The sequence below is a fragment of the Pseudofulvibacter geojedonensis genome (assembly GCF_042675745.1).
Taxonomy (GTDB): Bacteria; Bacteroidota; Bacteroidia; order Flavobacteriales; family Flavobacteriaceae; genus Pseudofulvibacter; species Pseudofulvibacter geojedonensis.
Genome location: NZ_JBHTJM010000011.1, coordinates 115343 through 173013, shown reverse-complemented (window position 1 = coordinate 173013; position 57671 = coordinate 115343). Strand labels below are relative to the sequence as shown.

The 57671-nt window shown below is 31.8% G+C and carries 54 protein-coding genes and 1 tRNA gene (2 of these 55 running past the window's edge); 33 read left to right on the top strand and 22 right to left on the bottom strand.

Going from position 1 to position 57671, the window contains the following annotated elements; genetic code table 11:
• Positions 1-1901 carry the 5' portion of a glycosyltransferase family 117 protein gene (locus ACFQ1O_RS14510; RefSeq protein WP_377717366.1) on the bottom strand. It extends 1600 nt beyond the left edge of the window, so 1901 of the gene's 3501 nt are visible here — the first part of the coding sequence; its start codon is at positions 1899-1901; its stop codon lies off the left edge, out of view.
• 214 nt (positions 1902-2115) lie between these two features.
• Between ACFQ1O_RS14510 and ACFQ1O_RS14505 the strand changes: the two genes are divergently transcribed.
• Positions 2116-2186: transfer RNA gene (locus ACFQ1O_RS14505), tRNA-Gln, on the top strand.
• A gap of 654 nt (positions 2187-2840) precedes the next feature.
• On the opposite strand, the gene ACFQ1O_RS14500 is transcribed toward ACFQ1O_RS14505, so the two are convergent.
• Positions 2841-3116: a hypothetical protein gene (locus ACFQ1O_RS14500; RefSeq protein ID WP_377717363.1), complete on the bottom strand. Its 276-nt coding sequence runs from the start codon at positions 3114-3116 to the stop codon at positions 2841-2843.
• A 237-nt stretch (positions 3117-3353) separates the two neighbouring features.
• A complete protein-coding gene (mfd, locus tag ACFQ1O_RS14495; protein WP_377717362.1) occupies positions 3354-6674 on the bottom strand; it encodes a transcription-repair coupling factor in 3321 nt (1106 codons plus the stop codon).
• Positions 6675-6802: 128 nt separating this feature from the next.
• On the opposite strand from mfd, the gene ACFQ1O_RS14490 reads away from it, so the two are divergent.
• The 3 genes from ACFQ1O_RS14490 to ACFQ1O_RS14480 all read left to right on the top strand — a co-directional run bounded on the left by ACFQ1O_RS14490 (position 6803) and on the right by ACFQ1O_RS14480 (position 8491).
• Entirely contained in the window at positions 6803-7237 is a 435-nt protein-coding gene (locus ACFQ1O_RS14490; protein WP_377717358.1) for a tellurite resistance TerB family protein, read from the top strand.
• 74 nt (positions 7238-7311) lie between these two features.
• On the top strand, positions 7312-8106 hold the full coding sequence (gene ttcA, locus ACFQ1O_RS14485; protein ID WP_377717354.1) for a tRNA 2-thiocytidine(32) synthetase TtcA: 795 nt from the start codon (positions 7312-7314) through the stop codon (positions 8104-8106).
• A 49-nt stretch (positions 8107-8155) separates the two neighbouring features.
• The gene (locus tag ACFQ1O_RS14480; protein ID WP_377717349.1) at positions 8156-8491 is read left to right on the top strand and encodes a hypothetical protein; all 336 of its coding nucleotides are present in this window, start codon (positions 8156-8158) and stop codon (positions 8489-8491) included.
• Here the strand turns inward: ACFQ1O_RS14480 and ACFQ1O_RS14475 are convergent.
• Complete coding sequence (locus ACFQ1O_RS14475; protein ID WP_377717347.1) at positions 8488-9159, bottom strand: hypothetical protein; 672 nt, start codon at positions 9157-9159, stop codon at positions 8488-8490. The two genes, ACFQ1O_RS14480 and ACFQ1O_RS14475, sit on opposite strands and share 4 nt — an antisense overlap.
• A 679-nt stretch (positions 9160-9838) precedes the next feature.
• On the opposite strand from ACFQ1O_RS14475, the gene ACFQ1O_RS14470 reads away from it, so the two are divergent.
• The 6 genes from ACFQ1O_RS14470 to ACFQ1O_RS14445 all read left to right on the top strand — a co-directional run bounded on the left by ACFQ1O_RS14470 (position 9839) and on the right by ACFQ1O_RS14445 (position 14760).
• Positions 9839-10546 (top strand): hypothetical protein, encoded by a 708-nt coding sequence (locus ACFQ1O_RS14470; protein ID WP_377717343.1) that lies wholly within the window; start codon positions 9839-9841, stop codon positions 10544-10546.
• A gap of 166 nt (positions 10547-10712) precedes the next feature.
• Positions 10713-11702 carry a hypothetical protein gene (locus ACFQ1O_RS14465; protein ID WP_377717341.1) on the top strand — a complete coding sequence of 330 codons (990 nt, stop codon included), beginning with the start codon at positions 10713-10715 and terminating at the stop codon, positions 11700-11702.
• Positions 11703-11864: 162 nt separating this feature from the next.
• The gene (locus ACFQ1O_RS14460; protein WP_377717338.1) at positions 11865-12956 is read left to right on the top strand and encodes a hypothetical protein; all 1092 of its coding nucleotides are present in this window, start codon (positions 11865-11867) and stop codon (positions 12954-12956) included.
• A gap of 162 nt (positions 12957-13118) precedes the next feature.
• Positions 13119-13910 carry an HNH endonuclease gene (locus ACFQ1O_RS14455; protein WP_377717334.1) on the top strand — a complete coding sequence of 264 codons (792 nt, stop codon included), beginning with the start codon at positions 13119-13121 and terminating at the stop codon, positions 13908-13910.
• Between the two features lie 67 nt (positions 13911-13977).
• On the top strand, positions 13978-14166 hold the full coding sequence (locus ACFQ1O_RS14450; protein ID WP_377717329.1) for a hypothetical protein: 189 nt from the start codon (positions 13978-13980) through the stop codon (positions 14164-14166).
• Between the two features lie 153 nt (positions 14167-14319).
• A complete protein-coding gene (locus tag ACFQ1O_RS14445) occupies positions 14320-14760 on the top strand; it encodes a hypothetical protein (RefSeq protein ID WP_377717325.1) in 441 nt (146 codons plus the stop codon).
• 208 nt (positions 14761-14968) lie between these two features.
• Here the strand turns inward: ACFQ1O_RS14445 and ACFQ1O_RS14440 are convergent, their stop codons facing one another.
• Complete coding sequence (locus ACFQ1O_RS14440; RefSeq protein ID WP_377717322.1) at positions 14969-15643, bottom strand: hypothetical protein; 675 nt, start codon at positions 15641-15643, stop codon at positions 14969-14971.
• 502 nt (positions 15644-16145) lie between these two features.
• Positions 16146-17165, bottom strand: coding sequence for a class 1 fructose-bisphosphatase (gene fbp / locus ACFQ1O_RS14435; protein WP_377717319.1), 1020 nt, complete (start codon positions 17163-17165; stop codon positions 16146-16148).
• Between the two features lie 199 nt (positions 17166-17364).
• On the opposite strand from fbp, the gene ACFQ1O_RS14430 reads away from it, so the two are divergent.
• The 4 genes from ACFQ1O_RS14430 (at position 17365) to ACFQ1O_RS14415 (ending at position 21522) form a co-directional block, all read left to right on the top strand.
• Positions 17365-17826, top strand: coding sequence for a GNAT family N-acetyltransferase (locus ACFQ1O_RS14430; protein ID WP_377717315.1), 462 nt, complete (start codon positions 17365-17367; stop codon positions 17824-17826).
• A 2-nt stretch (positions 17827-17828) separates the two neighbouring features.
• A complete protein-coding gene (locus tag ACFQ1O_RS14425) occupies positions 17829-19082 on the top strand; it encodes an aspartate kinase (RefSeq protein ID WP_377717309.1) in 1254 nt (417 codons plus the stop codon).
• A gap of 43 nt (positions 19083-19125) precedes the next feature.
• On the top strand, positions 19126-20937 hold the full coding sequence (locus tag ACFQ1O_RS14420; RefSeq protein WP_377717305.1) for a GNAT family N-acyltransferase: 1812 nt from the start codon (positions 19126-19128) through the stop codon (positions 20935-20937).
• A gap of 114 nt (positions 20938-21051) precedes the next feature.
• Positions 21052-21522: a hypothetical protein gene (locus ACFQ1O_RS14415; RefSeq protein WP_377717302.1), complete on the top strand. Its 471-nt coding sequence runs from the start codon at positions 21052-21054 to the stop codon at positions 21520-21522.
• A gap of 17 nt (positions 21523-21539) precedes the next feature.
• On the opposite strand, the gene ACFQ1O_RS14410 is transcribed toward ACFQ1O_RS14415, so the two are convergent.
• The gene (locus tag ACFQ1O_RS14410; RefSeq protein WP_377717298.1) at positions 21540-23171 is read right to left on the bottom strand and encodes an ABC-F family ATP-binding cassette domain-containing protein; all 1632 of its coding nucleotides are present in this window, start codon (positions 23169-23171) and stop codon (positions 21540-21542) included.
• 91 nt (positions 23172-23262) lie between these two features.
• Here ACFQ1O_RS14410 and ACFQ1O_RS14405 point away from each other — a divergent pair, with 91 nt between their 5' ends.
• Positions 23263-23871 carry a PhnA domain-containing protein gene (locus ACFQ1O_RS14405; RefSeq protein ID WP_377717295.1) on the top strand — a complete coding sequence of 203 codons (609 nt, stop codon included), beginning with the start codon at positions 23263-23265 and terminating at the stop codon, positions 23869-23871.
• Between the two features lie 8 nt (positions 23872-23879).
• Positions 23880-25313 (top strand): SLC13 family permease, encoded by a 1434-nt coding sequence (locus ACFQ1O_RS14400; RefSeq protein ID WP_377717497.1) that lies wholly within the window; start codon positions 23880-23882, stop codon positions 25311-25313.
• Positions 25314-25372: 59 nt separating this feature from the next.
• Here ACFQ1O_RS14400 and ACFQ1O_RS14395 read toward each other — a convergent pair whose 3' ends face one another.
• The 4 genes from ACFQ1O_RS14395 to ACFQ1O_RS14380 all read right to left on the bottom strand — a co-directional run bounded on the left by ACFQ1O_RS14395 (position 25373) and on the right by ACFQ1O_RS14380 (position 27711).
• Positions 25373-25741 carry a cupredoxin domain-containing protein gene (locus tag ACFQ1O_RS14395; RefSeq protein WP_377717291.1) on the bottom strand — a complete coding sequence of 123 codons (369 nt, stop codon included), beginning with the start codon at positions 25739-25741 and terminating at the stop codon, positions 25373-25375.
• A gap of 33 nt (positions 25742-25774) precedes the next feature.
• A complete protein-coding gene (locus tag ACFQ1O_RS14390; RefSeq protein WP_377717286.1) occupies positions 25775-26332 on the bottom strand; it encodes a carboxymuconolactone decarboxylase family protein in 558 nt (185 codons plus the stop codon).
• Between the two features lie 127 nt (positions 26333-26459).
• A complete protein-coding gene (gene trxA / locus ACFQ1O_RS14385; RefSeq protein WP_377717281.1) occupies positions 26460-26780 on the bottom strand; it encodes a thioredoxin in 321 nt (106 codons plus the stop codon).
• A 91-nt stretch (positions 26781-26871) separates the two neighbouring features.
• A complete protein-coding gene (locus tag ACFQ1O_RS14380; RefSeq protein WP_377717275.1) occupies positions 26872-27711 on the bottom strand; it encodes an AraC family transcriptional regulator in 840 nt (279 codons plus the stop codon).
• Between the two features lie 123 nt (positions 27712-27834).
• Here ACFQ1O_RS14380 and ACFQ1O_RS14375 point away from each other — a divergent pair, with 123 nt between their 5' ends.
• Entirely contained in the window at positions 27835-28452 is a 618-nt protein-coding gene (locus ACFQ1O_RS14375) for an N-acyl amino acid synthase FeeM domain-containing protein (RefSeq protein WP_377717273.1), read from the top strand.
• A 93-nt stretch (positions 28453-28545) separates the two neighbouring features.
• Here the strand turns inward: ACFQ1O_RS14375 and ACFQ1O_RS14370 are convergent, their stop codons facing one another.
• Both ACFQ1O_RS14370 and amaB read right to left on the bottom strand, forming a co-directional pair.
• Positions 28546-28956 carry a lipocalin family protein gene (locus tag ACFQ1O_RS14370; protein WP_377717270.1) on the bottom strand — a complete coding sequence of 137 codons (411 nt, stop codon included), beginning with the start codon at positions 28954-28956 and terminating at the stop codon, positions 28546-28548.
• Positions 28957-29048: 92 nt separating this feature from the next.
• On the bottom strand, positions 29049-30602 hold the full coding sequence (amaB, locus tag ACFQ1O_RS14365) for an L-piperidine-6-carboxylate dehydrogenase (protein WP_377717266.1): 1554 nt from the start codon (positions 30600-30602) through the stop codon (positions 29049-29051).
• Between the two features lie 190 nt (positions 30603-30792).
• On the opposite strand from amaB, the gene ACFQ1O_RS14360 reads away from it, so the two are divergent.
• The 10 genes from ACFQ1O_RS14360 (at position 30793) to ACFQ1O_RS14315 (ending at position 44537) form a co-directional block, all read left to right on the top strand.
• Positions 30793-31839: an isoaspartyl peptidase/L-asparaginase family protein gene (locus ACFQ1O_RS14360; protein WP_377717263.1), complete on the top strand. Its 1047-nt coding sequence runs from the start codon at positions 30793-30795 to the stop codon at positions 31837-31839.
• Positions 31832-32044: a hypothetical protein gene (locus ACFQ1O_RS14355; RefSeq protein ID WP_377717261.1), complete on the top strand. Its 213-nt coding sequence runs from the start codon at positions 31832-31834 to the stop codon at positions 32042-32044. Before ACFQ1O_RS14360 ends, ACFQ1O_RS14355 begins: the two co-directional genes overlap by 8 nt.
• Before the next feature lie 286 nt (positions 32045-32330).
• Positions 32331-37862: an MG2 domain-containing protein gene (locus ACFQ1O_RS14350; RefSeq protein WP_377717255.1), complete on the top strand. Its 5532-nt coding sequence runs from the start codon at positions 32331-32333 to the stop codon at positions 37860-37862.
• Positions 37863-37931: 69 nt separating this feature from the next.
• Positions 37932-38249 (top strand): antibiotic biosynthesis monooxygenase family protein, encoded by a 318-nt coding sequence (locus ACFQ1O_RS14345; RefSeq protein ID WP_377717249.1) that lies wholly within the window; start codon positions 37932-37934, stop codon positions 38247-38249.
• A gap of 172 nt (positions 38250-38421) precedes the next feature.
• Positions 38422-38787 (top strand): endonuclease domain-containing protein, encoded by a 366-nt coding sequence (locus tag ACFQ1O_RS14340; protein WP_377717245.1) that lies wholly within the window; start codon positions 38422-38424, stop codon positions 38785-38787.
• Positions 38788-38911: 124 nt separating this feature from the next.
• Complete coding sequence (pbpC, locus tag ACFQ1O_RS14335; RefSeq protein WP_377717242.1) at positions 38912-41260, top strand: penicillin-binding protein 1C; 2349 nt, start codon at positions 38912-38914, stop codon at positions 41258-41260.
• A gap of 9 nt (positions 41261-41269) precedes the next feature.
• Positions 41270-42526, top strand: a complete 1257-nt coding sequence (locus ACFQ1O_RS14330; protein WP_377717233.1) for a Y-family DNA polymerase — start codon at positions 41270-41272, stop codon at positions 42524-42526.
• 41 nt (positions 42527-42567) lie between these two features.
• Complete coding sequence (locus ACFQ1O_RS14325) at positions 42568-42948, top strand: hypothetical protein (RefSeq protein ID WP_377717230.1); 381 nt, start codon at positions 42568-42570, stop codon at positions 42946-42948.
• A 39-nt stretch (positions 42949-42987) separates the two neighbouring features.
• Entirely contained in the window at positions 42988-43419 is a 432-nt protein-coding gene (locus tag ACFQ1O_RS14320) for a LexA family protein (protein ID WP_377717227.1), read from the top strand.
• Positions 43420-43520: 101 nt separating this feature from the next.
• Complete coding sequence (locus tag ACFQ1O_RS14315; protein ID WP_377717223.1) at positions 43521-44537, top strand: T9SS type A sorting domain-containing protein; 1017 nt, start codon at positions 43521-43523, stop codon at positions 44535-44537.
• 43 nt (positions 44538-44580) lie between these two features.
• Here ACFQ1O_RS14315 and ACFQ1O_RS14310 read toward each other — a convergent pair whose 3' ends face one another.
• The 3 genes from ACFQ1O_RS14310 to ACFQ1O_RS14300 all read right to left on the bottom strand — a co-directional run bounded on the left by ACFQ1O_RS14310 (position 44581) and on the right by ACFQ1O_RS14300 (position 46607).
• Complete coding sequence (locus tag ACFQ1O_RS14310) at positions 44581-45474, bottom strand: endonuclease/exonuclease/phosphatase family protein (RefSeq protein ID WP_377717217.1); 894 nt, start codon at positions 45472-45474, stop codon at positions 44581-44583.
• Between the two features lie 144 nt (positions 45475-45618).
• Positions 45619-46128 (bottom strand): YciI family protein, encoded by a 510-nt coding sequence (locus ACFQ1O_RS14305; RefSeq protein WP_377717211.1) that lies wholly within the window; start codon positions 46126-46128, stop codon positions 45619-45621.
• 11 nt (positions 46129-46139) lie between these two features.
• Entirely contained in the window at positions 46140-46607 is a 468-nt protein-coding gene (locus ACFQ1O_RS14300; protein WP_377717206.1) for a CYTH domain-containing protein, read from the bottom strand.
• A gap of 49 nt (positions 46608-46656) precedes the next feature.
• Here ACFQ1O_RS14300 and dinB point away from each other — a divergent pair, with 49 nt between their 5' ends.
• Positions 46657-47760 (top strand): DNA polymerase IV, encoded by a 1104-nt coding sequence (gene dinB, locus ACFQ1O_RS14295; protein WP_377717195.1) that lies wholly within the window; start codon positions 46657-46659, stop codon positions 47758-47760.
• 28 nt (positions 47761-47788) lie between these two features.
• On the opposite strand, the gene pyk is transcribed toward dinB, so the two are convergent.
• From pyk to ACFQ1O_RS14270, 5 genes are all read right to left on the bottom strand, one after another.
• A complete protein-coding gene (gene pyk / locus ACFQ1O_RS14290; protein WP_377717187.1) occupies positions 47789-49219 on the bottom strand; it encodes a pyruvate kinase in 1431 nt (476 codons plus the stop codon).
• Positions 49219-49671, bottom strand: coding sequence for an IPExxxVDY family protein (locus ACFQ1O_RS14285; protein ID WP_377717182.1), 453 nt, complete (start codon positions 49669-49671; stop codon positions 49219-49221). Before ACFQ1O_RS14285 ends, pyk begins: the two co-directional genes overlap by 1 nt.
• A 126-nt stretch (positions 49672-49797) precedes the next feature.
• Positions 49798-50544 (bottom strand): ribonuclease III, encoded by a 747-nt coding sequence (gene rnc, locus ACFQ1O_RS14280; protein WP_377717179.1) that lies wholly within the window; start codon positions 50542-50544, stop codon positions 49798-49800.
• Positions 50545-50553: 9 nt separating this feature from the next.
• Entirely contained in the window at positions 50554-51804 is a 1251-nt protein-coding gene (fabF, locus tag ACFQ1O_RS14275; RefSeq protein ID WP_377717172.1) for a beta-ketoacyl-ACP synthase II, read from the bottom strand.
• Between the two features lie 19 nt (positions 51805-51823).
• On the bottom strand, positions 51824-52057 hold the full coding sequence (locus ACFQ1O_RS14270; RefSeq protein WP_377717168.1) for an acyl carrier protein: 234 nt from the start codon (positions 52055-52057) through the stop codon (positions 51824-51826).
• Between the two features lie 333 nt (positions 52058-52390).
• Here ACFQ1O_RS14270 and purN point away from each other — a divergent pair, with 333 nt between their 5' ends.
• From purN to ACFQ1O_RS14245, 5 genes are all read left to right on the top strand, one after another.
• Entirely contained in the window at positions 52391-52960 is a 570-nt protein-coding gene (gene purN, locus ACFQ1O_RS14265; protein ID WP_377717164.1) for a phosphoribosylglycinamide formyltransferase, read from the top strand.
• Positions 52953-53441: a ribonuclease HI gene (gene rnhA / locus ACFQ1O_RS14260; RefSeq protein ID WP_377717157.1), complete on the top strand. Its 489-nt coding sequence runs from the start codon at positions 52953-52955 to the stop codon at positions 53439-53441. The genes purN and rnhA overlap by 8 nt, the downstream gene beginning before the upstream one ends.
• A 49-nt stretch (positions 53442-53490) precedes the next feature.
• A complete protein-coding gene (locus tag ACFQ1O_RS14255) occupies positions 53491-54099 on the top strand; it encodes an START domain-containing protein (RefSeq protein ID WP_377717151.1) in 609 nt (202 codons plus the stop codon).
• 70 nt (positions 54100-54169) lie between these two features.
• Positions 54170-55102, top strand: coding sequence for a PfkB family carbohydrate kinase (locus ACFQ1O_RS14250; RefSeq protein WP_377717146.1), 933 nt, complete (start codon positions 54170-54172; stop codon positions 55100-55102).
• An 88-nt stretch (positions 55103-55190) separates the two neighbouring features.
• Positions 55191-57086, top strand: a complete 1896-nt coding sequence (locus tag ACFQ1O_RS14245) for an amidophosphoribosyltransferase (protein WP_377717142.1) — start codon at positions 55191-55193, stop codon at positions 57084-57086.
• 255 nt (positions 57087-57341) lie between these two features.
• On the opposite strand, the gene ACFQ1O_RS14240 is transcribed toward ACFQ1O_RS14245, so the two are convergent.
• Positions 57342-57671, bottom strand: partial view of a PD-(D/E)XK nuclease family protein gene (locus ACFQ1O_RS14240; protein WP_377717138.1) — the final stretch only. The gene runs 2379 nt beyond the window's last position; only the last 330 of its 2709 coding nucleotides appear in the window; its start codon lies beyond the right edge, outside the window; its stop codon occupies positions 57342-57344.

Here is a 57671-nt window from a genome sequence, read left to right as displayed (position 1 = left end):
GCTAGTTTTTTAGTTTTGAATCTGTTTTTAAAGCCTTGGTATATACTTATAAAACTAAACCCAATCCAGATAGCAAATACATAAAAAGAACCAACAACTACATAATCTCTTTCTCTGGGTTCAAAGGGTTTTATGTTGGTGTATATTTGAATAGCTAAACCTGTAAATACAAAAAAGACAAGTAGTGTCCAAAATAATTTTTTATCTCTTTTCACTAAAAAAATAAAGCCTATAATTCCTAAAATAAACGGAACAAAGTAATAAGTATTTCTGGCTTTATTATTGAGTTGGTCTTGAGGCAAGTTTTCTTGCGAAACCCCTAAAAGAAAAGAATCTATAAAGTTAAAACCGCTAATCCACTCCCCATTATGGTTGTATTCTCCTTGAATGTCATTTTGTCTACCCGTAAAATTCCACATTAAATAACGAAGGTACATGTAGCCTAGCTGATAGTTAAACATAAAACTTAAGTTTTCCTTGGTAGTTGGTTTATTAACGGTAATGTATTTATTGAATTTAGTAATAAACTTTTCTTGGGATTCGGTATCTACATTTCCCTGAGCTACATCTTGATTGAATTGAGCTGCTAGTTGTCTGATTTCTTTTTTGTTTTTATAAGTGTCTTTAACAGTTACTTTTAAGTTCATAAAATTTAAGTACTGTCGCGTATTTCTGTCACTCCACATTCTAGGTAGAAAACTATTATGATCCTGATGAGTATTGTAATTAGCATTTTTGTAGTTGTTAACTATAACATACTTACCGAGTTTATAATCTTTTTCATATTTAGGTAATTCATCTTTATAAGGATTGTCAGGATTTAAACCGGCAAAGCTATTAGTGAATTGAGGACCGTAAAATAATGGTCTTTCACCATATTGTTCTAAGTTGTAATAGCTTAATAAATCTCTAGCATTAGCTGGGTTATTGGTGTTAAGAGTGGTATGAGAATGCGCTCTAATGGGAATTAATATCCATGAAGAAAACCCTATAAAAATAAATAATGTACATAACGTAAGGGTGTTTGCCCAAACAAAGCCTTTTTTGCGGGTATAAGTTAATGTAAAATAAAAACTACTAATGATGAGTAAACTACTGATTATAGTTCCTGAATTAAAAGGGAGGTTAAAGGTGTTTACGGCAGTTAATTCAATCCAGCTAAATAATGATAGTGTTTTGGGTAATAATAACTTAAATATTATCAATAAGGTTGCTATTGCTATTCCGTTAAAAAAGATAAAATTCTTTAGAGTTATTTTCTGATGTTTTTTAAAGAAATATAATAGTACAATTGCCGGTATGGTTAATAAGCCCATAAAGTGAATACCAAATGACAAACCGACAACAAATGCAATTAAAAGCAGCCATTTGTTGCCTCTTTTAGTATCCATGTTAGCTTCCCATTTTAATGCTAACCAGAATAATAGAGCCATTACTAAAGTAGCCATGGCGTAAACTTCTGTTTCTACAGCATTGAACCAAAACGTATCAGAAAAGGTAAAAGTAAGCGCGCCTAAAAAAGCACTTCCTAAAATGATTAAAGTATCGTTTTTAGTTAGTTTTTTGCTGTTTTTGGAGAGTAGTTTTTGTGCAAGCCTACTAATGGTCCAAAAAAGAAATAAAATGGTAAACGAACTAGCAATAACTGAAGAGTAGTTGGTTATTAAAGCAATAGATTCTTTATTGCCAAAAGAGAATATAGAAAGAAAAGCCCCAAACATCTGAAATAGAGGTGCGCCAGGTGGATGGGCAATTCCTAAGTTAGAAGAGGCTGCAATGTATTCGCCACAATCCCAAAAGCTTACAGTTGGAGCAACGGTTAGGCTATAAGTTATTAAAGCAATTAAAAAGCTAAGCCATCCAGAACGGTTGTTCCATTTGTTAAATGTTTTGCTAGTCATATTCTTGTGAGTTAGTTAAGCGATGAAGATAACCTGAAATGCTCTTAATTAAATCTTAACGTATGCTAAAGGAATCTTAAAATTCGGATAATTAGGTCATTATGGTTAAATTTGTATTAACGGTTGTAGTGTAATTTATTTTTTAGTGATTTTTTTCTTTAAAAAGTTTGTGTGAAATCTAAATTCTTGTAAATTTGCACCCGCAATCACGCATTGTCCCATGGTGTAATGGTAGCACATCGGTTTTTGGTACCGCTAGTCAAGGTTCGAGTCCTTGTGGGATAACAAAAAAATCCTCTTCAAATTTTGAAGAGGATTTTTTGTTTTTATTGAATATGAATTGAATTAGATCAATCTAACTTTTAGAGTTAACCAAAGCAAAACTTTAATTTAACCCATAAGCCACAAAGGGAAAATATATTTGCATTAGTTAAGTAATGCGTTCTTTTCTTTATAATTATTTGGGTTAATGTTAAAATTATATTTTTAGTTACTTAACAGTAAATTATTTTAGTTATAAGCAAGAGTAGTTGTGTGCTCTTGCTTTTGTTTTTTATAAAAGAAGGTGTTTTTTTGATACATTTAGTATTCTGACTTATTTAGGAGTAAGGAAATTGAAACCCTTAATATTTGCATTTTTTTAAAAAGGGTAGATTCTAAAATTTATTGTTACCAATTAGATCGTGAAGTACAAGAATGTATTTTAGGTATGGACAAGTATAAAACCTAAAAAACGAGTGTTTATAAGAAGTTTTAAATTTTGAGTTGTATGTTAACTTCCAGCAATAGGACTGCCAAATATGCCAACTGCCATTTCAACCCATAATATTAAAAGAATAAGTACAATAATAGCTGTAATAAGTTTGTATTTTGTTTTTTTCATAAATTTAAGATACAAATTATTGATATGAAAAGGAAAAGAAGAAGAGATTAATGCTATTAAGCCGCCTTTTCGTCATGCAATAACTGACTAATAAAACTATAGCTCTCTTTTAAAGCATCTCTAGTGATAGAGTTGTCATGTGTAATAAAGTTGTCTATAGCTTCCTTTAGTTCTAATGAGGTATTCATTTTAATAGCAACAGGTGTTTGATCTATTAATTTAGCTATTTTAAACAATTCAATTGCTTGATTGCCAGCTCTTCTTTTATCATCAATGTTATTAGAAGTTAATACATCTAATATTAGTTTCTGTATTTGAGCTTTATTATTCATTGTTTGTTTTATCTTGTATGTATTGAAATAGACAAATACAATGCCAAAATAAAAGAAATTAATATAGGGGTCAATACCTTTTTTTTGGTATCACAGTTATGGGTGAAAAAAAATAAATAGTGTAGTTAGGGTAAAATAAAATAGACTTGTTATATACATGTGTAAAAACTCCAGATCTACTTCATAGGTCTTAAATATTAGGTTGAAAGCTCTCCATTCGGAGAGCTTTTTTATAATTTATATTTGTTGAATAGCAGCTAAAGCTTTATTTACGCTTGTAATTCTTTCAAAGGTTAATAATAGTCTTAAACCGTTCTTGGTTTGCTTTTCTTTCATTTTACAAGCTTGCGGATTACGTTGTACAAACTGTAAAACTTTAGTAAAGTTTTCACTTTGATAAAAAGTAGAGTTTTGATCTGATATAAAATATCCTATCATTCGATTTTGTTTCATGACTATTTTTTCTAAACCAATATTTGCAGCTAACCATTTAATTCTAACGGAGTTTAATAAGTCAACAGCTTGAGTTGGTAGTTCTCCAAATCGATCAATTAATTTTATTTCGTATTGTTTTAGATCATCTTCGGTTTTTAAATTACCTAGTTCATTGTATAGATTTAATCGCTCTGTAATATTATTGATATAATCGTCTGGATATAGCAATTCAAAATCGGTATCTATTTGAGTGTCTTTTACAAAAACAGTATTTTCTGCGGTTTCTTCATATAAATCTTTAAACTCATTTTCTTTTAATTCTTCTATGGCTTCATTTAAGATTTTCTGATAAGTAGAAAAGCCTATTTCATTAATAAACCCGCTTTGTTCTCCTCCTAATATATCACCCGCACCACGAATTTCTAAATCTTTCATTGCAATATTAAATCCGCTACCTAAATCGGAGTGCAACTCAAGTGCCTGAATTCGTTTTCTTGCATCATCGCTCATTGCAGAGTGGGGAGGTGTTATAAAATAACAGAAAGCTTTTTTATTACTTCTACCTACACGACCTCTCATTTGATGCAAGTCTGAAAGTCCAAAATTATTAGCATTGTTTATAAAAATAGTATTGGCATTAGGAACATCTAATCCTGATTCTATAATGGTAGTTGCTACTAAAACATCGAATTCATTATTCATAAATGCTAGCATAAGTTGCTCTAGTTTTTTACCTTCCATTTGCCCATGGCCAACAGCTATTTTAGCATCGGGAACTAAGCGTTGTAACATTCCAGCTACTTCTTTTATATTTTCTATTCTATTATGAATAAAGAAAGCTTGTCCGCCACGCTGAATTTCATAGGTAATAGCATCTCGTATAACTTCTTCAGAAAAACGAATTACTTGTGAGTCTATTGGGTAACGATTTGGTGGAGGTGTATTAATAGTACTTAAATCTCTAGCTGCCATTAACGAAAATTGTAATGTTCTTGGTATAGGCGTAGCAGTTAAAGTAAGCGTGTCTACATTTTCTTTAATGGTTTTTAATTTATCTTTTACAGCAACTCCAAACTTTTGTTCTTCATCTACAATTAACAGTCCTAAATCTTTGTATTTAAATTTTTCGTTAGCAATCTGGTGTGTTCCTATTAATATATCTATTTGTCCAGATTCTAATTGTTTTATGATTTCTGTTTTTTGTTTGGCTGTTCTAAACCTATTAATATAATCTACCTTAACAGGCATATCTTTTAATCGTTCACTAAAAGTTTTAAAATGTTGAAAAGCTAAAATGGTAGTAGGAACTAAAACAGCTACTTGTTTGCCATTATCAACTGCTTTAAATGCTGCACGTATAGCTACTTCTGTTTTTCCAAAGCCAACATCTCCACAAACTAACCTGTCCATAGGGCGTTCGCTTTCCATATCGGTTTTTACATCCTGAGTTGCTTTAAACTGGTCAGGTGTATCTTCGAATAAAAAAGAAGCTTCAAGCTCATGTTGTAAATAAGAATCTGGGGCATATTGAAAGCCTTTTTGATTCCTTCTTTTAGCGTACAACTGAATTAAGTTAAATGCTATATGTTTAACTCTACTCTTGGTTTTTTGTTTTAGCTTTTTCCAAGCTCCTGAACCTAATTTAAATATTTTAGGTGCCTTTCCATCTTTACCAGAATACTTAGATATTTTATGTAAAGAATGAATGCTTACATATAGTATGTCTCGTTCTCCATATAGTAATTTAATTGCTTCTTGCTGATTTCCTTCTACATCTATTTTTTGCAATCCAGCAAAGCGACCAATACCATGATCTATGTGAGTTACATAGTCTCCTTTAGATAATTGATTGAGTTCTTTTAACGTAATAGCTTGCTTTTTGGCATAACCATTTTTTAAATGAAATTTATGATAGCGCTCAAATATCTGATGGTCTGTATAACATATTGTTTTACTATCCATATCAATAAATCCTTGATACAATGGTAAGACAATAGTCTGGTAGCTAACAACTTCTTCTATTTCATTAAAAATGTCTTTAAATCGTTGAGCCTGTTTTTCATTAGCGCAAGCAATGTAATTGGTAAAACCTTCAGCAGCATATAGGTTGAGGTTGTCTATTAATAAGTTAAATTGCTTGTTAAAAGAAGGTTGTGGCTTAATTTGAAATGCAACAGAATTACTAACATTACTTTCCATAGTAACATGAGTATATTCTTTTAGTTGATTGAGTAACAATTCCCCAGTACAAAAAATGCTATTAGGTTCTGCGTGTTGCAATTCTCCAGATAATCTTTTAAAAGCAACCGTTGCTTTGTCAAATAGCTTATCTGTTTTAGCAACTAACATTTCTAGGCTTTTAACAAATACGACTGTTTGGTTAGATAAGTATTTAAAGAAACTCTCTCTAGACTCTTCAAGGTGTTTTATTTCTACATTTGGTATGATACTCACCTTTTTTAATTGTTCTAAAGATAGTTGTGTTTCTACATCAAAAGTTCTAATACTGTCTACTTCATCTCCAAAGAATTCAATTCTATAGGGTTCATCATTCGAAAAAGAAAAAACATCTACAATACCACCTCTAACAGAAAACTCTCCAGGTTCGGTTACAAAATCAACTCTTTTAAATTGATATTCGAATAAAACTTCATTAATAAAGTCTATTGTAATCGTATCGTTAACAGCTATTTTAAGAGTGTTTTTTTCTAATTCTTTTTTGGTAACAACTTTTTCAAATAAAGCTTCAGGATAGGTGACAATTAAAGCGGGTTTTTTCCTAGAATTAATTCTATTTAAAACCTCTGCCCTTAGCAATACATTAGCGTTGTCTGTTTCTTCTATCTGGTAAGGCCTTCTGTAACTCCCAGGATAGAACATAACATCTTTGTCGTTTAGTAAAAGCTCTAAGTCATTTAAATAAAAAGCTGCTTCTTCTTTGTCGTTTAAAACTAGAAGCAAAGGTTTTTCTATACTTTTAAAGGTTTTAGAAATAAGAAAAGACAAAGACGATCCTACTAAATTAGAAATATTTGTTTCTGATTTAGGGGTGTTAATTTGCGATAAAAGCTGTTTAAATGAATGATTTTCATTAAAGACAGCAGCTAATTGTTGTTTACTCAAAACACTTAAATTTTAACTAGCTAATAAAGAGAAGCGAAGATACTTTTTTTGCTAAAAAACTGACTAAAAAATGATGTGAAATCTTTTTGAGATTATGTATATTTGCCAAAAATATTAAAAAGGAGACTATGTCTATTAAAGATTTATATACTAGCGGATTCATAAAGAGAAACAACGGGCACTTTGCTGCTATCGTTCGTGTAGCTTTAAGTGATGGAGATATTGTTGAAGCTGAAAAGCAATTTTTAGACCGTTTAGCTAGAAAATTGACAATTAGCGAAACGGAGTATGCTAATATTTTAGAAAATCCAACTGCATACCCTATCAACCCTCCAACAACATATAACAGACGTTTAGAGCGTTTGTTTGATTTGGTTCGTATGGTATACGCAGATTTAGATATAAAAGATGCTCAAGTTTCTGTGTTAGAACGTATAGCTGTTGGTTTAGGATTTGCTCCTGCAAACGTAACTTATGTTGTGCAAAAAGCCCTAGCTTTAGTAGCTGAAGGAGTAGACGATGTAGATACTTTTTCTGATGAAATTAAAAATATGAACCGTTAATCACGGATTCTAAAATTTATATATAAAAGCTCTTGCCTTGCAAGGGCTTTTTTAATTTATGTTATTTTTGCCCCATGGAAACAATGAAACAGGTAACAAAGAAGTTACATAGAGATGTAGGAGAGGCGATCTCGCAATTTTCTATGATAGAAGATGGAGATAGAATAATGGTATGCTTATCTGGAGGGAAAGATAGTTATACTATGCTTGACATGATGTTACATTTTCAGAAAGTAGCACCTATTTCTTTTGAAATTGTAGCGGTTAATTTAGACCAAAAGCAGCCAGGATTTCCGGAAGAAGTTTTGCCTAATTATCTGTCTGAATTAGGTGTTGAATATAAAATAATAGAGAAAAACACCTATAAAGTGGTCATGGAAAAAACTCCAGAAGGAAAAACCACTTGTAGTTTGTGTTCTAGATTGCGTAGAGGTACTTTGTATGAGGCAGCTAAGGACTTAGGTTGTAATAAAATGGCTTTAGGGCATCATAGAAATGATATTATAGAAACCTTTTTATTAAATTTCTTTTTCTCTGGAAAAATGGAAACCATGCCGCCAAAGTTTAAGAACGATGCTGGAGAGTTAGTAATATTAAGACCTTTAGCTTTTTGCAAAGAAAGCGATATAGAAGCGTATAGCAATTACAAACAGTTTCCTATTATACCGTGTAATTTGTGTGGTTCTCAAGAAAACTTGCAGCGTAAAAAAGTAAAAGAGATGATAGCCAATTGGGAAGCCGATTTTCCTGATAGAAGCTCTATTATGATGAAGGCTTTACAGAATGTATATCCGTCTCATTTATTAGATCATAATTTATACGATTTTACTAATCTAGAAGAGAAGATTGTAGATAATTCGTTGGTTTAGTTTTTTTAAGAAAAAACGATTGTTGTATCTTTAAAGTATAAAAACTTTTATGATGAATAAAACAACAATTATATTTCTAACATTAGTGTTGCCATTATTTGCTTTAGGGCAGAACAGTGTTAATGAAAAGAATTCTACAATTAACTTAGAAAAGCAGATTGAAACTACATTATTGAATGACGTGAAGAAGAATGAAGCTGTTTTAAATATTGATTTAAACAAAGCTTATAGTTTAACAGTAGCTAATGTAAACACTCAATCGGATAATGACAATACTATGTTTGAGTTTGATACTGATAAATTACAAAAGGGAATAAAATCTTTAAAACGTAATAAAGATGTGTTTTCTGAGCCATTTAAAGTAAATAGACTTTTCGAAAATTAATAGTTGCGATTTAAGTTTAACTTCAAGGATTTTTTGTTGAGGTTCATTACAATTTGGCATGTCCATATAACCCACCAAGCATCTATTATAAATGCTATTTTCTGTATAAAAGGAAGGTAGTAGACTCCAATATTCGTTTGAAAAATAAAAAATACTACTATACTAAGAGCATAGCACAAGTAAACTAAACTTTTGTAGTTTTTATTATGATATCTATGTAACTCTATAAAAAAAGGTATAAAGGCAATAGAACCTAAAATTGCTGTAATAACTACCATTAAATCGTGGTATTGGGTGTACATAAAAATGAGCACCGTCATAGCCGACATTCCAAAAAAAGAAATGAGTTTGGTTTTAAGGTTTTGTACCGAGAATATTTTAGGTAAAATATAAAAAAAGGTAGTCATGGTTAAGCCCAAAATAATGTGTGATATAACAGCCATGAAACGAGCTGTATTATAATGCCCTCCTTTGGTAATTGGGTCCATAGCATCGCATAACAAGTTATGATTAAAACTATAACTAGTAGCATCTGGATAATTGGTAGAACCACCAGGATACATACTAACAGCATAAGTGTATACGATAACATATAAGCCCAACCCAAATATTGGAAAATACGGTAGGTACTTTGTTATGAAATGATTTAGTTTTTTTGAATCAGACATTTTTAGGGCAAAGCAATAAAAAGTTGCAAGATACAATTTCAAGATGTTTTAAAATGAAATTTTCTGTTTTGTAAGAAAATACAATTATTGTATTTTGTGCACATAAAACATATAAACGTAATTACGTTTATATAATTGTTGTATTTAATTCAAACAAACAATTGTAAAACTCCTTCAATTGGAATGATAAAATAAGGGATTTAAAAGGATTAACTAAAAATCTTGGTGGTTAGCCAATGGGAATTGGATAACTCAACGTTTTTTGTGAGATTTCTGTGTTGCAAATGGTAATTTGTATAAGCGGGAATCGAATAAAATCGTTGACATAAGTTATGAAAAAAAAATAACAAAATCAACTTTAAATCGCCTTGTAGCAAGCTTATTACCAATATTTTTAGTTAAACTTTTTTCTTTTTATCTTTCTAAATCTAGCGATAATGACGGATCATATACCCGTATATATTCCATAATTATCTCTAGCAATTGAAGTCCTTTTGTATTTGCTATTTTGCTGTTTGTTTGAACTACGTCTTTTTCTTTTAACTTCGTTAGTAGTACTTAAAAATTAAGTACTTTTGAGAAGAAAGAAAAAAACTAAATACAACACTATGTATAATGCATTATTGAAATAACGCATCATACACTTAACGTTGTACGCAACTCAAAAAAAAATATCCAATTGATTAAAATATTTACTTCATTTAGAAAAGATCTTTACTTATTATTTATAATTAGCCTTCTATTCATTCTATCAATAGAATTAGTGCTAATAGAAATTCCCGAATTTTTTAACGGAGGAGCTTTATTTGGAAAAATATTTCTTAAAATATGTTACTCTATTTTAGCATCAATAACTTTCTATTTCTTCGGTATTTATTTAGGAGAATACCGAAAAAGACAACAAATTTTACCTCTTTTAAATAGCTTTTTAGACAAAATAAAATTTACAAAAAACAGCTTGCTATCTGAAATGTATTTTGTTGCCATCACTCAAAATAATGGTGAAGTAGATTACCCAAAAGACAGTAAATCTGGCTTTGTTAGTAATTATTATCCTACAGAATCTGAAATAAAAATTTTAGCTAATAACATCCCTACTAATAAAACTAGACATAAAGATTCAGATTGGATAAAAAGATTTTATAGTTTAAGTAAAGAAATTCTACCAATTTGTGATTCAATTTTAATTCTAGACACTAATCTAAAAGCATCAGAAATTAGTCTAATTAGCGAATTAAAGACCTGTGATTTGTTTTCTAAAATTAGGATGTACAATTACGATTTTAAAGGTGTAATTGCCAATGATAGAATAACATTTTTAGAACCAGAATTAATTCAATTCTTTAACCTTTTTGAAAGAATTGAAAAAAGTATGGTTAATAATTAAAAAGCTGTGTACAACACCATATAAAATGCATGCTTACTCCTCTCCTATTTCAAAAGTAAGCGTATATTTACAGGTGGATTCCCTGCCGGAAATCCAAATCGTCCGACTACGTCGCACGACACTTTATATAAACGTTGTAAAACATTTCCCAAAACCAAAAAATTGAGTGAATACAAGAAAAAGCATACTAAATAGACTTGAATTAGCATATGCACCTTTAACGGGTTATGAATTTGCTGTCGTCAAAAAAGACCCTTTGATTGAATTGGCAATGGAAAAAGCAAGTTTATATGTTATCGGACAAAGACCTATCATTACGTTTGAAAATGTTGTCCCTGACTCTTTTGACTATGCTTTGCACTTTGAGATTCATCAAAAAGGGAATCCTAATATTCTAAAAGGAAAATTACCCCTAATACAAAAATGTGTAGATAGTAAACCAGATGACACAATAGCTCTTGCTTTTAATTTTTTGGACAGAGAAGACATTCAAAAACAATTTCCTCTTGGAAATTTACACGGATTCTCTTTAGCGAAACAACTACCAGAAAGTAGAGAATTTCTGCTTTGGTTTTCACCTGAAAAACTATTGCAAAATTGGTGGAAAAAACAAATCGACTGTGAAATTGAAGGAGATTACAAATCTTTCCTAAATTACAAAGTACATTACGTAGGAAAAGCAACTAAACAAAGTATTCTAAAACGACTAACAGGTCATAATACATTTCAAGACATACTTTCTATTGAAAACCCTATAACATACAAAGATTTACCTGCTCACGAAATAGTTTTGTTATGTTATGAATTTCAAGACAATCTTGAATTTAGAACATTTGGGTATGATGCTGACGTTAAAGAAATGACAGCAACACTAATGGGAGAAAACTTTCCAAAACAAGAGACTATTTTTCTTGATGCGGAAAAAGCATTAATTAAAGCTATGGAACCGAATTATAATACGGAACTCTTTAAAAGTTACCCAAAAAGTAAAGATGGACTATTTAAAGACAACTATAATTATATTTCATATTCATTTGCAGACCCAATAACCTTAAAATATTCGCAAGGGGAAATAAGAGGCTCTTTAGATTATTTAGGTGGCGATAAAATAATAATCAAGGACAATAAAGAATGTTCACTTATAAAAGAACAATAAAAAACGTTTTACAACAATGGCTATAAGTAATTGCTTGTTCTCGCCTACTTCTGAAAATTCTCGCGGATTTTCAGCTTGGTGTGTACTTGCAAAGTTTAGTGCAAAAACACGCAACTACTCATAGCCGAGACCGTTGTATGTAATTAAAACAAACACCTGAAAATGAAATTTGCGACTATAATTCTCAATATTTTTTTACTTAGTATTTCAATTAAAGAATATCGAATATTTAATGACTTTAAAGATGACCTCGAAATAGAATCAAAATATTCACTCTATTATAAACAGAAGGTAGACTCAATCATACCGAATAATAAAAATTTTAATTTATTTATTAGAGGCAACGAAAATTATGATATAGTCATAACGACTATACAAAAAGAGGATTATGAAGAAGCTAAACAAATTAAAACAACTCAATTATTAGATAAAACTATAATTCCTTCTCAAGTAAATATAACAGAAGAGTGTTATACCGTTACTACAGGAATTAAGACAATTAAAAATTGCTTAGAGGATGATGAACAACTTATTAGTGTATCTTATCTCGGATTCATAAAAAAATTAAATAGCTGTGTAGTTTATGAAAATTGGTTTGAATCAACAATTTCAAATCTGTTAATAAACTTAGAAGATGGATCAACGTCTTATATATCAGGCAACGAGCTTGTTTTTTCACCAAATCTAAAATTTATTTATAGTTATGCTAATGATGGAATTGATTTCGATGGTATTTCTTTGCATCAAATGATAGACAAAAAAGCACAACCAATTCTTATTACAGATTACGACATAGAGGAAAAATATAAATTTGATTTTAGCTCTTTTGGTAAAGTATATTGGGTTTCTGATAGCTGCTTCTATGCTAGTAATGATAAAGCATATTATAAATTTAAAATTCAAGATAAACGAATTACTTATAGTAATGAACATAAAGAAAACATTATACATTCTGAAAATAGTAAGTTCATAATTAAAGTAGATGAACTGAAAGATGGCACAATAAGATATACATCTTGGAATAAACCAAACACGACAATCGATAGACCAAGTTTGGTTTTGTATAATGGAGAGGTTGAAAAACAAACCAAATATGGTTCTGGTTTTGATTATCGATTTCAAAACGGAGAGTATCTCTATGTGATAGAAAATAATATCGAAACGACAAGTGCTAAACGTTTGATGCTTAGACTCTATAAAAATTCTGATGAAATACTATATACTAGTTTAACAGATTTAATAAATAAAAAATAAAACTAAATACAACACTATGTATAATGCATTATTGAAATAACGCATCATACACTTAACGTTGTGCCTCATTAAGTAAAAAGAAAAAACCAACGGGTGCAGATAAACCATAAGAATATAACGAGATTAAAAAATATCACAAATGGTGAAACGGGAAAGGCGTATTTGGATTTAGAAGATAAAGAGTTTGTTCTTCACTATCCCGACAGATTGAAAGGTGGAATTCTCGAACCGAATTCAGATGAATTAATTGTTCTGTTTCAAAGAGAGAGTAAAGCCAAACCAAGATTTTTAACACATTTGGTTAGATCGATTGATAACGAATTAATAGAAGAAAACGAAAGAGAAAATTTTAGATTTGGAAGATTGGTAGAAGTTATTGCTTACACAGGAGAAGAAAATAAAATCCCATTTCAAAATTCCCTTCTATCCAAATTAGATTTCCGAAATCGAGCTTGGGGAAATGCCGAATTAATGACGAATTTGATAGCCGAAACGGAATTGGAAAAATATCAGCGAAATTTATGGGAATTATTTAAGCCGTTTATGTCGCACAATCTGAAAGAAAATGAAAAAGATTATCAAACCTATTTTAATGATGAACTAAGCAAAGATTTTGAGACGAAAGAAGGAAGGCTCTTATTCCGAAATCATAGAATTAGAGAAAGAGACGGTTCTATAAGCCACAAAAAAAAACAAATAGCGTTGAACGAGGGCAGATACGAATGTGAGATTTGTAATTTTTCATTCATTGATTTTTACGGAGAAGAATACATCGAATGTCATCATATTATACCGATAAATCAAGGGGAAAGAATTACAAAATTAGAAGATTTGGCTTTGGTTTGCTCAAATTGTCATCGAATGCTTCATCGGAAAATTAATGATAAATATCTTTCCGTCGAACAATTGAAAAATAAATTGAAAGAAAAGAAAACGAGGCACAACAATGCATAGCTGTCGTAGCGGTCAAAAGCCCGCTACGACAGCTATGCGGGCCGTTGGGCATAATTAAACTGAAACTATGATAAAAGATTTTTTAATCTCATTTCGTGATAATTTCAAAGAAAAAACTCGAAATCCTTTTTTAGGGACATACGTTATAGTTTGGATAGTTTTAAACTGGGAATTAATTTATACTCTTTTTAATTTTGATGACAATTATAAATTAGAAAATAAAGTTGCTTTTATAAAAGCATACTACAAAGAATAAAGTTTTATTGGAAATTTATTTAAAACTGTTTTATGGGCTTTTGGATTATTAATTCTGACTTATTTACTTCTTGCAATTTCACGTTTAATTACAAATTTTTCTGAAAAACAAATTACACCTTGGATTTATAAAATAACAGACAGTAAATCAATAGTGCTCAAGGAAACATACGAAAATTTAAGAATTGAAAAGACTCAAATTGAGGCTAAACTAGAAAAAGAAAGAGAGAATAAAAAAAGACTTCTTTTAGAGATAACCGAACTTGAAAGAACAATAGACAAATTGAATTCTAACGACGAAGAAAATAATGGTACAGAAGAATCAATAAAAAATATAAGTTTAGATAACGAAGTAGATGTACTGTTCAATAAAATCAAAAATAAAAACCTAATAGACGAATTCATTGAATTAGTTGAAAGTATCGGAAAAGAAGAACAAGGCTGGATAAAAGCAGAAGACTTAACTGACTCTTTTGGTTATTTCGTGAAACTAGGATTATTAGCTACTGGAAAAGATAATGTAAATTATATAGAAATAGCAGTTACTAACGTCGGAGAAAAAGTTTTAAGAAGAGCGAGATTAGAAATAGAATAAAAACTATGCCCAACAATGTATAACCGCAATTACGGCGGATTCGACTACGTCCGAATCCACTCGAAATTACTGTGGTCTGTGCTTAACCATAAAGTTTACGTACTTTTACCGCAACTGACAGTTATACAAACACGTTATGCACAGTAAAATTATCGGGCACCCATGATGAGAGCCCGATGGGTTAAAGTTTAAGCACCTTACTTATAAATTAAACGTGCACAAAAGACCATGAACCCCCACCCTCGAAGGCTGAAGCATCTGTGCCAACTTTGCCGTTATAAACTGCTACAGTCCATGATTTATCATCAAAAAATTGTATGTGAAGATAACCTAATCCAACTCCGGCTTCAGTCACCTCAAAACGTCCAGCCCTGTTTAAGTGAGAGAGATCTCCTTGAAGAGTTCCATTCGCAACACATGTACCGACGCCAGCTCCTCCAGCGTTTCCATACCCTTTTGTGGCTATACTTGGAGCATTTAGCGTAAGGTGTGCGTAGAACAAAAAACCCTCAAGTTCTGCAGTGGCCGGGCAAGAAGGATCACCATTACTAAGTTCTTCCTTCCGAGCAACCAAAAAATCAATATTATTTTTCTGCTGCTCGACACCTTTCTCAATGTAGTTAAGCATTTCATTCTTTGTTAATCCTGTATCTGGAGCTTTCACATTTAAGGCGCTATCTCCAGCTAGTTTAGCATGAAATTCAGCTAAATCGTTACTAGTAACTGTTGTACTGCCCCCTACATCTTTGGAACTAAGCTTTCCCTTCAGAGAAACCATATAATCCATGTATTTTTTTTGCTGCTCGATATCTTTCTCAATCTGGCTAAGCATTTCATCCTTTGTCAATCCTATCTTTGACTCTTTTGTTATTTCACTATTCATGATAATATGTTTTAAGTTTTCTTACTCTATTTTCAAACAGGCTTTTCGGATTCCACCTTTGCAATCAAAAGAAATGATAGTAGCTACTCAATCGAATAATTTGTTTTTAATTACATTATAAATGTCTGATGATACTAGGATATATTTTAGAGTATAAATACCCCATTTTAAAAAAAAGGTATTTATACCTAATCTCATTATTGCCTAACATTTGACAATTCAAAATTGAGGAATTAATGACTTGAATTATGATAAAAGGTCATGATTGCTTGATATTTGAGCATAAGCGTACTAATTCTAGGTATAAAAGAAAAAGGCATAACAAAATATAAACGTAATAGCGGTTTAGTGCTTCAATCCAAGTTTTGTATCTTTATCAAAGTGTAGTAATAATTTGTAACAATTAAGATTTTAAATACCGCTACTACGCTTATACAAAACGTCAATAACAAAAGAGGGAAAACAATGACTGTTTTCCCTCTTTTGTTATTTAGTTGAAGTTTTACAAAGTATGTTCTTTGTATTGCTCCATGTATTCTTCTGCTTTTTCTACCATTTGCTTGCTACCTACATAAAAAGGAACTCTTTGGTGTAGTTCTGTAGGTTGTATGTCTAGTATTCTAGTAAATCCGTCACTAGCTTTTCCTCCAGCTTGTTCAGCAATAAAAGCCATAGGATTGCATTCATATAACAAACGTAATTTTCCGTTTGGAGCAGTTCTAGATCTAGGGTAAACGTATATACCTCCTTTTAATAAGTTTCTATGGAAATCGGCTACTAAAGAACCAATGTATCTAGCAGTCCAAGGTCTAGTACCTTCTTCTTCTTTACAGTATTTTAAAAATTCTTGCATCCCTTTTTCAAAGTGAGCAAAATACCCTTCGCTTACAGAATAGATTTTACCAGTTTCGTTAATCTTCATGTTAGGATGCGATAGGTAAAAAGTACCAATAGCAGGATTCAAAGTAAATCCGTTTACTCCGTTACCAGTAGTAAATACCATCATGGTAGAAGTTCCGTAAGCTACATAACCCGCTGCTACTTGTCTGTTCCCTGGTTGTAAGAAGTCTTCAATAGTTACAGGAGTTCCTACCGGAGTAACTCTTCTGTAAATAGAGAAAATAGTACCTACAGATACGTTTACGTCTATGTTAGAAGATCCGTCTAAAGGATCCATCATTAAAACATATTTATTTTCGTTGGTTCCGTTAGCACCTTCAACAACTACAAAATCATCTTCTTCTTCAGAAGCAATACCACAAACAATTTCTCTGTTAATTAACGTCTCTTTAAACTTATCGTTAGCGTAAACATCAAGTTTTTGCTGTGCTTCACCTTGTACGTTTACTTCTCCAGCAGCACCAGTAATATCTACTAAACCAGCTTTTCTAATTTCGTGGTTTACTACTTTGGCGGCAAGCCTAATAGAGTTAATTAATCTAGAAAGTTCTCCTGAAGAGTATTGAAAAGAACTTTGATTTTCAATGATATACTCTCCAAGGGTTTTATGTTTGTCAGCCATTTTTGTGTTGTTTGCTGCAAAACTACATAAATTTATTTGTTTGAAGTAGTATATAGAATCGTTTTCATGGTGTAACACCAATAACAAAATCATCATTTTAGTTGAAATTTTACTAGTGAGAATGTGTTTTGTTATATATCTTTAAATTCTGCAGTTATTATTTTTTATAAATATAACTTTGCGACCCAAATATAACAATATGTCATTTAAAATAAGAAAAGCAGTATTAAAGGATTTGCCAGCAGTGTTAGACTTAATACAAGAGTTGGCAACCTTTGAAAATGAGCCCAAAGCAGTAGAAGTAACGGTAGAAGAGCTACAAACAGATTATGCTAAAAATTTATTTTCATGTATTGTGGCAGTATCGGATAATAAAATAGTTGGTTTAGCCTTATACTACAACAGGTATTCTACTTGGAAAGGTAAAACGATTCATTTAGAAGATTTAGTAGTAACCCAAACTCATAGAGGTAAAGGAATTGGAAAGGCGTTATTAAATGTGATCATTGCTGAAGCAAAAAAAGAAGGAGTAAGAAGAGTTGAATGGTGCGTGTTAGATTGGAATGCCAATGCTATTAATTTCTACGAAAGTACAGGAGCTACTATTTTAAAAGATTGGTATTTGGTACAGTTAGATAAAAAAGGAATAGAGAATTTTTAAATATGCGAATTTTTAAATTTGGAGGAGCTTCTGTAAAAGATGCTCAAGGAGTAAAAAACGTTGTAAACGTACTGCAAGAGGTGGGTTACTCAGAAACATTAATAGTAGTTTCTGCTATGGGAAAAACTACTAATAAGTTAGAGTTGGTTGTAAAAAACTACTTTAACGACAAAGAAAGTTTACTATTAAGCATACAAGAAGTAATAGATTGTCATACAGAAATTATAGAAGGATTGTTTGTGAATAAACAGCACCAAATACATACAGATGTAAAGAGTTTGTTTGATGAAATGAAAAGCTTTCTAAATTGGAATAAATCTCCTAATTATAGTTTTGTATACGACCAAGTAGTAAGCTACGGAGAGTTAATTTCTACCACTATTATTAGTGCATATTTAAATGAAATAGGCATCTATAACAGCTGGATAGATGCCCGAAAGTGTATTAAAACAGATGCAAAATATAGAGATGCTGGAGTAGATTGGAAACTAACACAGTTAGCAATTAACGAACAGATAGACACTAAAGCATTAAATATTACTCAAGGTTTTATTGGGTCTGATGATAATAATTTTACAACTACTTTAGGAAGAGAAGGAAGCGATTATACTGCAGCAATTTTTGCATACTGTTTAAACGCTACGAGTGTTACCATTTGGAAAGATGTACCTGGGGTTTTAAATGCCGACCCGCGATATTTTGAAAAAACACAATTGTTACATCAAATATCTTATGAAGAAGCAATTGAATTGGCTTTTTACGGAGCATCTGTAATTCACCCAAAAACACTGCAACCGCTTCAAAGAAAAGAAATACCATTGTTGGTAAAGTCTTTTTTAAATCCAACTCAAGACGGAACTTGTATTGGTAAGGGTAAAAAACTAGAGCCAATGGTGCCTTGTTTTATTGTAAAAAAGAATCAACATTTAATTTCTTTGTCTTCATTAGATTTTTCATTTATCATGGAAGATAATATTAGTGAAATATTTAGTCTTTTGCATCAGTACAAACTAAAGGTAGATGTTATACAAAACTCTGCAATTAGTTTTTCGGTATGTGTGAGTGATAAATATGAAAACATAGAAGAGTTATTACACCAATTAAAATCAAAGTTTAAAGTAACCTGTAATAAAAATGTGTCTTTGTATACTATTAGGCATTTTACTCATGATGCTTTACAAGAATTGACTAATGAAAAGCAGGTGCTATTGAAGCAAGAAAATAAAGGAACAGTACAAGTTCTTATACCATCATAAAAGTTATTTAAAATAATTACTTTTGTGTTAAGCAAACCAATATATGGGATTAGTAACCTCAAAAGAAATAGCTAAAGCTATTAAGTTAGATAAACTAGGTTTTTTAGGAACTTTTATATCGTGGGTTTTGATGAAAATCTTACGCATAGATAAGTTAAACAAAGTTTATAATAAGCATAAACATTTAAGTAATGTAGCTTTCTTAACAGCTATTTTAAGTGAGTTTCAGGTAAAATATGAAATTCCAGAAGAAGATTTAAAAAGAATACCTAAGTCAGGCTCTTTTGTTACAATTTCTAATCATCCGTTAGGAGGAATAGATGGTATTTTATTGTTAAAGGTTTTGCTAGAGAGCAGGCCAGACTATAAAATAATGGCCAACTTTTTATTGCATAGAATACTGCCATTAAAACCATATATAATGCCTGTAAATCCTTTTGAAGATAGAAAGGATGTAAAATCTAGTGTGGGTGGTTTTAAGCAAGCATTTAAACATATAAAGTCTGAAATGCCATTAGGCGTTTTTCCAGCAGGAGAAGTTTCTACTTTAAAAGAAGGTAAATTAATTGTAGATAAGCAATGGGAACCAGCTGCTATGAAGTTAATTCAGAAAGCTCAAGTACCGGTTTTACCTATTTACTTTCACGCTAAGAACAGTCCGTTTTTCTATAGACTTTCTAAAATAAGTGAAACTTTACGAACGGCTAAATTACCATCAGAATTGTTGTCACAAAAAAATAGGGTAATTAAAATTAGAATAGGAAAAGCTATTTCAGTAAAAGATCAAAAGGAATATACAAATTTACAGGAGTATACTAATTTCTTGCGAAAGAAGACCTATATGTTAGCCAATCCTTATGAGAAAGAAACGGTATCGCTTAAAGATGCGGCTACTTCTTCTTTAAAAATGCCCAAGAAAGCTCCTAAAGAAATTGTTACATCTGTTAGTTCTGAATTAATTGAAAAGGAAATTGATAATTTAAGAGGGTACGATTGTAGATTATTAGAAAGTAAAAATTACGAAGTTTTTTTAGCTTCTGCAGACAAAATACCCAACACATTAAAAGAAATTGGTAGGTTGCGAGAAATTACCTTTAGAGAGATTGGAGAAGGAACTAATGAAGCTATAGATTTAGATAATTTCGATCGTTATTACCACCATATGTTTTTATGGGACAATAACACCAAAAAGATAGCTGGAGCTTATAGAATGGGCTTGGGGTCTAAGATTTTTGCTCAATATGGTATTAACGGATTTTATTTACAAGATTTATTTAGGTTTGAACCTGAATTGTATACCATGATGAGTGAGTCTATAGAAATGGGACGAGCTTTTATTGTAAAAGAGTTTCAGCAGAAACCAATGCCGCTTTTCTTGTTGTGGAAAGGAATTGTACACACTACTTTGCGCTTTCCTGAGCATAAATATTTAATTGGAGGGGTAAGTATTAGTAATCAGTTTTCTAAGTTCTCAAAATCGTTAATGATTGAGTTTATGAAATCTCATTATTACGATCCGTATGTGGCTCAATACATACGTCCTAAAAAAGACTTTAAAGTTCAGTTAAAAGATGCTGATAAAGATTTTGTTTTTGATGAAACAAAAGCCGATTTAAATAAGTTTGATAGAATTATAGATGAGGTAGAACCAGGAAACTTGCGTTTGCCGGTTTTAATTAAAAAGTATATCAAGCAAAACGCTAAAATTGTAGCATTTAATGTAGACCCTTTATTTAATAATGCGGTAGACAGTTTAATGTATATTAAAATTGCCGACTTGCCAGAAAGTACCGTAAGACCTGTAATGGAAGAATTCCAAGCAGAGTTAGAGCGTAAAATGGAAGGGAAAGAGTAGTTGTGTTTATTTGCAAAATCACCAAACTATTAGTGGCTTTTTGTCAACCCGAAAAGTAAGCGTCTTTTTACACGCTACGTTTCATACACAAACCGTTAGAGTAATTATGTGTTAATGAATTTTAAAGAGACTATAGAGAATTTAAAGGCTAATAATAGCACTCCGATTGTGACTGAGTGTCTTCAAACAATGACTAATGATGAGGTTTTATTTAATGGAGGATTTGTTCAAGAAAAAGAAAAGCTTTCTAATCTCTATCTGTTAAGATTAAATATGTCCAAAGACTTAAATAGAGATAAATTTGAAGATGATGAAATAGAAAATTGGGAGATTGCTGTCGACAATCTGATGAAAAGCCCTTCTGAAGAATTGAAATTAAGTTGGGTAAGTTCTGAGAAAAAAACATATTTATTGTTTTGGGATAATCAAACTAAAAAATTACAAGCTATATACTATTTGTATTCAAAAAGTTCAATTGCAGAACAAGAAATTAATAATGATAAAATTATAGAACAAGGCTTTACAGTTAGCTCCGTAAAATTTATCAATGGTAAACGTATAAAAGATTGGAAAAAAAACTCCTAACAATAATTATTCATCATTTACAAATCCAACTCTTTCAAACTTTCAATATTGTGTCTTTCTAAATAGGCATCAATTGTTTCAAAATGTTCTATAACGCGTTGGTCTTTAAATTCAAAAACTTTATTAGCCAATCCGTGTAAAAAATCTCTATCGTGAGATACTAAAATTAAGGTTCCGTTAAAGTCTAGTAAAGCTTCTTTTAAAACGTCTTTAGATTTTAAATCTAAATGGTTAGTAGGCTCATCTAGTATTAAAACATTTACGGGTTCTAGTAATAGTTTTACCATAGCCAATCTGGTTTTTTCTCCTCCAGAGAGATTCCCTACTTTTTTATCTATAGCGTCACCGCTAAACATAAAGCGACCTAGTATGTTTTTAATTTGTGTTCGAATATCACCCTTAGCAACTTCATCAACCGTTTGGAATACAGTCAAGCTATTATCAAGCAAAGAAGCTTGGTTTTGGGCAAAATATCCTATTTGTACATTATGTCCTTGTTCGCATTTACCGTCTACTTCAATCTCTCCCATAATAGCTTTTATCATAGTCGATTTTCCTTCACCGTTTCTACCTACAAAAGCAACTTTTTCTCCCCTTTTGATGGTCATGTTGGCATTATTAAATACAGTGTGGTCGCCATATTTTTTTGTTAAATCTTCTACTACAACAGGCGTGTCTCCAGAACGAGCTGCAGGAGGGAATTTTAATTTTAAAGAAGAATTATCTACTTCATCAATTTCAATTATCTCTAATTTTTCTAACATTCTTTCTCTAGAAGCAACCTGATTGGTTTTAGAAAAAGTTCCTTTAAAACGTTCGATAAAAGCTTTATTATCTGCAATGAATTTTTGTTGTTCTTGATATGCTTTTATTTGGTGAGATCTACGTTCTTCTCTTAGTTGTAAATAATGAGTATAATTAGCTTTGTAATCGTAAATTTTACCCATTGTTACTTCTATAGTTCTGTTGGTAATGTTATCAATAAACGTTTTGTCGTGAGAGATAACAACAACAGCTTTAGCCTTGTTTAGTAAGAAGTCTTCTAGCCAAATAACAGATTCAATATCTACGTGGTTAGTAGGCTCATCTAATAAAATTAAATCAGGTTTTTGAAGCAGTATTTTAACCAGTTCTATTCGCATACGCCAACCACCACTAAATTCACTAGTAGGTCTATCAAAATCTTCCTGCTTAAAACCTAACCCTTTTAAAGCTTTTTCAACTTCTGCTTCGTAATTAATTTCTTCTAAAGCATAATATACTTCACCTAATTCAGAAACACGCTCAATAATTTTCATATAAGCTTCCGATTCGTAATCGGTACGAGTTTCTAACTCTTTGTTTAACGAATCCATTTCAGCTTTCATATCAAAAATATATTGGAAAGCTTTTGCAGTTTCTTCCTTAACAGTGCAATTGTCTTCAGTAAGTAAATGCTGAGGTAAGTAAGCAATAACCGTTTCTTTAGGGCAACGAACATTGCCGCGGGTTGCATTTTGTACACCAGCAATAATTTTCATCATAGTAGATTTACCAGCACCATTTTTACCCATTAGGGCAATTTTATCAGTCTCATTAATAACGAAAGAAACGTCTTTAAATAAAGTACTTCCGTTAAATTCTACGGCTAAATTGTCTACAGAAATCATAAGGTCTAGTTTTAAAAGATGCAAAGCTAATGAAAAAGGAATTGAATCCGATTTAATATCGTATTTTCGCAAAAGTCAATAACTTCTTCATATGAGCGTAATAGAAAAGAAATTACACCAGCGTAGTAATTCTACGTGCGAGTTGTGTACTTCTCCAGATAATTTAACTGTGTACCATGTCCCTCCAGTTTCTGATAAAGGACCGGAATTAGAAAAAAGTATTTTAATTTGTGGTACTTGTGCTTCTCAAATAGAGAATCCCGATACAGCAGATAGTAATCATTGGCGTTGTTTAAATGATAGTATGTGGAGCGAAGAGCCAGCTGTACAAGTAATAGCTTGGCGAATGTTACATCGTTTAAAAAGTCACGGTTGGAGTCAAGACTTATTAGATATGATGTATTTAGATGAAGAACGATTAGAATGGGCAAATGCTTTAGGTGATGGAGATGAGCCAGATGAAAATGCTATTGTACACAAAGATTGTAATGGAAATATCTTAAAAGATGGTGATTCGGTAGTATTGATAAAAGATTTGGTAGTAAAAGGAGCTAATTTTACTGCTAAACGTGGAGCCGCAGTACATAGAATATCATTGGTTTGGGATAATGAAAATCAAATAGAAGGAAGAGTAGACGGACAACATATTGTTATTTTAACTCAATATGTTAAGAAGACTAAAGAAGACAGCAGAAATTAAATTACAAAATCATGTTAGCTAAAAAAATAGGATTATTACTAGCCCCAATTCTATTTTTAATAATAATTAATTTTCCATTTCCGTTAATCTCAGAAAAAGGAGATTTGGTTTTAGCTGTTGCCATATGGATGGTGGTTTGGTGGATAACAGAAGCTGTTCATATTGCAGTAACTGCTTTGTTACCATTATTGCTTTTTCCGTTACTTAAAATTATGCCCATTGCAGAAGTTGGGGCAAATTACGGAAGCCCCATTATTTTTTTATTCTTTGGGGGATTTGTATTGGCCTTAGCATTAGAGAAATCAAACCTTCATAAAAGAATTGCGCTTACCATTATTAAAATGACAGGAACGAGTCCTAATAAAGTAGTTCTAGGATTTATGTTGGCTACTGCCTTTTTAAGCATGTGGATAAGCAATACAGCCAGTACAGTTGTAATGTTGCCAATAGCCATTTCTGTAATAAAACTTTTAATTCATGATGCAGATGGCTTTACAAAAAAAGACAAAAATTTTGCATTAAGTGTAATGTTAGGTATTGCATTTTCTGCTAATGCAGGAGGTATTGCAACTATTATTGGGACACCGCCAAACTCTGTTTTGATAGGCTTGTTAGAGAATGAGTATAACATTGAAATATCGTTCTTAAAATGGATGAGTATAGGTTTTCCTTTTTCAGTATTAATGGTATTCTTTTGTTATTTAGTATTGGTAAAATGGATGTTTCCGTGTAAAGGCATATTGTTTGAAAACTCTAGTGAATTAATTTCAAGTGAATTGAGTAAAATAGGAAAGTTAAGTAAACAAGAGAAAAGGGTTTTAACGGTATTTGTGTTGACAGTTTTTTTATGGATGTCTAGAGGATTAATTAATAATCTACTACCAGAGTTAAAGTTAAGCGATACCGTTATAAGTATTTTTAGTGCTATTTCATTGTTTGCAATTCCTCTAAGTTGGACTAAAAATAGTTTTGTGTTAGACTGGAAGGATACTGAAAAGTTAAGCTGGGGGATTTTATTGCTTTTTGGAGGAGGATTGGCATTAGCCAATGGTATGAAAGAGAGCGGGATAGTAGATATTGTAATTCAAACAATAGCAAATAGTGGCTTAAGTGTTTTATTAACCGTTGTTGTGTTAATAGTTTTAATGTTGTTTATGACAGAGTTAATGAGTAATGTAGCATTAGTAGCTGTATTGGCTCCAGTGGTAGCCGGAATTGCAATTGGTTTAGAAATTCCTTTGTTGCATTTATTGGTACCTGTAACTATTGCTTCTAGTTGTGCTTTTATGTTACCAATGGCAACACCTCCAAATGCGATAGTCTTTGCAAGTGGCTACGTGAAAGTAAATCAAATGGTAAGGGCTGGAGTTGTATTGAATACAATAGCAGTGTTGTTATTAATTGGGTATTATTTACTAGTCATTCCGTATTTATTAGATTAGCTGTTAACTAAAAAAGGCTTCCCCTTAGAGAAACCTTTTTGTTGTTAACTTATCTAGCATTACATAACAATCAAAGTATATTGAGGTGTTTTATTAAAAGGGCAAAAATATTTATAGGTGCCTTTTTTAAGCATTACTTCTTTAGAAGTCTCTTTTTTACCGTGTTTTACCATTTGAGATACATATGCATTTTTAATATGGTTTTTTGCATCTGTTCCATCCTTTCCGGCTTCAATTAAAACTAAACCTACTTCTGGAGCGGCATTATTATTTGAAACTTCAAAAACGTATGTTCCTTCCGAGAGTGTTAAAGCTTTTTGAGTAAACTCTCCTTTAGTCTGTTCTAAACTTACCGTTTTTACTTCTTGTGCGTTGGCCTGAAATGTAAAACCAATTAATACGATAACAACTGCTATTAATTTTTTCATGTTTTCTGTTTTTAAATTTTAAAATGGTTTTTATTAATGTGTTACGTTAAACTTTCCAGCTTCTACTTTAGGAAAATCAATTTCTGTTTTGGCTAAATGGTTGGTGTAATTAGTTAAAGTGTTAGCTACAACATTTAGTACAATTTCTAAGATGTCTTCATCTGTATAACCAGCGTTTTTTATTGCTTCAATGTCTTCATTGTTAACAATTGCTTTGTTTTTAGTTACTTGTTGAGCAAATAACAATCCTGCCTGAGTTTTTGCATCATCAGAAAAGGCTTGACGATTGTTTTCTATTTGATCTTCTGTTAACCCATTCATTTTACCAATAGCGGTATGAGCAGATAAACAATAGTTACATTCATTTTCTTCTGCAATAGCTAAGGCTAATTGTTCTCTAAATTTGTTAGAGAAATTACCACTAGCAGTTAATTCTCCTAAACTTAAATAAGCTTTTAAAGTTGCCGGAGAGTTTCCAAATACTTTAATAAGATTTGGTATGAACCCTAACTTTTTTTCAACGGCGTTAAATAATTCTTTTGCTTCTCCAGTTGTAGTGTCAGGGTTTAAAGTTTTAATTCTTGTATTCATAATATTTGTTTTTATTGATTATTAGATTCATTCTTGCATTCACAGATTTTCTTTCCAGGATGTTTTTCGTCATATTCCTGATATCCCCAGCAATTGGGGCATTGATAATTCTCTTTGGTTTTCATGTTTATGCGGTTTTTAATTGGTTGATATGACCTCGTAACATTCCTTCTGATAAAAGGCCGTTATGTCTAGCTACTTCTTTTCCATTTTTAAAATAAACTAGTGTAGGAATGCTTCTAACATTAAATGCAACCGAAAGTTCTCTATTGGTATCTACATTTACTTTTTTAATGGTTACTTCGTCTTTTAACTCTTCAGCTAATTTGTGTATTGTAGGTAATAAAGTTTGGCAAGGGCCGCACCAATCAGCAAAAAAATCGATAACTACTATGTTGTTATCTTCTACTGTTTTTATAAACTGATCTTGATTTATTTGTATATCCATTTTTTTCTTTGTTTTAATGATAGTACAAAGATGCGGCAGATATCAAAGTCAAGAAATGGACAAAAGTTCCTGATGATTGGACAGAAAGGAATTACAGTTCTTTTTTAAACTGAAGAGGTGATTTTTTTGTAGCTTTTGTAAAGAATCTAGTAAAATAGGCTGGATCGTTAAAACCTAAATAAAAAGCTATTTCTTTTACCGTTTTGTTGGTGTAAAAAAGTTCTCTTTTAGCTTCTAATATAATTCTATTTTTTAAGAAAGCACTAGGTGTTGTTGTTCCTAATTTTTGAAAGTGCTTAGAAAGAGATTTAGGACTAACACCTAATCTGTTAGCATAATCTGTAATAGAATGAAGTTGTTTAAAGTTTTGTTCTACTAATAGGCTAAAATCCTTAAAAAGTCTTGATCCGGAATCGTCTTTTATTATATGATGCTCTTTTTTAATCCTAACAGCATGAATAATGAATTGTTTTAAATAGGATTGTAACATATCATATTGGGCAGTAGACTCTTGAGATAATTCATCAATAATACTATCTATGATGAATGAAAGTTTTGCACTATCTTTTTTGCAAGGTTTAATAAAAGGGGTTTCATATATATTGTTAAATAAAATCCCATTACAAGCTATTGCTTTATCATGAGTTTCTATGCAATAAAAGTCTTTAATAAAAGTTAGTTTGAATGCTTGTTGAATATCTTCAGAACCGATAGAAAATATTTCTCCAGGCGTTAAGAATAATATAGTATTACCTTCGAATGAGTAGTTTTTAAAATCAACGTTATAAGTGCCTTTTCCATTCTTAATCCAGAAAATGGTATAAGTGTTTATTTGCTCTGTTTTGTTAATTAAACAAGAGTTATTAAAATCTATTTCACTGATAGAGAAAATGTCTTTGTAAGCGAGCTTTTTTAGTTCATTTACTGCCATTAGATAACTTTAAGTCTTAGTCGAAAAATTTATTCTAAAATTAACAATATAATTATTACAGATATTAGTTCTTGTTTTTGTATATGTTTATGTTTGCAAAAAAATGAAAGTAAAAACTTACACATGAAATTAGAGAGCAAAATAATTTATAAAGAATTAACAGATTTAAGTAGGTTGCCAGAGATTCACTCATTAACGTATGATACTTTTGTTGATGGAGGATTGATATTGCCAAAAGAAGAAAGAGAATTAGATTTATACCCACATTTAAATAGAATTAGAGAAACAGTAATTATTATAGCTGAATGCGAGGGTAAAATTATAGGAACAAATTCTGTAACATTAGATAGTAGAAATGGATTGCATACAGATTTATATTTCAGAAAAGAAACGAATCAATTTAGAAGAATTAATAAACGTATTGGTTCATCATGGAGAATAGCTACAGATAAGGATCATAGAGGAAGTATAAAGATAATAATGAACTTAATAAAGCATTCTCTTTTAATTGGTTTAAAGATGAATATGGAAAAATGTTTGTTTGTTTTCGAAAAAAAGAATGAAAGAGTTTATCAAAAATTAATAGGGGCAACCACTATAGCTGAAAAAAGACGTAGCGCAGATCCAAATGTAGATTATAAGATACATATGGTTTTAATGGCAGCAGATGTAGAAGAAGTATATGATGCTTTGAGTAGAAGAGAACAGAAGCGTAAAACTTTAAAAATGGCCTACGCCTAAATTTATAAAATGAGTATTTAAGTTCAAGAATGAGTAAAAAATAATCTAAATATAAAAGGCTTCACTACTTGTGAAGCCTTTTATATTTAGTAATTAATTTTGTTTTAGAGCTTCATCAGCTGGTTCAATTCTTTGCATTACAAACTTACCATCTTTACCGCCTTTACCCATGCCAATTATTAATTCATTTTTAGAAACTTTAATGATTAGCATAGCATTTTCTCTTCCTTCTTTATTTGAAGTCATGATGATTTTCTTTTGACCTTTAACTTTATAGGTTCCAGTATCTTTAACACCCATAAATTGACCATCGTAATTTCCTTCTGAAAATGATATTGACATGTCTTTAAAAAACATTTTGGCAGTTTGAATATCTTTTTCTTCTAACTTTTCTTCTTCATAAAGATTCTTAAACTTCCATTTTCCTTCAATCATTTTTTCATTTTGAGCAAATGATATACTGCTTACCAGTAAAACTAAGATTATTGTAATTGTTTTTTTCATAATGAGTGTAAATTTTAAGAGATAAATATAAACAAAAAAAGCCTCACAATTTTGTGAGGCTTTTTCTATGATTAATATCGATTATCGATGAACTATAAGTCAAATTTAATTCCTTGAGCTAAAGGTAATTGATCTGAGTAGTTTACAGTGTTAGTTTGTCTTCTCATATATACTTTCCAAGCATCAGAACCAGACTCACGTCCACCACCAGTTTCTTTCTCACCACCAAAAGCACCACCTATCTCAGCACCAGAAGTACCAATGTTTACGTTAGCAATACCACAATCAGATCCTGCAAACGATAAGAATTTCTCTGCTTCTTTCATTTCACTAGTCATGATAGAAGAAGATAATCCTTGTGCAACACCATTTTGTAATTCGATAGCGTTCTCTACATTTCCAGAATACTTCATTAAGTATAAAATTGGAGCAAATGTTTCGTGTTGTACAATCTCGAAGTGGTTTTCAGCTTCAATAATAGCTGGCTTTACGTAGCATCCACTTTCGTAACCTTCACCTTGTAATACACCACCTTCAACTAATACTTTACCACCTTCAGCTTTAGCTTTTTCAATAGCAGCTAAATAGGTATTAACAGCATCAGTATCAATTAATGGTCCAACATGGTTAGCCTCATCTAATGGGTTTCCTATTTTAATCTGGTCGTAAGCACCAACAATAGCATCTCTTACTTTATCGTAAACAGTTTCGTGAATAATTAATCTACGAGTAGAAGTACAACGTTGTCCTGCAGTACCTACAGCACCAAATACAGCTCCTGGAACAACCATTTTTAAATCGGCTGTTGGAGTAATGATAATTGCGTTGTTACCACCTAATTCTAATAAAGATTTACCAAAACGTTCAGCAACAGTAGCTCCAACAATACGTCCCATTCTTGTAGAACCTGTAGCAGAAACTAAAGGAATACGAGTATCTGTAGTAATGTATTCACCAACTTTATAATCACCGTTTACGATACAAGAAATACCTTCTGGTAAATTGTTTTCTTTTAAGATGTCAGCAATAATGTTTTGACAAGCTACTGAGCACAAAGGAGTTTTTTCTGAACCTTTCCAAACACAAACATCTCCACAAATCCAAGCTAAAGCTGTATTCCAAGCCCAAACTGCAACTGGGAAGTTAAATGCAGAAATAATTCCAACAACACCAATTGGGTGCCATTGTTCTCTCATTACGTGTCCTGGTCTTTCAGAAGGAATTACTTGTCCGTTTAACTGACGAGATAATCCAACAGCAAAATCACAGATATCGATCATTTCCTGAACTTCTCCTAAACCTTCTTGGTAAGATTTACCCATTTCGTAAGAAACTAACTTTCCTAATGGTTCTTTTAAATCTCTTAATTTATTTCCAAACTGACGAACGATTTCTCCTCTTTGTGGAGCAGGAATCTCTCTAAAAGTTTTAAAAGCTGAAGTAGCAGCCTCCATAACTTTCTCATAATCTTCTTTGGTAGTTGTTCTTACTTTACCGATTAACTGACCGTCTACTGGTGAGTAAGATTCGATGATTTCTCCGTTTGCGAAGTTGTTAGAACCTGTTGAAGTTCCATCGTTAATGGCGCTTAACCCTAATTGAGCTAATGCTTTATCCATTCCAAAATCTGTAGCTACTACTGACATATTTATAACTTTTTTGAAGTGTTTTGTTAAAAAATTGTATGCAAAAATACGATTAATTTTTGAGACTAAAATATTCTAGTTTTTTTATCTGAATAAGTAAAGATTTTTAATAATATATTTTCTATATTTAAGAAGCTCTAATTTCGAGCGAAAATTCCTGATTATATCACGAAATTTTTTTAATAAAAACATGAATACATCCAAGTGTTTAGCAGCTTTTTTATGCATGCTGCTATTGTTTTCTTGTAAGCAAGAAAAGCAAATTATAGAAAAAGAAAAACAAGAAAACAAGCAAGTAAATGAGTTTGCCTTGGTGATTCATGGAGGAGCTGGTTACCAAACAAGGGCTAGTATTTCTCCTGAATTAGATTCTTTGGTCAGAAAAAAAATGGAAGAAGCCTTGCAAGTTGGGCATGGAATTCTGAAAAACGGAGGAAAGAGTTTAGATGCAGTAGAACAGACTATAAAAGTGTTAGAAGATTCACCGCTTTTTAATGCGGGTAAAGGAGCTGTGTTTACAAATGAGGAGACTAATGAGTTAGATGCTTCTATTATGGATGGAAGTAATTTAGATGCTGGGGCAGTAGCTGGAGTAACAAAAGTGAGAAACCCAATAAGTGCAGCAAGAATGGTAATGGAAAATTCGCCTCATGTTATGTTGTCTGGAGAAGGTGCTAACCAGTTTGCTCAGGAAAAAGGATTGCGAATTGTAGATCCTAAGTACTTTGCAACCGAGAAGAATTTAGAAAGGGTTAAAAAGATTAAAGAAAGAGAGTTACAAAAAGTTGCTTTTTTGACGAAGAAACATCCAGACGAAAAATTTGGAACGGTTGGCTGTGTAGCCTTAGATAAAAGCGGTAATATAGCAGCAGGAACTTCTACAGGGGGAATGACCAATAAAAAATGGAACCGCATAGGAGATGCTCCTATTATTGGAGCTGGAACTTATGCCAATAACAAAACTTGTGGGGTTTCATCTACAGGTCATGGGGAGTATTTTATAAGAGCTGCAGTGGCACATGATATTTCGGCTAAAATGGAATATAAAAGTGTTAGTCTAGATCAAGCTGCAAAAGAAGTGGTGCAAAAGAAATTGGTTGATATGAAAGGTGAAGGAGGTATTATTGCGATAGATAGCCTAGGAAATATACAAATGGAGTTTAATACCAAAGGAATGTATCGAGCTTCTATAGATGATGAAGGAAAAGTGTATACTGGGATTTATAAGGATGAGTAATAAGTGTAAAGTAATTTTAATATTAACATTTTTTGTTTTTGCTTCGTGTAGAGAAAAGTGTCAGCATTTTTCATCAGATATTAGAGCTTATGCTGGTGATGATTTTTATCTAAAGCAATCAGATAGTATTAGGTGTTTTTCTAATGAGATAAAAAAACCAATAACATTTAATATTACTCATGAATCATTAATAGATATGACTTAATGATTTCAATAGGGTCAAATACTTTTATTAGGAAGTATAAAAAATCAATTTATTTAGAAGATATTATGTTTTGTGAAAAACAAATGATGGAAACTTTATGGGTAGGTTTGATTGATAGAGAAAATCAACTGCTTTATTTTTGGTCGAATAAAGAATCATATCCTTTGAATAAAGCGAATAAGATAGAAATCGAGTTATTGTCTAGTAGGAATTCTGATAGATACAGCTATCTAATTGATATAAAATAAAAAACTCAATTATTAATTAAATACAGGTAAATGCAAAAATGATCAAAAACAAAATCTTCTGGGTAGTGCTAGCATTAGTAATGCTAGCTGGGTGCAAAAAGCAACCACAAAATGTAGAATCGTCTAACAAATACAATTTTAAAGAATATGTTTCAGATGTAAGTTCTGGAATTATATCTAGGAAATCCGAAGTCAGGATGGTGTTAGTCAAACCCGTAGAAGAATGGACTAATAATTTAGAGTTAGATCATAGCATGTTTAGCGTGTCGCCAGCAGTAAAGGGTAAATGGGTAGCACTAAACAATAGAACAATTTCTTTTCAGCCAGAAGATGGTTTTAAAGAAGATACCGAGTATGTGTTCACTATAAAATTAAACCAGTTTCAAAAAGTTGAAGACGAGACTCTAAACAATTTTGTGTTTAAGGTAAAAACCATCAAACAAGACTTTATTGTAACTACAAATAACTTACAATCGTATAGCAAAGATTGGCAATATTTGGTGGGTAATATTAAAACTAGTGATGTTCTTAGTTTAGAAGAAGCTAAAAAACTATTAAAAGTTACTCAGAAAGGGAATAGTTTAGCTGTTAAATTTGATGAAGAGTATAAAGAAGGAAAATATTTCACCTATACAATTGATAGCATTCAAAGATTTGATGACGATTCAGAAATTAAAATCAGTTACGATGGTAGTGCTATTAATGTTGATCAGAAAGAAAGTTTTGATTACACCATTATAGGAAAAAATAATTTCCAGGTAGTTAGTGTAGATGTTGTTAATGGAGATAAACAATACTTAGCATTAAACTTTTCTGATCCATTAAAGAAGAATCAAGATTTTAATGGTTTAGTAACTGTTCAAGGAACAAAGAATTTAAAGTATAGTGTAGATGGAAATGTGTTAAAAATTTACGCTAATAAGACGTTGAAAGGAAATTTAGACGTTGAGGTTTTTCAAGGTATAGCAAGTTTAGAAGGGTATAAGTTAAAGAACTCTTTTCAGCAAAAAGTTGCTTTTGAGCAGCAAAAACCAGAAGTGAAATTGTTACATAGCGGTACGATTTTGCCAACATCGAAAGACTTAAAGTTCAATTTTGAAAGTGTGAATTTAAAGGCTGTAGATGTAATGGTTTTTAAAGTCTATGAGAGTAATGTATTACAGTTTTTACAAAACAATAACTTATCTGGTAATAATAGCTTAAAGCAAGTAGCAAGACCAATTGCAAAGAAGACAATTAATTTAGAAAAGAGAAAATCAGGTAATTTAAGTCAGTGGAATGCTTTTGCAGTTGATTTGCAAAAAATAATCAAGGCAGATCCAGGGGCTATTTATAGAGTTCAATTAAGTTTTAGAAAAGCCTATTCTCTGTATAAATGTGATAGTGAGAGTAATACTGATGAGGAGGAAGAAGAAATTAATTTTGACGAAGAAGATGTAGAAGATAGTAACTGGGATTACGGAGGATATTATTACGACGATTATTATGATAATTATGGATATAGTTGGAGAGAAAGAGACAACCCTTGCGATCATTCTTATTATAGAAATAAAAAAGTAAGCGCTAATGTATTAGCGTCTAATTTAGGTGTTACTGTTAAGAAAGGAATGAATAACTCATATTTTGTAGCAGTTAGCGATATTATAACTACTAATCCGGTTGCTGGGGCAAAAGTATCTTTTTATAATTATCAGCAGCAGCTAATAGGAGAAAGCACAACAGACGAAGAGGGAATGGCAATTTACGATTCTGAAAAGCCAGCTTTTTTCGCTGTAGCTAAAAAGAACAACCAATATACATATGTAAAGTTAGCCGATGGTAATGCCTTATCGGTAAGTAAATATGATGTTTCCGGAGTGCGACTTAAGAAAGGTTTAAAAGGATTTATTTACGGAGAAAGAGGGGTTTGGAGACCAGGTGATACGTTGTTTTTATCGTTTATGTTAAATGATAAGGCTAATAAGTTGCCTAAGGGACATCCAGTTAAGTTTGAATTGTTAGATCCTCAAGGGAGCGTGACACATCGTGAAATTGCTACCGAAGGATTAAATAACTTTTATCGATTTACAATTTCAACAGATGCAGATGCTACAACGGGTAATTGGTTGGCAAAAGTAAGTGTTGGAGGAGCACAGTTTACTAAGCGCATAAAAATAGAAACCATTAAGCCTAATCGATTAAAGATTAAAGCTGGTTTTGATACGGAGATGATAACATCTGCAAATCCTGTTAAAGGAGATATAGCGGTTACTTGGCTTCATGGAGCTATTGCAAAAAACTTAAAAACAGATGTTACAGTAAAATTCAATCAGAAGACAACCAGTTTTAAAAACTTTTCTGATTATACATTTGATGACCTAGCAAGAAGGTTTAGCTCAGAAGACTTTACAGTGTTTAGAGGAAAGGTAAATGAAGAAGGAAAAGCTAGTTTTGATTTTGAACCTCAGTTAGATAAAAAATCACCAGGAATGCTTAGAGCTGTTTTTATGACTAAAGTATATGAAAATGGAGGTGATTTTAGTACAGATGTGTTTAGTAAAGATTATTCTCCTTATAATTCTTACGTAGGCTTAAGCACACCTAAAGGAGATAGAGCTAGAAATATGTTGCTTACAGATACAAAGCATAGGTTTGATGTAGCAACAGTAAACGAAGAAGGGAAACCGGTTGCAGTTCGAGATTTAGAAGTGAAAATATATAAAGTAAACAACCGTTGGTGGTGGAATGCTTCTAATGCTAATTTATCTCAATACGACGGTAGTAGCTATAGAGAAACGGTTTTTTCTAAAACTATTTCTACAAAATCGAACGGAAAAGGTTCTTTTAATTTCGAATTAAAATATCCTTCTTGGGGAAGATACTTAGTAAGAATAGTAAATAAACAAAGCGGTCATGCTACCAGTAAAATGGTCTTTATAGATTGGCCAGGTTGGGCAGGAAAAGCAAGAAAAGGAAATCCAGACGAAGCCACAATGTTAGTGTTTAAGTCAGATAAAGATACTTATAATGTAGGAGAGAAAGCTACTGTAACATTCCCATCTTCAGAAAACGGTAATGCTTTAGTAACCATAGAAAACGGAACAGAAGTATTACAGTCTTTTTGGGTAAACACAGAAAAGGGAAATACTAGGTTCGATATAGACATTACTCCAGAAATGGCGCCTAATGTTTATATTAATATAGCTGCTATTCAAGAACATGCTTCTACCTTAAATGATTTACCAATAAGGAGATACGGAATTACAGGAATTAATGTAGAAAATCCAGCTACAAGATTGTATCCAGAAATTACTATGCCATCTGTTTTACAGCCTGAGCAAGAAACTACCGTAAAGGTTAAAGAGAAGAATGGTAAACCAATGACCTATTCTATAGCTGTTGTAGATGAAGGTTTATTAGATTTAACTCGATTTAAAACCCCGGACCCTTGGAAAGCTTTTTATGCAAAAGAGGCATTAGGAGTAAAAACATGGGATGTATATGATGATATAGTAGGTGCTTATGGAGGAAGAATTAATCAGGTGTTTAGTATTGGTGGTGATGGAATGATGGCCGGGAGTAAGAATAAAAAGGCAAATCGTTTTAAGCCAGTAGTAATTTATCTAGGACCTTTTGAGTTAGGTAAAGGACAAACAAAATCGCATAAAATAAAACTACCTAAATACATTGGTTCGGTAAGAACTATGGTAGTAGCACATAATCCAGATAAAGAGGCTTATGGTAATACAGAGAAAACAACTCCAGTAAGAAAGCCATTAATGGTATTAGCTTCAGTTCCTAGAAAAGTAACTCCAGGAGAAAAAGCACGTTTACCTATTACGGTGTTTGCTATGGAGAAAAAAGTAAAGAATGTATCGGTACGTCTTAAAAATAACGGATTATTTAAAGTTATTGGTAACGCTGTTCAAAATGTAAGTTTTTCTCAGCCTGATGAGAAAATGGTGTATTTTGATGTTGAGGTTCTAAAAAATGGAATAGGAACTCTAGAGGTTATTGCTTCAGGCAATGGAGAGAAAGCATCTTACGACGTAGAAATAGATGTAGTAAATCCAAATACAGAAACAATAGAAGTAGTAGATGTCTTATTAGAACCTAATAGCAGCAAGACTGTTACTTTTGAAACTTTTGGAGTAACAGGTTCTAATAAAGCAGCAGTAGAGTTATCTACATTGCCGGCAATGGACTTTAATTCTCGATTAAATTATTTAATTAGATACCCACATGGTTGTGTAGAGCAAACTACTTCTAGTGTGTTCCCTCAGTTGTTTTTAAATGATGTTTTTGACTTGAGTGAAAACAAGAAGAAAAAGATTCAGAAAAATATACAAATAGGAATAGACAGATTAGCTCATTATCAAAAACCAAATGGTGGTTTTGGATACTGGAGAGGTAGTAATACAGCAAATGACTGGTCTACTAGTTACGCAGGTCATTTCTTAATAGAAGCAGAGCAGAAAGGTTTTGTAATGCCTATTGGGTTTAAAAACAAGTGGGTTAATTATCAAAAACAAGCAGCAAAAAACTGGAGGTTTAATGACAGAAGGTATTATAGAGATGGATTGGCACAAGCTTATCGTTTATACACATTGGCCTTAGCAGGGAGTCCAGACTTATCTTCTATGAATCGTTTGCGTGAAACAAGAGGAATTAGCAATGAATCTAAATTACGTTTGGCTGCAGCTTATGCTCTAGTAGGTCAAAAAGAAGCTGCAGAAAGTATTATAAATAAAACGCCATTAGATTTTAAATCAGAAAAGTATAATTACTATACATATGGTTCTACAAACCGTAACAAAGCCATGGCTTTAGAAACGTTTGTTTTATTAAAGAATCATGATAAATCTAAGAGTATAAGCAAAGGAATTGCAAAGGTATTGTCAGATCGTAGCTATATGAGTACCCAAACTACAGCGTATAGTTTATTAGCTATGGCAAAATATGCTCGTTTTATAGGAGGGAAAGGAATTGATTTACAGTTTGCCACTAATGGTAAAAACAATACCAGTATTAAATCTTCTAAAACATTAGCTACTCGAGATCTAGTGATAAATGAAGGAACTAATTCGGTTGAGTTAAAGAATAATAAAAACAATACTATTTATGTTAGAGTAGTAAATCAAGGAATATTACCTGTAGGAAAAGAAAAGGTAGAAAAGCGTAATCTTACAGCAACTGTAGCATTTAAAAACAAAAATGGCTCAATACTTAATGTAGCCAAGCTACCTCAAGGAACTGATTTTGTAGCTGAGGTAACTATTTCTAACGGAACTAATGAGGTGGTTAAAGATATGGCATTGTCTAATATCTTTCCATCTGGTTGGGAAATAGTAAATACACGTTTTACAGACTTTGGTTCATTTGCCGAAAATAAAGTCGATCATACCGATATAAGAGATGATAGAGCTAACTTCTATTTTGATTTGGGTAAATATGAAACCAAAACCTTTAGAGTGTTATTGAATTCATCTTATTTAGGTAATTACTACCTACCAGGCGTTCAATGTGAAGCCATGTACGATGACGACTATTTCGTTCGTACCAAAGGACAATGGGTTGAGGTAGTTAAGTAATTAAATTTAAGATATGATTATTGCTTTCCCTTTCTCTTTTAGGAAGGGAAAGTGTTTTTTAATAAGATAATGGATAATAAAATGAACAAACCTTATTACTCAGTAATTTTCACTTCCAAGCGTACCGAAGGAGATGATGGTTATGCTCATATGGCTCAAAAAATGGAAGAGTTAGCAAAACAGCAAGAAGGTTTTTTAGGAATAGAATCTGCTCAAGGAGAACCTAATATTACCGTTTCTTACTGGGAAAGCTTAGAAGCGATTAAAAACTGGAAAGCAAATACGGCACATTTATACGCGCAAGAAAAGGGAAAACAAGATTGGTATAGTTGGTTTAAGGTGAGAGTTTGTAAAGTAGAACGAGAATATGAGTTTTTTAAAGGATGATATTCTAACCACCCTATTTTACCGACACCCTCATTGGTTAAGGAGAGTAAAACTGGGTAGCTAGTATAGACATTAGAAGTTATAATAATTACTAAAGATATAAATATATGTAGAATGTTTTTCCTTCCCTTATTAAGGGAAGGTGCTCGAAGAGCGAAAGGGTTGAATAATTATGAAAAAGAAAAGAATCCATAACAGAAAGTACTTAGTTGATTTTAGGAAATTTCTTAGAAATAATGTTACATCGGCAGAGGCTACTTTATGGAATTCTTTAAAAGGGAAAAAGGTTGAGGGGTTAAAATTTAGAAGACAACACAGTATAGAAAATTATATTGTTGATTTTTATTGTCCAGAATTAAAGTTAATCATTGAATTGGATGGAGAGGTGCACGCTAATTTTGGTCAAGAGAATTATGATAATACAAGAACAGAGCGTTTGGAAGATTTAGGTTTTATCGTAATTAGGTTTGAAAATAAAGTGGTATTTAAAAACCCAGAAATGATTGTTAATGCGATTTTAGATATTAAGAATCAATAAATGATTTTAGTTACAACCACCCCGTCCTATCGGACACCCCTCCTTTTATAAGGAGGGAGAATATGAATGGTTAATACAAAACAATAGAAGTAGCCTAACAAGCGGAAGGGATGAATAAACAAAAATGAAACAAATAATCAATTACATAAAAAAGTATAAAATTAAATCAGTCTTATTATTTATAGGGTTGGTTTTTTATGTTTTTTGTTTGCCTAAAAAGCTATTCAATACTCCTACTTCTACAGTTATAGAAAGTACAGAAGGAGAATTACTAGGAGCTTTAATTGCTGATGATGGTCAGTGGCGATTTCCAGCAAATGATTCGGTTCCAGAAAAATTCAAACATTGTATTATTCAGTTTGAGGATGCTCATTTTTACCAGCATTTTGGTTTTAATCCTATTTCAATTTTTAAAGCTTTAAAGGCTAACATAAACGAAGGGAAAGTGGTAAGAGGAGGTAGTACTATTACACAACAGGTAATTCGTTTGTCTAGAAATGGTAAAGGAAGAACCTATTTAGAAAAAGTAAAAGAGTTAGTATTAGCCACTCGATTAGAGTTCAGAAATTCTAAAGAAGAAATATTAAATTATTATGCCTCTAACGCTCCTTTTGGAGGGAATGTTGTGGGCTTAGACGTAGCTGCTTGGCGCTATTTTGGAGTACAGCCACATCAATTGTCATGGGCAGAATCGGCAACTCTTGCAGTATTACCCAATGCTCCTAGTTTAATTTACCCAGGAAAAAACCAAAAAAAATTGCGTGTAAAGAGAAATAGGTTATTAAATAAACTTTTTGAAGAACAAGTTATAGATGAACTAACATATCAATTAGCTGTTCAAGAACAACTTCCTCAGAAACCTTACCGATTGCCACAAATTGCTCCCCATTTACTACAAGAAATTGCTAAAAATAAAAAGGGGCAACGTATAAAAACATCCATAGAGTATCAATTACAAAAGAGTGTAAATAGAATTGTAAATCAACATTATGAAATTCAGAAACAAAACGAAGTTCATAATATGGCGGTGTTGGTTTTAGATGTAAATAATAGAAAAGTGTTGAGTTATATAGGCAATACACAAACTACTAAAACACATCAAAAAGATGTAAATATTATCAATGCTCCAAGAAGTACCGGTAGTACATTAAAACCGTTACTATATATGGCAATGTTAGATAAAGGAGAATTATTACCGAATAGATTAGTGGCAGACATCCCAACTACTATAGCCGATTATGTGCCTAAAAACTTTAATCTTCAATACGCAGGTGCGGTTCCAGCTAAAAAAGCCTTGGCTAGATCGTTAAATATTCCGGCAGTAAGAATGTTACAGCAATACGGTTTATCTCGTTTTCATGATGAGCTAACACAGTTTAATTTTAAGCATATTAATAAAGGAGTAGATCACTATGGTTTATCACTTATTTTAGGAGGAGCAGAAAGTAGTTTGTGGGATTTATGTTCAACTTACGGGGCTTTAGCTTCAGAGGTTAATAACTACACCAATACTTCTAGTGAATATCATGAAGCTTATTTAACTCCTTGGTCTTATGAAGATGATTATAAGTTAGAGTTAGGGAGGTTATCTACAGAAAAGAACAGTTTTGATGCTGGTAGTATCTATTTAGCTTTCGAAGCCATGAAAGAAGTAAATAGACCAGAAGGAGATGAATCTTGGAAGTTTTATGATTCTGCTAAAGAAATTGCTTGGAAAACAGGTACGAGTTTCGGAAATAGAGATGCTTGGGCGGTTGGAGTAACCCCCAATTATGTAGTAGGTGTTTGGGTAGGAAATGCAGATGGAGAAGGAAGACCAGAACTTACAGGAGTTTCTAGTGCGGCACCAGTTTTATTTGATGTATTTAATGTATTGCCAACATCTAACTGGTTTGAAAAGCCTTACGATGAATTGTCCGAAGCAGAAGTGTGTAGTAAAAGTGGTTATTTAGCGAGTAGTTTGTGCGAAGTGAGTAAAGAATGGATTCCTACAGTAGGTAAACGATCTAAAAGTTGTCCGTATCACCAATTAATCCACACCGATTTAGAGGGACAGTTTAGGGTAAATGCTTCTTGCGAAAGTTTAGATAGAATGATAGCAACTTCATGGTTTAGTTTACCACCAATAATGGAATGGTATTATAAGAGATATAATTCTAATTATAAATCACTACCAAGATTGCGATTTGATTGTAAGGGTGAACAAGCAATAACTATGGATTTTATTTTTCCAAAGCCTAACAGTAAAATAGTTCTACCTAAAAATGAAGAAGGAAAAGTAAATGAGGTAGTGTTTAAAATAGCCCACTCTAAGCCAGATACTAAAGTATATTGGTACTTAGATGATGCTTTTATACAAACTACTCAAACTTTTCACGAAATAGGAATTATACCTTCTAAGGGAGAGCATGTAGTAACTGTTGTAGATGATTATGGGAATGAAGTGAAGAGAAATGTAACGATAGAATTGTAACTTTGTAATATGTTTGCTTTAGTCGATTGTAATAATTTTTATGCTTCCTGCGAGCGGGTTTTTAATCCAACACTCATAGGTAAGCCAGTAGCCATTTTATCTAATAATGATGGTTGTGTTATTGCGCGTAGCGATGAAGCAAAAAAGATAGGTTTACCCATGGGGGCTCCGGCTTTTAAGTATAAAGGTTTTTTTAAAGCAAATGACATTCAAGTATTTTCATCAAACTATCCTTTGTATGGAGATATGAGTGCTAGAGTAATGGCTATTTTAAGGCAGTTTACTCCAGATGTTGAAGTGTATAGCATAGATGAAGCCTTTTTGGCTTTTAAAGGTTTTGAGAATTACAATTTTGAAGTCTACGGAACTCAAATTAGAGAGCGTATTTACCAATGGGTTGGTTTGCCAACAAGCGTAGGTATTGCTCCTACTAAGGCTTTATCTAAAGTAGCCAATAAAATTGCTCGAAAATTTCCTAAAAAAACAAATCATGTGTTTGTAATCGATTCAGATGATAAGCGAATAAAGGCTTTGAAGTGGATGAAAATTGAGGATGTATGGGGAATAGGTAGGCGTTTACAAAAGCGACTTAAACAAATGAATGTAAAAACAGCCTACGATTTTACGTTGTTGTCAGATGAATTGGTTAAAAAGCATTTTTCTATAACTGAGTTGAAATTAAAGAACGATTTAGAAGGGAAACCGGTTTTAGAATTAGATGAGCCGAGTAATAAAAAGGCAATAGCCACTACCAGAAGTTTTGAAAGAACTTTTTCTGATATAGATAACCTAAAAGAGCGTGTGTCTACTTTTGCTACAAGCTGTGCAGAAAAATTACGCAAGCAAAATTCTAGTTGTAATATGCTTATTGTGCAATTGCAAAGCGATAGACATAAAAAAGATACTGAGTACTATAGAAACAGTACAACAATAGTATTGCCTTTTGCAACAGACTCTTCTTTAACTTTAAGTAGGTACGCAGTTGCGGGTGTAGAGCGATTGTTTAAAAAAGGAATAAAATACAAACGTGCAGGAGTAATTGTAACTGGTTTAGTGCCGACCAATGCTCAACAGCTAAATATTTTTGAAAATGAGAACCCTAAACATCAACCACTTATGAAAGTGATGGATGATATCAATAAAAAGTATGGTGATTATAAGTTGAAAATAGGGAATCAAGACTTAGAAAGAACCTGGAAAATGAGACAAGAAAGATTGTCTAAAGGATATACTACTAGTTTTGATGATGTATTAAAAGTTAAATAAGGGTTCGATTAAAGAAAGGAATAGTTAAAGAAACATTAAGGATGAGAAAAATAATTTTATTTAGTTTTATAGTAAACTTAATAAGTTGTAGTAATGAAAATAAACCGTCAATTCAAGGGGTTTGGAGGAATTTTGAAAATGAAAACTTACATCTAATAATAGATGATAATAGTGTAATACACCACGAAAAATCAGATACTATAATTGAATATAACTATTCTCTTTTTAAATATAATGGGAATTATGCGATCACAAGAAATATTTTAGATGGTGCTCATATAGACACAATAGGTTGCGATGTTAAAAATGACACATTAATATTTACATATTACGATGTTTATACAAGAACGATTCCTCTGCCTATAAAGATTGATTCTGTGATTTCAAAAAGGTTAAGGTTTAAAAAAACAGCTATGAATTAGAGAGTTAATTTATTAAATAAAAACACTTATCTTTATAAAATGATAACCGAGGCACTTACATTTTTTACACCAACTACAGAAGAGGGTGAAGGAGCTTATTTTTTTGATACAGGTATTTCTTGTGGATTCCCTTCTCCAGCTGAAGATTTTAAGCAACAACGTATTTCTTTAGATAGAGAATTAATTAAGAATAAAGAAGCTACGTTTTTTGCTAGAGTAAGTGGACAATCTATGATAGATGCAGGTTTAGATGATAATGATTTATTAGTAATAGATAGAAGTATTGCTCCAGAGCATAACAAGATTGCCGTTTGTTTTATAGATGGAGAGTTTACGGTTAAACGTTTGCAAATAGAAAATGGTACCGTTTGGTTAAAACCAGAAAACGCTAATTACGATCCTATTCAGATAACTTCAGAAAACAACTTCTTAATCTGGGGAATTGTTACGAATGTAATCAAGAGAGTTTGATTTACAACAATTCAGCTATTAATTATACTTTTGGTCTTATTAAATATAAGAATTAACATGTGATTAGTATTTTTATATTAACTAATGTTAATTTTTATTTTATGATTAGAAAATTACTTTTTACAGGAGCTTTTTTAATAGGTTCTTACGCAACATTCGGGCAAACAGAGTTATGGTCTGAAAGTTTTGAAGACGACGGTGTGGGGGCAGGTCGTTATACAGTTTCAAGTCAGTTTATGAGAACAGATTCCGATGATGATTATTTTGGTAGAGTAGACGCTCAAACTTTAATCTATCAAGACGGAAATACTCCATCAGGATTTCCTATAAATGTAAACGCAGTTGGTAATTATATGGGAGCCAATGGTTCTTTTTATATAGCAGCAGAAGATACAGATAATACAACAGGAACTATAATAGGAACTGCAGATGGATTAGATGAAAAAATAGTAACCTTTACTGGAATAGATATTTCTGGGGGTACTACTTTAACTTTTACAGGTTTATTTGCTAGAGGAGAAACTGATGCTTGTGGAGTAAGTACATATGACGATACTGATTATATAAGAGTTTATTGCCAGGTAGATGGTGGAGCAGATAATTTAATTATGCAATTTGCACCAGATTTAGAATGTAACATTCCTGCAGATGTTACAAATGAACCGTTGCATCATGATATTGATATGGATGGAGATGGAGGAGATGGTCCGGTACTTACAAATACATTAACCGAATTTTCAGCTTCTATTCCAGATGGCTCTACTGCTAATATTCGTTTAGAGATTCATATGGATGCAGCTTCAGAAGAAATAGCTTTTGATTATTTAAGAATTATGGCAACCAATCCTCTAAGTGTAAGTAATGAAAGTTTAGAAAAAGGGGTTCAAGTATACCCAAATCCTTCTAATGGTTTAATAAAAATTAAAAAGGCAAATGGAATAGAGCTAACAACTTTAGAGGTGTATAACTTATTGGGAGATAAAGTACAACGTATTAACTTAACTAATATGGACACTATTAAGACGTTAGATTTAACCAATCTAGCTTCTGGTATTTACATTACCAAAATACAAGATGTAAGTGGTGCAATTCTTACTAAAAAGATTGTTATAGAATAATAGTATCATATATTATAGAAAAAGTCTCTATTAAGGGGCTTTTTTATAACCTTATCTTAATAATTTTATGGTCAGATTTCCAAGTATTGAGGTGTTTAGTTTCTGTAATAGGTATGCCTTTAGATAACCATGCATGATCTAAACTGAGAATAGGTAGATTCCAAAACCATGTATTTATAAAGCCATTACCAGTAAATGAAAAACCATGATGATATTGTTCTTTATACTCTTTAAAATGTAATGATTCATATGGTGTGTTAAAATCTCCTAGGATGATAGTGTTTTCTCTACTTTTAATATTTCCAATAGTTTCTTTTAACATAGTTTTTCTAAAGTGTTTAATATTGGCTATAATATCAATAGAATAAAAGTGAAAAAGTTTATCGTTTATGTTAGAGTCAAAGCTTAACATAAAAGAGTTATTCTTCATTTTAAAAGTTGTTAAATTAAGAACGTGTCTTTTACTAAAAATACCAATCTTTTTATGGATTACTTGAAAGTGATAATTTGGGTATTTAGTTTTAATGCTTTTTAACTCTTGTTTGTTAGTTTGGTCATACTCGTTTATAATCAATATATCCGGTATAGATTTTAGCTCATTAAAGGCATCTAAAAAGGTGTTTTTCTTTGCTCCATTCCAGAAAACAATAGTGTTGTTGCCATTTGGAATATTCGTTCGGATATTGATAAAATAATCTTGTTTTATCCAAAGAGCACTAACAATTAACCAAAAAATAAGGCAGTAAAGTCTTTTTTTAGTTTTAAAATTAAGTAGTAATAAGGCAAAAGATAAATAAAAGAGAATGGATAGAGGAAATGCATAAAATAATAAAGAACTCCAATAATAAGTATCTTTAATAGTTAAGTTAATAAGAAGTCCTATCGTTAGTATTAGAGGAAGGATAAACTTTATATAAGAAAATATTTTTCTAATCATTTAAGTATATACTAAGAATAACGAAAAGTATAATAAAGACTAAAACAATTAGGCAACCTAAGGCAGAGTGCTTCTTTTTTTCTTTTGAGCTAAATAAAAAATTAAAAAACTCAAGAATGATTTCAATATATTCCATTTTGGCTCTTATCTTAAAGGAAAACCTTTAGCAGCCCACCATGGGTGAATTTCTATAACTAACCTGCCAGCTTTTACCATAGGGTCAGCATTAGCCAAACTATCAGCTGTTTTTAAAGTAGGTGTATTGTATATAGTAATACCTCTAATATCTCCATCATCTCCAAATGGGCCAGAAATGTCAGCATAACCCAACTCATACATTTTTCCTAAATGAGCTAAGTGTTCTTTTTGTAATTGAGATGCTTCTTCTTTACTTTGAGAACGATTAGGTCCCTTCTTTAAAAAAGCAATAAAGTATTGCTGCATAATTACAGTGTCTTTTGTTTTTTCATCTACATAATCGAAAGTTTGAAACCCTTCTTTGTTTAATTTGGCTTTTAATTCTTTTGTAGTTATTTCAGATTCTTTGTCAATTGTATTTACGTCTTGTTCAGGGCATTTTTTACACTCTGGACATTCTTGTTTGCATGAGGCTAATAAAGCGATGAATAAAATGCTTAAAAATATTCTTTTCATAAGGTTGTATATTACCAGTTTTTAAAAGGATTAAGACTTAGTTGAGAGTTGTAATATTTTTCAATTCCTGTTACTTCATCTCCTAGCCAATTAGGTTTTACAAAAGTTTCATTTTCAGAAGTGAGTTCTACTTCGGCTATTATTAAACCTTTGTTGTTACCTAAAAAGTCGTCTACTTCAAAAATATGATCTCCTACTTTAACTTCATATCTATTTTTGTCTATAATTCCTTTTTCGCAAAGAGCTAGTAAACTATTAGCTTCGTCTTTAGATATTTCTTTTTCCCATTCAAATCTACTTGTTCCAGAACTATTAGATAGTCCTTTAACGGTTATATAACCTTTAGATCCTTTTAATCGGATTCTAACGGTGCGCTCAGGGTGAGTGTTTAAAAAACCTTGAGTAATTCTAGTTTGTTTATGGGCTTCTTTTTTGAAATGGCTAGAATTAACCAAAAATTTACGTTCTATTTCTATCATATTTAGGTAAAAATAAGAGTCTGAATTTTTAAAATCATAAATTTACATTATGCTTTCGGAATTACCAATAAGAAAAATTATTCATGTAGATATGGATGCGTTTTATGCATCTGTAGAACAATTAGATAATCCGGATTTAAAGGGGAAACCATTAGCTGTTGGAGGTGGGGGAAAAAGAGGAGTTGTAAGTGCTGCCAGTTATGAAGCAAGAAAGTTTGGGGTGAAAAGTGCTATGAGTGGTGTTTTAGCCAAAAAGCGTTGTCCCGAACTTATTTTTGTAAAACCTCGATTTTCTAGATACAAAGAAGTTTCTCAACAGATAAGAAAAATATTTTTTGAATATACAGAGTTAGTTGAACCCTTATCTTTAGATGAAGCTTATTTAGATGTAACCAAAAATAAAAAAGGAATGTTGAGTGCATCTTTAATCGCTCAAGAGATAAGACAAAAAATTTTAAAGAAGACAGGTTTAACAGCATCGGCAGGAATATCTATTAATAAATTTGTAGCTAAAGTTGCTAGCGATTATAATAAGCCTAATGGGCAAAAAACGGTAGCTCCTGAAGAAGTAATTCCTTTTTTAGAAGAACTAGATATTAGAAAGTTTTACGGAGTAGGTAAGGTTACTGGCGAAAAAATGTATCGGTTAGGTATCTTCACGGGAATGGATTTAAAACAAAAAGAGTTAACATATTTAGAAAAACACTTTGGTAAATCTGGAGCGTACTACTATAATGTAGTTAGGGGAATTCATTTAAGCAAAGTAAAACCCAATAGAATACCTAAATCTGTTGCAGCAGAGCGTACTTTTTTTGATAATATTACCTCTGAAGTTTATATGATCGAAAAATTAGAGCATATTGCTAACGAGTTAGAAAAAAGATTAAAACGTAATAAAATAGCAGGTAAAACGGTAACTTTAAAAATAAAATATAGTGACTTTACTACTCAAACAAGGAGTAAAACTTTGGCATATTTTATTGCTAGCAAAGAATTGTTGTTGGAGACAGCAAAAGAACTTTTGTATCAAGAAAAACCAAAAAATTCTGTTAGGTTGCTAGGCTTGTCTTTGGGTAATTTAAATACTGAACCTAAAAAAGACAAGCCAAAAACTCAAAAAAGTATTTCAATTCAATTGCGTTTTGAATTCTGATACATTAAAAAACACTTTTTAGTAATTGTTATTCAATCTCAGATACACGTAAGGTGTTAACCATTCCTTTATTTGCTATTGGCATTGCAGCAAGGTTAATAGTATAGTCGCCTTTTGTTACATAGCCTCTTTCTTTAGCAATTTCATTAACATCTTCAACGGTTTCATCGGTGCTAACAAATTTATCGTAAAAAATCGCTTTTACTCCCCAAAGCAAGCTCAAGCGTGAGATAATGTTAGGGTTTGATGAAAATGCTAGTATATGAGCATTTGGTCTCCATGCTGATATCTGGAAGGCTGTGTATCCTGAATTTGTCAAGGTGCAAATAGCTTTTGCATCTATTTCATTTGCCATATGTGCAGCATGATAGCAAACAGATTTTGTTATGTAACGATTCGTTTTTACGTGTGGAGGACGTTCAGGGACTTCTATAAGAGGAGAGTTTTCTACACTCTGTATAATTTTGGTCATAGTTTGTATAACCTGAACAGGGTATTTTCCTATAGATGTTTCTCCAGATAACATTACGGCATCTGCACCGTCCATAACAGAATTTGCTACGTCATTTACTTCTGCTCTTGTAGGTGTTAAGCTAGAGATCATAGTTTCCATCATTTGTGTAGCTATAATAACAGGAATACGAGCTTTTTTGGCTCTTAAGACCAGTCTTTTTTGTATTAGAGGAACTTCTTCTGCAGGAATTTCAACTCCTAAATCTCCACGAGCAACCATTAAACCATCACAGAATGCTACAATCTTATCAATGTTTTTAACAGCCTCAGGCTTTTCTATTTTGGCAATAATAGGAATTTTATGTGCCGAATGTTTAGATATCAAGTCTTGTAACTCTTCTAAGTCTTTTGCGTCTCTTACAAAAGACAAGGCAATCCAATCTACTTGCTGTTTTATAGCAAAAATAGCATCTTTAATATCTTTTTGAGTTAGGGCAGGTTGAGAAATTGCAGTATTAGGTAGGTTAACCCCTTTTTTAGATTTTAAAGGACCTCCTTGTATGACTTTAGCTTCAACTTCATCTTCTCCATTGCTACTAACAACTTCAAATATTAATTTACCGTCATCTAATAAAATTCGTTCTCCAGGGTTTACATCCTGAGGAAACTGAGTGTAGTTCATATAAACTCTTTCAGCATCTCCATCGAATTCTGTTCCAGTGCAAAACTTAATTTTATCGCCTTTGTTTACAATAACATCGTGTTTCATTACACCAACACGTAATTTAGGTCCTTGTAAATCTGCTAAAATTGCAGTGTTGTATTTGTGTTCTGTACTTAATTCTCTAATAATATTAATACGCTCTACTACATTGTCATAGTCGGCATGAGAAAAGTTTATTCTAAAAACATTCACACCTTCTTTTATCATTTGATGTATAGTTTCTTTACTGGCACTTGCCGGTCCTAGAGTAGCTACTATTTTAGTTTTTTTAAAGTGTGACATTAGTAAAAAATTAAATTGTTTTTAGATTTTAGTGTATCTGTTGCTATTGCAAAAGTGGTTATTATTTGTGGAATAGCCTTTATTTTAGAGATGATATTATCAACAGCTATTACAGAATCGCTTATTTTAATAAAATAGTCGGTTTTTTTATATTCTGGAACTAGATATTTAATGGTATTGGTTTCTTGTTGAAATAAAGTACTTGGTTTTTGCTTTTCTTCTAAAGAATTAATTGTTTTATTATTAATTAAATTCCATAGAATTTGACTTTTTTCATCTTCATATTCATATAAATCATATGCGTCTAATTGTTTATGATACTTTAGTTGAATATGTAAGATCTTATTCAATTCATAAGCCAATCTATATGGTTCTAAAGGAGAGTGAATAGCTAATAAGATGAAGTTGTCTTCAAGGAAATCATCTAAAACTAACTTGTGCACTGCTGCCATTTATCTTTCGTTTTTTATCCATAAACAACATTAAATTGTAAATGTTGTTTGCTAAAAAGTAAAGATAATAATTAGACTTAAAAAGAAGAGGTCTATGGGTAAGATTAGCAAAAAATTAACCTATTGCTAATGTTTAGGTTTAATTTTATCTTGTAAAGCAAAAAAAGCGCGTTTTGAAGCTTTTTCTTCGGCTTTCTTCTTAGAGGTTGCTCTGGCTTTGGCTATTACTTTATTATCTATGCGGAGTTTTACAGCAAAATGTTTGGTGTCGTCGTTTCCAGTATCTTCATAAACTTGATATTTAAAGTTTTTTTTCTGCTTTTGGCACCACTCAATTAATAGGCTTTTATAGCTAATAATATACCCTTCTAAGCGCTCAATGTCTATATAAGGAATAATTACACTATCATAAACAAATTTTTCACATGCGGCATATCCTTTATCTAGAAAAATGGCTCCAACTAAGGCTTCAAAAACATTTCCATAAATGTTGTCGCCAAAATTTTCTTTATTCATTTTGCTTTTAAGGATGGTTAGCAATTCTAGGTCTTTACCCAATTCGTTTAAATGTTCTCTACTTACAACTTTAGATCGCATTTTAGTTAAATACCCTTCATTACCGTGTGGCACTTCATTAAAAAGGTACTCTGCTATAATGGCACTTAGCATAGCATCGCCAAGAAATTCAAGGCGTTCATAGCTAACAGTATTACCCTTTTCGTCTTTAGCGTTAATAGATCTATGGGTAAAAGCTTCCTCAAAGTAAGAGATGTTTTGTGGTTTATAACCAATAATATCTGATACTTTAATAAAAAAATTCCCGTCTTCATACGAAGGACGGGAATTAAATATTTTACGAATGATCCTTTTCATCCAATAGTTTTAGTCTAACTTTTTAAATAATACACAAGCATTGTGACCTCCAAAGCCAAAAGTATTACTCATAGCAACCTTAATATCTCTTTTTTGAGCTTTATTAAGCGTTAAGTTTAATTTGCTATCTATGTTTTCGTCCTGATTAACGTGGTTAATTGTAGGAGGCACTATTCCGTGTTCCATTGCTAAAATAGAAGCAATAGCTTCAATAGCTCCAGCAGCACCTAATAAGTGACCAGTCATAGATTTTGTAGAGTTAATATTTAAATTATAGGCGTGTTCTCCAAATAGAGCACCTATAGCTTTAGATTCAGCAATATCTCCTAATGGTGTAGAAGTACCATGCATATTAATAGCATCTACATCTGCTATTGTTAATCCGGCATCTTCTAAACAATTTTTCATAACATTTCTAGCACCTAATCCTTCAGGGTGAGGAGCAGTCATGTGATGAGCATCTGCAGATAAACCACCACCAGCAATTTCAGCGTAAATTTTAGCGCCTCTTGCTTTAGCGTGTTCGTATTCTTCTAAAATTAAAGCACCAGCTCCTTCACCTAAAACAAATCCGTCACGCGTCGAGTCAAATGGTCTCGAAGCGGTTTCAGGACTTTCATTTCTAGTAGATAATGCATGCATAGCATTAAAGCCTCCAATTCCTGCTTCAGTTACAGCAGCTTCAGATCCACCAGTTACAATAACATCGGCTTTTCCTAATCTAATGTAATTTAAGGCATCTATCATTGCATTAGCAGAAGATGCACATGCAGAAACAGTAGTAAAGTTTGGTCCTCTAAAACCGTATTTAATTGAAATATGACCTGGGGCAATATCGGCTATCATTTTCGGGATAAAAAATGGGTTAAAACGTGGTGTTCCATTACCATTTTCAAAAGCTTGTACTTCTTTTTGAAAAGTTTCTAAACCTCCAATACCAGCTCCCCAAATTACACCAACACGATCATTGTCTAGTTTGTCTAAGTCAAAACCAGCATCCTCAATAGCTTCATCTGAAGCTACTAATGCGTATTGGGCAAATTTATCTAGTCTTCTTGCTTCCTTGCGGTCTATGAAATCGGTTACTTTAAAATCCTTAACCTCGCAAGCAAATTGTGTCTTGAAATTAGACGCATCAAAATGGGTAATAGGGGCTGCCCCACTTTTACCATTAACTAAACCGTCCCAATATTCTTTTATATTGTTCCCAATAGGAGTTAAGGCTCCTAAACCGGTAACTACAACTCGCTTTAATTCCATTTATAATAAAGTATCGTTCTTATTTTGCTCCTTCTATGTACTGAATAGCTTGACCTACAGTAGCAATGTTTTCAGCTTGATCATCTGGAATCTGAATATCAAATTCTTTTTCGAATTCCATAATTAACTCAACAGTATCTAATGAATCTGCTCCTAAGTCGTTAGTGAAGCTTGCTTCTGTTACAACTTCGTTTTCATCAACACCTAATTTGTCTACGATGATCGCTTTTACTCTTGATGCAATGTCTGACATAATTTTTAATTTTTAAAATTTAATTTGGAGGCAAAAATATAAAACTTTAGTTTAAAACAATACTTTACCTAAAAAATGTATTGTCAAATTTATCAAAATTATTTGAACTTATTGTCTTTATAGTAGTTATGTTTCACTTTTGCATTTTAAAAGAAGATGTTTTTTTCTTGATTTGACCTTTAGTTTTATTGATGAAAGGTGATTTTCTGCTTCTACAGATAGAGAAAAAAGACGTTTATTTCTTAAAATGAGTTTTTGTTAAAGTAAATTACTTCCAAATCTTAATTATTATTCTTTTTTTTGTTGTGAAACAACACACTTAGCTCTAATTATATGAAACGAATTGTCATTTTTGCTTCAGGATCGGGTTCCAATGCCGAAAACATTATAACACACTTTCAAGACTCGGGCTTAGCCAAGGTGGTTCATGTCCTAACTAACAAGAAGGATGCCAAAGTTTTAGATAGAGCTCAACGCCTACAAGTGCCAAGCTTGATTTTTAATAAAGAAGAGTTAAATAATAATAGAGTTTTAGATGCTCTTAAAAGGTTAAAACCTGATTTGATTGTTTTGGCTGGTTTTTTGTTAAAATTTCCTGAACAGATAATTGAAGAGTTTCCTAATAAGATTATTAATGTACATCCTGCTTTGTTGCCTAAGTATGGAGGTAAAGGTATGTACGGAAACAATGTACATAAAGCAGTTGTAGCTAATAAAGAAGATAAATCAGGGATTACAATTCATTATGTAAATGAAAATTACGATGAAGGAGCAATCATATTTCAAGCAGAAACAATAGTAGATGAAAATGATACTTACGAAGATGTAGCTGCAAAAATTCATGCACTCGAACAAAAACATTTTCCATTAGTTATTGAGCAAATATTAAATACAGATGTCTAGTAAATCATCAGTTCATATTTATACCGATGGTTCTTCTAGAGGTAATCCAGGTCCAGGAGGTTACGGGATAGTAATGGAGTGGGTTGGTAAACCTTACCAAAAAGAGTTTTCAGAGGGATATAGAAAAACAACTAACAATAGAATGGAATTGTTGGCGGTTATAGTGGCTTTAGAAAAATTAAAAATATTGAATGTAGAGGTTAAAGTTTTTACAGACTCGAAGTATGTAGCAGATTCAGTTTCTAAAGGTTGGGTTTTTGGATGGGAAAAAAAAGGTTTTGAAGGAAAGAAAAATCCAGATTTATGGAAGCGTTTTTTAAGGAGTTATAGAAAACATCAAGTTACTTTTCAATGGATCAAAGGACATAATAATCATAAGCAAAATGAACGTTGCGATTTTTTAGCTGTAGAAGCGTCTAAGAAGCAAAATTTGCTAATAGATAAATGGTATGAAGAATCTGAATCTAACTCTCTGTTTTAATTGTTTTGATATAAATGTTGTAACTTAGTTTGAAAAGTAAATTCATTTTATGCGATTTTTTTACTGTTTCATATTGGTCTTTTCTTTTCAGTTTCTAACAGCCCAAGGAGAATGGGAACTTTCTAAAAACAAGGAAGGTATAAAAATTTACGTTAAAGAAAGAAAAGGTTATGCTGTAAAAGAGTACAGAGCAGAAATGATTTTAAAATCTTCTCTAGATCAACTTCTTAAGACTATACTCAATGGGGATAAGTTACATAATTGGACTTATAAGACTGATAGCAGTAAATTACTAAAAAAAGAATCAGATTCGGTTTTTTATGTATACATGTATAATGATTTTCCTTGGCCAGTTAAAAATAGAGACCATATTTCTAAATTAACAGTTACACATCCTTCATCAACAAGTGTTAAAGTAAGTATTGAATCTGCACCAGCATACATACCTAAAAAAAGTGGTGTAGTAAGAGTAGAAGATTTTTCCGGATTTTGGCTTTTTGAAGAAGTAGAAGGAGGGGTGAAAGTAACTCAACAACTTTATGGAGATCCGGCAGGTTATTTGCCTGATTTTATAGCTAATTCTATGTTGGTAAAAGCACCTTATAATACCTTTTTAAATTTAAAGAAATATTTGGATAAAAAAAGCGTTATGTATTAAGTTACTGCTGCTTTACAACAATTCTTCATAAACCAAATAAATTTATGTAATTTTGCAGAAAATTACTTAGATGAATAAACTTTTAATAGTAGGTACAGTAGCTTTTGATGCTATAGAAACGCCTTTTGGAAAGACTGACAAAATATTAGGAGGAGCAGCAACCTATATTGGACTTTCGGCAGCTAATTTTAGCAATGTTGATAGTGCTATAGTTTCGGTGGTAGGAGAAGATTTTCCGCAAGAGTATTTAGATTTACTAACTAAAAGAAATGTAGATATTTCTGGTTTAGAAATAGTTAAAGGAGGAAAAACATTCTTTTGGTCAGGGAAATATCACAATGATATGAATTCTAGAGATACCCTAGATACTCAACTGAATGTTTTAGAAACATTTAATCCTGTAGTTCCTGAAAACTATAAAGATGCAGATGTGGTTATGTTAGGTAATTTACACCCGTTAGTGCAGCTAAGTGTAATAGAGCAAATGACTGAAAAACCAAAATTAGTAGTGTTAGATACTATGAATTTTTGGATGGAAGCACCTTTTATGGATGATTTAAAAAAGGTGATAAAAAAAATAGATGTGATTACTATTAATGATGAAGAAGCTAGATTGTTATCAGGTGAATATTCATTAGTAAAAGCAGCTAGAGTTATTGCAGAAATGGGGCCTAAGTACGTTGTGATTAAAAAAGGAGAGCATGGAGCTTTATTATTTAATGAAGATAAAGCCTTTTTTGCACCAGCGTTACCATTAGAAGAGGTCTTTGATCCTACTGGAGCAGGAGATACTTTTGCAGGAGGTTTTTCTGGGTATATTGCTAGTACAGGAGATGTTTCATTTAATAATATGAAAAATGCTATTGTTCACGGTTCTAATTTAGCATCGTTCTGTGTAGAGAAGTTTGGTACAGAAAGAATGCTTAGTTTATCAAAAGATGAGGTGAGTTCACGATTAGCACAATTTAGAGAATTAACGCAGTTCGATTTTGAATTAGCTTAACATACATGCGCTGAAGTATCAGCGCATTTTTTTATTATAAACAACAACTAAACTTACTCGTAAAAGAGTAAACAACACAACAGCAAAAATGAGTGACGCATTAAAACATGAATGTGGTATTGCCTTGGTTAGGTTATTAAAACCATTATCGTACTACAAAGAAAAGTACGGAACGGCTTTTTACGGGGTAAATAAAATGTATTTAATGATGGAAAAACAGCACAACAGAGGTCAAGATGGTGCTGGTTTTGCAAGTATTAAATTAGATATGAAACCTGGGCAGCGTTATATTAGTAGAGTAAGATCTAATAAACAAATGCCTATTCAGGATATATTTGCTCAAATTAATGATAGGATTAATGGTGTAATGCAAGAAAATCCTACTTTAAGCAAAGATATTGATAAGCTTAAAGAAGAGGTTCCTTATGTAGGAGAATTGCTTTTAGGACATGTTCGTTACGGTACTTTTGGTAAAAATAGTGTAGAAAGTGTTCATCCGTTTTTAAGACAAAATAACTGGATGCATAGAAATCTAATAGTAGCAGGTAACTTTAATATGACTAATGTTGGCCAGTTATTTCAAGATTTGGTAGACTTAGGTCAGCACCCAAAAGCTGAAGCTGATACGGTTACAATTATGGAAAAAATTGGTCATTTTTTAGATGATCAAGTAGATGAATTGTACCATGACTTAAAGCAACAAGGTTATTCTAAAGTTGAAGCCTCTCCTGTTATTGCAGAGAAGCTGAATGTAGCTTCTATATTAGAAGAGTCTTCTAAAAAATGGGATGGTGGATATGCTATGGCTGGTTTAATTGGTCATGGAGATGCCTTTGTTTTAAGAGATCCGGCAGGAATAAGACCAGCGTATTATTATAAAGATGATGAAGTAGTAGTTGTTGCTTCAGAAAGATCTGTGATACAAACAGTATTTAATGTTGGCTTTGAAGATGTTGTTGAGTTAGACCCAGGGAAAGCAATTATAGTTAAAAAGAACGGTAATACATCTGTACAGCAAATTATTAAGCCTTTAGAGAGGAAAGCTTGTTCGTTTGAGCGTATTTATTTTTCAAGAGGTAGTGATCAAGAAATATATAGAGAGCGAAAAAAATTAGGTAGGTTGTTGTTTCCTCAAATAATGAAGTCGATAGGGAATGATATCGAAAATTCGGTTTTCTCTTTTATACCTAATACGGCAGAAGTTTCTTATTATGGAATGATAAAAGAAGGAGAGTTGTTTTTAAATGAGCAAAAAGAACAATTGTTGCTTCAGAAAGAAAATCAAACTCCAGAACGTATTAAAGAAATCTTAGCTAAACGTTTGCGAACTGAAAAAATAGCAATAAAAGATGCTAAGTTAAGAACATTTATTACCGATGATGATAGTAGAGATGATTTGGTAGCTCATGTTTATGATATTACTTATGGTTCTGTTAAACCAACAGATAATTTAGTAATTATAGATGATAGTATAGTGCGAGGAACTACTTTGCAAAAGAGTATTTTAACAATGATGGATAGGCTGAGTCCTAAAAAGATTATTGTTGTGTCTTCTGCACCACAAATTCGTTATCCTGATTGTTATGGTATAGATATGGCTAATCTAGAGGGGTTAGTTGCTTTTAGGGCTATGTTAGACTTATTAAAAGATGATAATAAATATTATTTAGTAGAAGAAGTGTATAAAAAATGCTTGGCTCAGGTAAGTTTGCCAGATGTTGAAATTAAAAACTATGTAAAAGATTTATATGATTTATATAGCGATGAGCAAATTTCTAAGAAAATAGCCGAATTATTAAGTGAAGACACCTTAAAAGCTGAAGTAGATATTATTTATCAGTCAGTAGATAATTTACATAAAGCGTGTCCAGGTAATTTAGGAGATTGGTATTTTACCGGTAATTATCCTACACCAGGCGGTAATAGAGTTGTTAATAGAGCTTTTATTAATTTCTTTGAAGGGAACAAAGAACGAGCGTATTAATTTAAAAATTAAGATTATTATAGAGCGGCTAATGGCATTTGTCTATTAGTCGCTTTTTTTTATGCTTAATAGTACAAGCAATTTTGTTAATAAGGTTAAGTATGTGGTAGTTTAACTAGTTTAATTACTGTTTGTCTATTTTATATAAGAGTATTGGTTAATGTTTATATATTAGTATTGCCATAGCATAAGTAGGTTAAGTTCATGGTAGATTTGGGGCAAAAAAGGTAAGATGAAATCTTACCTTTTTTATTTTTAAACTTCTTTCTCTGTAAAAGGAATGTTAATGTTATTAATCTCTTTAATTAATCCCTCTAGCTGATTTTCAAATTGTTTTAATGTGTCTTGGGTTATAAGCTTGCTTTTATTTTCTTTAAAAGCCATAAATCCATCTTTTATATTCTTAAAAGATATGATACCTGCAGTTATTGGGTTGGAAAATTGTTTTTCGGTATTTATCATATAAGCATAGCATAATACCTGAAAAGCTTTGCTATGTTTTTTGTAATCTTGGGTTAAATCATTCCAATTTTTTATAGAAAGTTCTCTAGGTTCAACTTTACCTGTTTTGTAATCTATAATACG

What these genes read in the sequence shown, in the direction of transcription:
- ACFQ1O_RS14500 (WP_377717363.1), bottom strand. Translation starts at nt 3,116, where the DNA reads ATGAATAATAAAGCTCAAATACAGAAACTAATATTAGATGTATTAACT.
- ACFQ1O_RS14490 (WP_377717358.1), top strand. Translation starts at nt 6,803, where the DNA reads ATGTCTATTAAAGATTTATATACTAGCGGATTCATAAAGAGAAACAAC.
- ttcA (WP_377717354.1), top strand. Translation starts at nt 7,312, where the DNA reads ATGGAAACAATGAAACAGGTAACAAAGAAGTTACATAGAGATGTAGGA.
- ACFQ1O_RS14480 (WP_377717349.1), top strand. Translation starts at nt 8,156, where the DNA reads ATGATGAATAAAACAACAATTATATTTCTAACATTAGTGTTGCCATTA.
- ACFQ1O_RS14475 (WP_377717347.1), bottom strand. Translation starts at nt 9,159, where the DNA reads ATGTCTGATTCAAAAAAACTAAATCATTTCATAACAAAGTACCTACCG.
- ACFQ1O_RS14460 (WP_377717338.1), top strand. Translation starts at nt 11,865, where the DNA reads ATGAAATTTGCGACTATAATTCTCAATATTTTTTTACTTAGTATTTCA.
- ACFQ1O_RS14450 (WP_377717329.1), top strand. Translation starts at nt 13,978, where the DNA reads ATGATAAAAGATTTTTTAATCTCATTTCGTGATAATTTCAAAGAAAAA.
- ACFQ1O_RS14440 (WP_377717322.1), bottom strand. Translation starts at nt 15,643, where the DNA reads ATGAATAGTGAAATAACAAAAGAGTCAAAGATAGGATTGACAAAGGAT.
- fbp (WP_377717319.1), bottom strand. Translation starts at nt 17,165, where the DNA reads ATGGCTGACAAACATAAAACCCTTGGAGAGTATATCATTGAAAATCAA.
- ACFQ1O_RS14430 (WP_377717315.1), top strand. Translation starts at nt 17,365, where the DNA reads ATGTCATTTAAAATAAGAAAAGCAGTATTAAAGGATTTGCCAGCAGTG.
- ACFQ1O_RS14425 (WP_377717309.1), top strand. Translation starts at nt 17,829, where the DNA reads ATGCGAATTTTTAAATTTGGAGGAGCTTCTGTAAAAGATGCTCAAGGA.
- ACFQ1O_RS14420 (WP_377717305.1), top strand. Translation starts at nt 19,126, where the DNA reads ATGGGATTAGTAACCTCAAAAGAAATAGCTAAAGCTATTAAGTTAGAT.
- ACFQ1O_RS14415 (WP_377717302.1), top strand. Translation starts at nt 21,052, where the DNA reads ATGAATTTTAAAGAGACTATAGAGAATTTAAAGGCTAATAATAGCACT.
- ACFQ1O_RS14410 (WP_377717298.1), bottom strand. Translation starts at nt 23,171, where the DNA reads ATGATTTCTGTAGACAATTTAGCCGTAGAATTTAACGGAAGTACTTTA.
- ACFQ1O_RS14405 (WP_377717295.1), top strand. Translation starts at nt 23,263, where the DNA reads ATGAGCGTAATAGAAAAGAAATTACACCAGCGTAGTAATTCTACGTGC.
- ACFQ1O_RS14395 (WP_377717291.1), bottom strand. Translation starts at nt 25,741, where the DNA reads ATGAAAAAATTAATAGCAGTTGTTATCGTATTAATTGGTTTTACATTT.
- ACFQ1O_RS14390 (WP_377717286.1), bottom strand. Translation starts at nt 26,332, where the DNA reads ATGAATACAAGAATTAAAACTTTAAACCCTGACACTACAACTGGAGAA.
- trxA (WP_377717281.1), bottom strand. Translation starts at nt 26,780, where the DNA reads ATGGATATACAAATAAATCAAGATCAGTTTATAAAAACAGTAGAAGAT.
- ACFQ1O_RS14380 (WP_377717275.1), bottom strand. Translation starts at nt 27,711, where the DNA reads ATGGCAGTAAATGAACTAAAAAAGCTCGCTTACAAAGACATTTTCTCT.
- ACFQ1O_RS14375 (WP_377717273.1), top strand. Translation starts at nt 27,835, where the DNA reads ATGAAATTAGAGAGCAAAATAATTTATAAAGAATTAACAGATTTAAGT.
- ACFQ1O_RS14370 (WP_377717270.1), bottom strand. Translation starts at nt 28,956, where the DNA reads ATGAAAAAAACAATTACAATAATCTTAGTTTTACTGGTAAGCAGTATA.
- amaB (WP_377717266.1), bottom strand. Translation starts at nt 30,602, where the DNA reads ATGTCAGTAGTAGCTACAGATTTTGGAATGGATAAAGCATTAGCTCAA.
- ACFQ1O_RS14360 (WP_377717263.1), top strand. Translation starts at nt 30,793, where the DNA reads ATGAATACATCCAAGTGTTTAGCAGCTTTTTTATGCATGCTGCTATTG.
- ACFQ1O_RS14355 (WP_377717261.1), top strand. Translation starts at nt 31,832, where the DNA reads ATGAGTAATAAGTGTAAAGTAATTTTAATATTAACATTTTTTGTTTTT.
- ACFQ1O_RS14350 (WP_377717255.1), top strand. Translation starts at nt 32,331, where the DNA reads ATGATCAAAAACAAAATCTTCTGGGTAGTGCTAGCATTAGTAATGCTA.
- ACFQ1O_RS14345 (WP_377717249.1), top strand. Translation starts at nt 37,932, where the DNA reads ATGGATAATAAAATGAACAAACCTTATTACTCAGTAATTTTCACTTCC.
- ACFQ1O_RS14340 (WP_377717245.1), top strand. Translation starts at nt 38,422, where the DNA reads ATGAAAAAGAAAAGAATCCATAACAGAAAGTACTTAGTTGATTTTAGG.
- pbpC (WP_377717242.1), top strand. Translation starts at nt 38,912, where the DNA reads ATGAAACAAATAATCAATTACATAAAAAAGTATAAAATTAAATCAGTC.
- ACFQ1O_RS14330 (WP_377717233.1), top strand. Translation starts at nt 41,270, where the DNA reads ATGTTTGCTTTAGTCGATTGTAATAATTTTTATGCTTCCTGCGAGCGG.
- ACFQ1O_RS14325 (WP_377717230.1), top strand. Translation starts at nt 42,568, where the DNA reads ATGAGAAAAATAATTTTATTTAGTTTTATAGTAAACTTAATAAGTTGT.
- ACFQ1O_RS14320 (WP_377717227.1), top strand. Translation starts at nt 42,988, where the DNA reads ATGATAACCGAGGCACTTACATTTTTTACACCAACTACAGAAGAGGGT.
- ACFQ1O_RS14315 (WP_377717223.1), top strand. Translation starts at nt 43,521, where the DNA reads ATGATTAGAAAATTACTTTTTACAGGAGCTTTTTTAATAGGTTCTTAC.
- ACFQ1O_RS14310 (WP_377717217.1), bottom strand. Translation starts at nt 45,474, where the DNA reads ATGATTAGAAAAATATTTTCTTATATAAAGTTTATCCTTCCTCTAATA.
- ACFQ1O_RS14305 (WP_377717211.1), bottom strand. Translation starts at nt 46,128, where the DNA reads ATGAAAAGAATATTTTTAAGCATTTTATTCATCGCTTTATTAGCCTCA.
- ACFQ1O_RS14300 (WP_377717206.1), bottom strand. Translation starts at nt 46,607, where the DNA reads ATGATAGAAATAGAACGTAAATTTTTGGTTAATTCTAGCCATTTCAAA.
- dinB (WP_377717195.1), top strand. Translation starts at nt 46,657, where the DNA reads ATGCTTTCGGAATTACCAATAAGAAAAATTATTCATGTAGATATGGAT.
- pyk (WP_377717187.1), bottom strand. Translation starts at nt 49,219, where the DNA reads ATGTCACACTTTAAAAAAACTAAAATAGTAGCTACTCTAGGACCGGCA.
- ACFQ1O_RS14285 (WP_377717182.1), bottom strand. Translation starts at nt 49,671, where the DNA reads ATGGCAGCAGTGCACAAGTTAGTTTTAGATGATTTCCTTGAAGACAAC.
- rnc (WP_377717179.1), bottom strand. Translation starts at nt 50,544, where the DNA reads ATGAAAAGGATCATTCGTAAAATATTTAATTCCCGTCCTTCGTATGAA.
- fabF (WP_377717172.1), bottom strand. Translation starts at nt 51,804, where the DNA reads ATGGAATTAAAGCGAGTTGTAGTTACCGGTTTAGGAGCCTTAACTCCT.
- ACFQ1O_RS14270 (WP_377717168.1), bottom strand. Translation starts at nt 52,057, where the DNA reads ATGTCAGACATTGCATCAAGAGTAAAAGCGATCATCGTAGACAAATTA.
- purN (WP_377717164.1), top strand. Translation starts at nt 52,391, where the DNA reads ATGAAACGAATTGTCATTTTTGCTTCAGGATCGGGTTCCAATGCCGAA.
- rnhA (WP_377717157.1), top strand. Translation starts at nt 52,953, where the DNA reads ATGTCTAGTAAATCATCAGTTCATATTTATACCGATGGTTCTTCTAGA.
- ACFQ1O_RS14255 (WP_377717151.1), top strand. Translation starts at nt 53,491, where the DNA reads ATGCGATTTTTTTACTGTTTCATATTGGTCTTTTCTTTTCAGTTTCTA.
- ACFQ1O_RS14250 (WP_377717146.1), top strand. Translation starts at nt 54,170, where the DNA reads ATGAATAAACTTTTAATAGTAGGTACAGTAGCTTTTGATGCTATAGAA.
- ACFQ1O_RS14245 (WP_377717142.1), top strand. Translation starts at nt 55,191, where the DNA reads ATGAGTGACGCATTAAAACATGAATGTGGTATTGCCTTGGTTAGGTTA.